The organism is Pseudomonas sp. GW821-FHT07F01, from assembly GCF_059418825.1.
This window is the reverse complement of the sequence record NZ_JBWKQO010000003.1, coordinates 109,192-166,037: the sequence shown is the minus strand read 5'-3', so window position 1 is coordinate 166,037 and position 56,846 is coordinate 109,192. Positions and strand designations below refer to the sequence as shown.

At 62.1% G+C, this 56,846-nt stretch carries 53 protein-coding genes (1 of these 53 running past the window's edge); 20 read left to right on the top strand and 33 right to left on the bottom strand.

The genetic code is table 11. The features are described 5' to 3' along the window. On the bottom strand, positions 1-568 hold the 5' portion of the coding sequence (gene hflC, locus AC07R1_RS11310; protein ID WP_011064358.1) for a protease modulator HflC. The gene continues 473 nt to the left of window position 1, outside the view; the window shows 568 of its 1,041 coding nt (coding positions 1-568); the start codon lies at positions 566-568; its stop codon lies off the left edge, out of view. After that, positions 565-2,514, bottom strand: a complete 1,950-nt coding sequence (hflK, locus tag AC07R1_RS11305; RefSeq protein ID WP_145713499.1) for a protease modulator HflK — start codon at positions 2,512-2,514, stop codon at positions 565-567. Before hflK ends, hflC begins: the two co-directional genes overlap by 4 nt. Positions 2,515-2,759: 245 nt before the next feature. Between hflK and AC07R1_RS11300 the strand changes: the two genes are divergently transcribed. Genes AC07R1_RS11300 through AC07R1_RS11275 form a run of 6 tightly spaced genes read left to right on the top strand, consistent with a single transcriptional unit; the run spans position 2,760 to position 8,509 of the window. After that, positions 2,760-3,383, top strand: coding sequence for a CDP-alcohol phosphatidyltransferase family protein (locus AC07R1_RS11300; RefSeq protein ID WP_011064360.1), 624 nt, complete (start codon positions 2,760-2,762; stop codon positions 3,381-3,383). A 10-nt stretch (positions 3,384-3,393) separates the two neighbouring features. Continuing rightward, entirely contained in the window at positions 3,394-5,151 is a 1,758-nt protein-coding gene (locus AC07R1_RS11295) for a bifunctional alpha/beta hydrolase/class I SAM-dependent methyltransferase (RefSeq protein ID WP_011064361.1), read from the top strand. Continuing rightward, positions 5,151-6,497, top strand: coding sequence for a phosphatase PAP2/dual specificity phosphatase family protein (locus AC07R1_RS11290; protein ID WP_093405852.1), 1,347 nt, complete (start codon positions 5,151-5,153; stop codon positions 6,495-6,497). Before AC07R1_RS11295 ends, AC07R1_RS11290 begins: the two co-directional genes overlap by 1 nt. Further along, positions 6,487-6,942 (top strand): hypothetical protein, encoded by a 456-nt coding sequence (locus AC07R1_RS11285; RefSeq protein ID WP_015637562.1) that lies wholly within the window; start codon positions 6,487-6,489, stop codon positions 6,940-6,942. Before AC07R1_RS11290 ends, AC07R1_RS11285 begins: the two co-directional genes overlap by 11 nt. A gap of 9 nt (positions 6,943-6,951) precedes the next feature. Beyond that, positions 6,952-7,575 carry a lysophospholipid acyltransferase family protein gene (locus AC07R1_RS11280; RefSeq protein ID WP_011064364.1) on the top strand — a complete coding sequence of 208 codons (624 nt, stop codon included), beginning with the start codon at positions 6,952-6,954 and terminating at the stop codon, positions 7,573-7,575. A gap of 1 nt (position 7,576) precedes the next feature. After that, positions 7,577-8,509, top strand: coding sequence for a phosphatidate cytidylyltransferase (locus AC07R1_RS11275; RefSeq protein WP_011064365.1), 933 nt, complete (start codon positions 7,577-7,579; stop codon positions 8,507-8,509). Between the two features lie 5 nt (positions 8,510-8,514). Here AC07R1_RS11275 and AC07R1_RS11270 read toward each other — a convergent pair whose 3' ends face one another. After that, entirely contained in the window at positions 8,515-8,988 is a 474-nt protein-coding gene (locus tag AC07R1_RS11270; RefSeq protein WP_011064366.1) for an Lrp/AsnC family transcriptional regulator, read from the bottom strand. Positions 8,989-9,147: 159 nt separating this feature from the next. Here AC07R1_RS11270 and AC07R1_RS11265 point away from each other — a divergent pair, with 159 nt between their 5' ends. Then, the gene (locus tag AC07R1_RS11265; protein ID WP_495110630.1) at positions 9,148-9,762 is read left to right on the top strand and encodes a LysE family translocator; all 615 of its coding nucleotides are present in this window, start codon (positions 9,148-9,150) and stop codon (positions 9,760-9,762) included. 169 nt (positions 9,763-9,931) lie between these two features. Here the strand turns inward: AC07R1_RS11265 and AC07R1_RS11260 are convergent, their stop codons facing one another. From AC07R1_RS11260 to AC07R1_RS11235, 6 genes are all read right to left on the bottom strand, one after another. Then, entirely contained in the window at positions 9,932-12,082 is a 2,151-nt protein-coding gene (locus AC07R1_RS11260) for a hypothetical protein (protein WP_495110526.1), read from the bottom strand. Further along, positions 12,069-13,271, bottom strand: a complete 1,203-nt coding sequence (locus tag AC07R1_RS11255; RefSeq protein ID WP_495110525.1) for a DUF3142 domain-containing protein — start codon at positions 13,269-13,271, stop codon at positions 12,069-12,071. Before AC07R1_RS11255 ends, AC07R1_RS11260 begins: the two co-directional genes overlap by 14 nt. 217 nt (positions 13,272-13,488) lie before the next feature. Continuing rightward, positions 13,489-15,528, bottom strand: a complete 2,040-nt coding sequence (locus tag AC07R1_RS11250; RefSeq protein ID WP_495110524.1) for a pyridoxamine 5'-phosphate oxidase family protein — start codon at positions 15,526-15,528, stop codon at positions 13,489-13,491. Positions 15,529-15,551: 23 nt separating this feature from the next. After that, positions 15,552-16,181 (bottom strand): glutathione S-transferase family protein, encoded by a 630-nt coding sequence (locus AC07R1_RS11245; RefSeq protein WP_495110523.1) that lies wholly within the window; start codon positions 16,179-16,181, stop codon positions 15,552-15,554. A 126-nt stretch (positions 16,182-16,307) separates the two neighbouring features. Beyond that, positions 16,308-17,210 (bottom strand): LysR family transcriptional regulator, encoded by a 903-nt coding sequence (locus tag AC07R1_RS11240; RefSeq protein ID WP_011064372.1) that lies wholly within the window; start codon positions 17,208-17,210, stop codon positions 16,308-16,310. Positions 17,211-17,280: 70 nt separating this feature from the next. Then, on the bottom strand, positions 17,281-17,601 hold the full coding sequence (locus AC07R1_RS11235; RefSeq protein WP_011064373.1) for a hypothetical protein: 321 nt from the start codon (positions 17,599-17,601) through the stop codon (positions 17,281-17,283). 351 nt (positions 17,602-17,952) lie between these two features. On the opposite strand from AC07R1_RS11235, the gene AC07R1_RS11230 reads away from it, so the two are divergent. From AC07R1_RS11230 to AC07R1_RS11220, 3 genes are all read left to right on the top strand, one after another. After that, the gene (locus AC07R1_RS11230; protein WP_015637569.1) at positions 17,953-19,179 is read left to right on the top strand and encodes a PAAR domain-containing protein; all 1,227 of its coding nucleotides are present in this window, start codon (positions 17,953-17,955) and stop codon (positions 19,177-19,179) included. Positions 19,180-19,184: 5 nt separating this feature from the next. Beyond that, complete coding sequence (locus AC07R1_RS11225) at positions 19,185-19,646, top strand: hypothetical protein (protein WP_011064375.1); 462 nt, start codon at positions 19,185-19,187, stop codon at positions 19,644-19,646. 281 nt (positions 19,647-19,927) lie between these two features. Then, positions 19,928-20,314: a hypothetical protein gene (locus AC07R1_RS11220; protein WP_015637570.1), complete on the top strand. Its 387-nt coding sequence runs from the start codon at positions 19,928-19,930 to the stop codon at positions 20,312-20,314. A gap of 93 nt (positions 20,315-20,407) precedes the next feature. Here AC07R1_RS11220 and glmS read toward each other — a convergent pair whose 3' ends face one another. From glmS to rpmH, 23 genes are all read right to left on the bottom strand, one after another. After that, complete coding sequence (glmS, locus tag AC07R1_RS11215; protein WP_019095991.1) at positions 20,408-22,240, bottom strand: glutamine--fructose-6-phosphate transaminase (isomerizing); 1,833 nt, start codon at positions 22,238-22,240, stop codon at positions 20,408-20,410. A gap of 10 nt (positions 22,241-22,250) precedes the next feature. Next, entirely contained in the window at positions 22,251-23,021 is a 771-nt protein-coding gene (locus tag AC07R1_RS11210; protein ID WP_169892547.1) for a DeoR/GlpR family DNA-binding transcription regulator, read from the bottom strand. Positions 23,022-23,181: 160 nt separating this feature from the next. Next, positions 23,182-24,549: a bifunctional UDP-N-acetylglucosamine diphosphorylase/glucosamine-1-phosphate N-acetyltransferase GlmU gene (gene glmU / locus AC07R1_RS11205; RefSeq protein ID WP_258718080.1), complete on the bottom strand. Its 1,368-nt coding sequence runs from the start codon at positions 24,547-24,549 to the stop codon at positions 23,182-23,184. Positions 24,550-24,664: 115 nt separating this feature from the next. Next, entirely contained in the window at positions 24,665-25,090 is a 426-nt protein-coding gene (locus AC07R1_RS11200) for a F0F1 ATP synthase subunit epsilon (protein ID WP_011064380.1), read from the bottom strand. 45 nt (positions 25,091-25,135) lie between these two features. Further along, positions 25,136-26,512 carry a F0F1 ATP synthase subunit beta gene (atpD, locus tag AC07R1_RS11195; RefSeq protein ID WP_011064381.1) on the bottom strand — a complete coding sequence of 459 codons (1,377 nt, stop codon included), beginning with the start codon at positions 26,510-26,512 and terminating at the stop codon, positions 25,136-25,138. Between the two features lie 27 nt (positions 26,513-26,539). Beyond that, on the bottom strand, positions 26,540-27,400 hold the full coding sequence (atpG, locus tag AC07R1_RS11190) for a F0F1 ATP synthase subunit gamma (protein ID WP_011064382.1): 861 nt from the start codon (positions 27,398-27,400) through the stop codon (positions 26,540-26,542). 50 nt (positions 27,401-27,450) lie between these two features. Then, on the bottom strand, positions 27,451-28,995 hold the full coding sequence (atpA, locus tag AC07R1_RS11185) for a F0F1 ATP synthase subunit alpha (protein ID WP_011064383.1): 1,545 nt from the start codon (positions 28,993-28,995) through the stop codon (positions 27,451-27,453). A gap of 21 nt (positions 28,996-29,016) precedes the next feature. Continuing rightward, positions 29,017-29,553: a F0F1 ATP synthase subunit delta gene (locus AC07R1_RS11180; protein WP_011064384.1), complete on the bottom strand. Its 537-nt coding sequence runs from the start codon at positions 29,551-29,553 to the stop codon at positions 29,017-29,019. Positions 29,554-29,565: 12 nt separating this feature from the next. Then, positions 29,566-30,036, bottom strand: a complete 471-nt coding sequence (locus AC07R1_RS11175) for a F0F1 ATP synthase subunit B (RefSeq protein ID WP_011064385.1) — start codon at positions 30,034-30,036, stop codon at positions 29,566-29,568. 57 nt (positions 30,037-30,093) lie between these two features. Further along, positions 30,094-30,351, bottom strand: coding sequence for a F0F1 ATP synthase subunit C (atpE, locus tag AC07R1_RS11170; RefSeq protein WP_002555987.1), 258 nt, complete (start codon positions 30,349-30,351; stop codon positions 30,094-30,096). Between the two features lie 132 nt (positions 30,352-30,483). Beyond that, a complete protein-coding gene (gene atpB, locus AC07R1_RS11165) occupies positions 30,484-31,356 on the bottom strand; it encodes a F0F1 ATP synthase subunit A (RefSeq protein ID WP_011064386.1) in 873 nt (290 codons plus the stop codon). Between the two features lie 16 nt (positions 31,357-31,372). Beyond that, a complete protein-coding gene (locus AC07R1_RS11160) occupies positions 31,373-31,780 on the bottom strand; it encodes a F0F1 ATP synthase subunit I (RefSeq protein WP_015637573.1) in 408 nt (135 codons plus the stop codon). A 148-nt stretch (positions 31,781-31,928) separates the two neighbouring features. After that, on the bottom strand, positions 31,929-32,801 hold the full coding sequence (locus tag AC07R1_RS11155; RefSeq protein ID WP_011064387.1) for a ParB/RepB/Spo0J family partition protein: 873 nt from the start codon (positions 32,799-32,801) through the stop codon (positions 31,929-31,931). Positions 32,802-32,810: 9 nt separating this feature from the next. Then, positions 32,811-33,608, bottom strand: a complete 798-nt coding sequence (locus AC07R1_RS11150; protein ID WP_011064388.1) for a ParA family protein — start codon at positions 33,606-33,608, stop codon at positions 32,811-32,813. An 18-nt stretch (positions 33,609-33,626) separates the two neighbouring features. Beyond that, positions 33,627-34,262, bottom strand: a complete 636-nt coding sequence (gene rsmG / locus AC07R1_RS11145) for a 16S rRNA (guanine(527)-N(7))-methyltransferase RsmG (protein WP_015637574.1) — start codon at positions 34,260-34,262, stop codon at positions 33,627-33,629. Positions 34,263-34,267: 5 nt separating this feature from the next. Beyond that, complete coding sequence (gene mnmG, locus AC07R1_RS11140; RefSeq protein ID WP_011064390.1) at positions 34,268-36,160, bottom strand: tRNA uridine-5-carboxymethylaminomethyl(34) synthesis enzyme MnmG; 1,893 nt, start codon at positions 36,158-36,160, stop codon at positions 34,268-34,270. Between the two features lie 547 nt (positions 36,161-36,707). Next, positions 36,708-37,529, bottom strand: coding sequence for a phytanoyl-CoA dioxygenase family protein (locus AC07R1_RS11135; protein ID WP_495110522.1), 822 nt, complete (start codon positions 37,527-37,529; stop codon positions 36,708-36,710). A gap of 3 nt (positions 37,530-37,532) precedes the next feature. Then, positions 37,533-38,945: an amino acid permease gene (locus tag AC07R1_RS11130; protein WP_072443369.1), complete on the bottom strand. Its 1,413-nt coding sequence runs from the start codon at positions 38,943-38,945 to the stop codon at positions 37,533-37,535. A gap of 311 nt (positions 38,946-39,256) precedes the next feature. Then, entirely contained in the window at positions 39,257-40,627 is a 1,371-nt protein-coding gene (mnmE, locus tag AC07R1_RS11125; protein WP_041120513.1) for a tRNA uridine-5-carboxymethylaminomethyl(34) synthesis GTPase MnmE, read from the bottom strand. 79 nt (positions 40,628-40,706) lie between these two features. Further along, a complete protein-coding gene (gene yidC, locus AC07R1_RS11120) occupies positions 40,707-42,407 on the bottom strand; it encodes a membrane protein insertase YidC (protein ID WP_011064394.1) in 1,701 nt (566 codons plus the stop codon). Between the two features lie 2 nt (positions 42,408-42,409). Then, the gene (yidD, locus tag AC07R1_RS11115; protein ID WP_003213574.1) at positions 42,410-42,655 is read right to left on the bottom strand and encodes a membrane protein insertion efficiency factor YidD; all 246 of its coding nucleotides are present in this window, start codon (positions 42,653-42,655) and stop codon (positions 42,410-42,412) included. Continuing rightward, positions 42,648-43,049, bottom strand: coding sequence for a ribonuclease P protein component (rnpA, locus tag AC07R1_RS11110; protein WP_026020269.1), 402 nt, complete (start codon positions 43,047-43,049; stop codon positions 42,648-42,650). Before rnpA ends, yidD begins: the two co-directional genes overlap by 8 nt. 16 nt (positions 43,050-43,065) lie before the next feature. After that, complete coding sequence (gene rpmH / locus AC07R1_RS11105; protein ID WP_003213577.1) at positions 43,066-43,200, bottom strand: 50S ribosomal protein L34; 135 nt, start codon at positions 43,198-43,200, stop codon at positions 43,066-43,068. A 566-nt stretch (positions 43,201-43,766) separates the two neighbouring features. On the opposite strand from rpmH, the gene dnaA reads away from it, so the two are divergent. From dnaA to AC07R1_RS11070, 7 genes are all read left to right on the top strand, one after another. Beyond that, entirely contained in the window at positions 43,767-45,308 is a 1,542-nt protein-coding gene (dnaA, locus tag AC07R1_RS11100; protein ID WP_011058391.1) for a chromosomal replication initiator protein DnaA, read from the top strand. Positions 45,309-45,346: 38 nt separating this feature from the next. Continuing rightward, a complete protein-coding gene (dnaN, locus tag AC07R1_RS11095; RefSeq protein ID WP_011058392.1) occupies positions 45,347-46,450 on the top strand; it encodes a DNA polymerase III subunit beta in 1,104 nt (367 codons plus the stop codon). 20 nt (positions 46,451-46,470) lie between these two features. Next, the gene (gene recF, locus AC07R1_RS11090) at positions 46,471-47,574 is read left to right on the top strand and encodes a DNA replication/repair protein RecF (RefSeq protein WP_011058393.1); all 1,104 of its coding nucleotides are present in this window, start codon (positions 46,471-46,473) and stop codon (positions 47,572-47,574) included. Positions 47,575-47,578: 4 nt separating this feature from the next. Beyond that, a complete protein-coding gene (gyrB, locus tag AC07R1_RS11085) occupies positions 47,579-49,996 on the top strand; it encodes a DNA topoisomerase (ATP-hydrolyzing) subunit B (protein WP_011058394.1) in 2,418 nt (805 codons plus the stop codon). A 337-nt stretch (positions 49,997-50,333) separates the two neighbouring features. Then, entirely contained in the window at positions 50,334-50,858 is a 525-nt protein-coding gene (locus AC07R1_RS11080) for a DUF4265 domain-containing protein (protein WP_220223483.1), read from the top strand. 151 nt (positions 50,859-51,009) lie between these two features. After that, the gene (locus AC07R1_RS11075; RefSeq protein WP_053160549.1) at positions 51,010-51,495 is read left to right on the top strand and encodes a DUF4265 domain-containing protein; all 486 of its coding nucleotides are present in this window, start codon (positions 51,010-51,012) and stop codon (positions 51,493-51,495) included. Then, positions 51,492-51,812 (top strand): immunity protein Imm33 domain-containing protein, encoded by a 321-nt coding sequence (locus AC07R1_RS11070; protein WP_169892327.1) that lies wholly within the window; start codon positions 51,492-51,494, stop codon positions 51,810-51,812. The genes AC07R1_RS11075 and AC07R1_RS11070 overlap by 4 nt, the downstream gene beginning before the upstream one ends. Positions 51,813-51,839: 27 nt before the next feature. Here AC07R1_RS11070 and AC07R1_RS11065 read toward each other — a convergent pair whose 3' ends face one another. Next, the gene (locus tag AC07R1_RS11065) at positions 51,840-52,568 is read right to left on the bottom strand and encodes a response regulator transcription factor (RefSeq protein ID WP_011058398.1); all 729 of its coding nucleotides are present in this window, start codon (positions 52,566-52,568) and stop codon (positions 51,840-51,842) included. A 228-nt stretch (positions 52,569-52,796) separates the two neighbouring features. Between AC07R1_RS11065 and AC07R1_RS11060 the strand changes: the two genes are divergently transcribed. The 3 genes from AC07R1_RS11060 to AC07R1_RS11050 all read left to right on the top strand — a co-directional run bounded on the left by AC07R1_RS11060 (position 52,797) and on the right by AC07R1_RS11050 (position 56,819). Beyond that, positions 52,797-53,084, top strand: a complete 288-nt coding sequence (locus tag AC07R1_RS11060) for a hypothetical protein (RefSeq protein ID WP_041114921.1) — start codon at positions 52,797-52,799, stop codon at positions 53,082-53,084. A gap of 399 nt (positions 53,085-53,483) precedes the next feature. Further along, complete coding sequence (locus AC07R1_RS11055; protein WP_183001276.1) at positions 53,484-54,482, top strand: FecR family protein; 999 nt, start codon at positions 53,484-53,486, stop codon at positions 54,480-54,482. Positions 54,483-54,500: 18 nt separating this feature from the next. Continuing rightward, the gene (locus AC07R1_RS11050) at positions 54,501-56,819 is read left to right on the top strand and encodes a CHASE2 domain-containing protein (RefSeq protein WP_125062504.1); all 2,319 of its coding nucleotides are present in this window, start codon (positions 54,501-54,503) and stop codon (positions 56,817-56,819) included. The last annotated feature ends 27 nt before the right edge of the window (positions 56,820-56,846 follow it).

Here is a 56,846-nt window from a genome sequence, read left to right as displayed (position 1 = left end):
AGTCGGCAATGCGCACCTGGCTGGCATCGGTGTTCACCAGGTTGGCCAGATCGAAGCTGCTGGCGGTGGTTTCCAGGGCCGAACCGACAAAGGTGCGGATCTGCCGCGCCGCTTCGTCCGGCTGGTTCTGCACCGCCCGCATGAAACGCTGCACATTGTCCGCGTCGCCCTGGACCCGCCAGGCCACGTAGGCCTGGACGATAATCCGCAAACCGTCGCGGGTGCCCACATCCTGCAAGCCACTGGACGTGGTGCGCAGGCGCAGGTCCACCGGGATCGCCGCTTCAAAGGGTGCCGGCCAGCGCCAGTTCAGGCCCGGCTCCAGCAGCACCCGCGCCGGGTTGCCGAAGCGGGTGATCACCGTGGCCTCACCGGAGCGCACTTGCACCAGGCTCGCCGCGGCCACGGCAAACAGCACCAGTAGCACGGCCCAGCCCATGCGCCGCCAGGGGAAAGGCCCGGCCTCGGCCGGCGCCCCATGATGATGGTGGTGATGCCCGTGGTGGTGGTGATGGCCGTGCCCGTGGTCGTGGCCGGCGTGATCGTGGGAATGGGAGGACTGGCTCAATGGACGGCTCCTGGCTGAGCGGCTTTACGCGGCGCCGAAGGGTCGGCCGGCAAGGTGAACGTACGCAGGTCGAGGGTCGGCGCGCTGTCGCCCCCCAGACGATGATCAAGAATCAGCAGCTTGGCCTGGCTCAGGCCCTGGCTCAGCTGGCTCAGGTACTGCTCGAGGACGAAGGCCTGCCCCGCACTGGCGTAGGCTTTCTGTTCGGCGGCAAAGCGCAGGTCGGCAGCCTGGGCCGCCGCCTGCACTTCGCGCGCATCGGCCTGGGCCTGGTCGCGAGCCACGCTGGCTTGCAACTGCGCCTGGTTGGTCTGCTCGGCAGCCGCTCCACGTTCCCGGGAAATCAGCGCCTGGGCGCCAATCTGCGCCGCTTGCACACCGTGGTAGGCATTGGCCGCGCCAGCCGGTGGATGGATGGCCTCGACTACCGTGGCGAGAATCTCCACCCCGCTGTCGAGCCGGTCCAGATCGCCCTGCACGGCCCTGCCGATGTCATCGGCCAGCCCGGTGCGGTCCTGCCCCAGCAGGCCATCGAGGGTACGCGAGGCAAAGTCGTGCACCAGCACGCGGCTGGCGGTGCTGCGGATCAGCGTCGGCACATCGCTGCTGTTGTAAGTGGCGGCCAGCGCCGCAGCGTCGCCCAGGCCGATGCGGTAGACGAAGCGCACGTCCATGTTGACGATCTGAAAACTCTGTTGCTGGGCATTGCCGCTGGCGATCACCTGGGATTTGTCATTCACGTGGCTGGCATCCCACAGGCGGTTGGCAATGGCGGGGGCCGGGCCTTCGGCAGGGGCCGCTTGAAACGGCTGCGAGCTTTCGCCCACGCTGGTGGCCAGTTCATGGACCACGCCGTTTTCCACCGTCAGTACCCGCCCTAGGGGCCAGGGCAGGCCCAGATGCAGGCCCGGGCCAAAGACCTGTACCGGCTTGCCGAAACGCTCGTAAATACCGCGATTTTGCATGGAAAGTTCATGAACGCCGGTCAACAGCCAACCTACCGCCAACACCACCAGCAATACCGGTACAAAGGCCCGGCGCATATAGGCGAAGGCCCAGATCTGCCGCAGATCGATGCCAAAACGGTTGTGCAATTCATGCTGCAGGCTGAGCAGGGGTTGGGGCGGCCAACGCAGCATGTCGGCAACAAAACTGTGGGCCAGAAGCCGGGGCTCCAGCTGTTCGCGCTGTGGGCTGAACAGCGACAGCACCGCGCGCAACAACAACTCGCCGGCCACCAATGCCGGCAGCAGCCCCGTCAGCACCGCCAGCCGTACTGGCCACAAGGCCGTGTCGCTGCTGAACAACAGGCACAGGGCGCTCACCAGCAAACAGATAATCGCCGCCCGCAGCAGCTGCGCCAGGGCGCCGGCTTCCGGCCATTCCCCTGGGTGCTCCTGGGCCAGTTGGCGCTCCAGCACCAGCAGGGCAAACGCCAGCAGCAGAGCCAGCACCGCCACCACGCTGGCACTCAGGCCCAGGGCGGTGGCGGGCAACGACAGGTTGAACACCTGCACCACGCTATACAGGATCAGCAGCGACCAGCCACCAAGCCACAGGGTAGGCGCGCCGATCTGCTGCAACAGGCGCCGCCCGCGCAGGGTCAGGGCAGCCGCCAGCCGGCCCTGTGGCTGCCGATCCTCCCCGGCCTCGGGCGTGACAACCGGCGCCGGGGTGATCACCTCTTCGCGCCAGCGGCTGACCCAGCACGCCGATTGCAGCCCGGCCACCACCACCAGCAAGGCACACGAAAGGTTCACCAGCAGTGCCGGCCAGATGGTCAGCGCCGCAAACAGATCGACAAACACCGCCGCCACCAGCCCCAGCACCGCCAGGCCCAGCAAAGCGGCGCCCCAGCGCTGCAAACGCGCCGCATGGGACGCCGCCTGCTGAAACCGTGGCAAGGCAGCCACCTCGCCACCTTGCGTCTCAAGATCGACTTGCATACCACCCCGCCGCTCTGGTCCGGCCCTGTGGATAAACCCACGGGCCGAAGAAATTCGAAACAATTCGTTACTATATAACGAGCCGAGTGAAATTTTTGTCCCGCGCCATGCCTTTTCATCTATTGCGTACGTCGTAGACACAGAGACAGCTGTTTGCTCATGACAAAACTTCTGATGTCAGCCCCCTGGCATTTAAGGCAATAATCCAGCCCTGCTCACCGCGTGCGACAAGGAACCGTCCCATCATGCTCTCGATTTACCAGCTCAAACCGCGCTTTCAGAACCTGCTGCGGCCGTTGGTGCAGCGCCTGTACGACAACGGCACCACGGCCAACCAGATCACTGTCCTGGCCGCCGTCATCTCGGTCCTGGTCGGCACCGTCATCGCCCTGTTCCCCGGCCATGCCTGGCTGTTCGCCCTGATTCCCCTGTGGATGATCCTGCGCATGGCGCTCAATGCCATCGACGGCATGCTGGCGCGGGAATTCGGCCAGCAATCGCGCCTGGGGGCCTACCTCAACGAACTCTGCGACGTGGTCGCCGACAGCGCCCTGATCCTGCCTTTCGCCCTGTTGCCCGGGGCCAGCCTGCTGCTGGTGCTGGCCGTGACCCTGCTGGCGCTGTTCAGTGAGTACGCCGGGGTGCTCGGGCCCATGGTCGGGGCCTCGCGGCGCTACGACGGGCCCATGGGCAAGAGCGACCGCGCCTTCATCCTCGGCGTGCTGGCCACCGGTATCGCCCTGGGCTGGCTCAGCGCCCTGTGGATAAACGGCGTGCTGGCACTGGTCGCCGCACTGCTGGTCTACACCCTGATCAATCGGGTCCGCCAGGGCCTCAAAGAAGTTCAGCACAATGCTCCCTCTGCATAAGGAAATGGCTATGCGCGACGCTCAACACCAGACGTTCCGAACCCATGACGGTGTCGAACTGTTCTACCGCCACTGGCCAGCCACTGAAGTGGCCCCTGGCGAACCGCGGCAAGCGGTGATGCTGTTCCACCGCGGTCACGAACACTCCGGGCGCATTGCCCACCTGGTGGAAGAGCTGAACCTGCCCCAGTTCGATTTCTTCGCCTGGGATGCCCGTGGCCATGGCCAGTCGCCGGGCGCCCGTGGCGACAGCCCGAGCTTCGCTACCAGCGTGCGCGACGTGCAGACCTTCTGTGATCACCTGGGCAGCGCTCATGGGATCGCCGAGGAAAACATCGCCGTGGTGGCCCAGAGCGTGGGCGCGGTGATCGCGTCCACCTGGGTCCACGACTACGCGCCGCGCATCCGCTCCCTGGTGCTGGCCTCGCCGGCGTTCAAGGTCAAGCTGTACGTGCCCTTCGCCCGGCCCGGCCTGGCCCTGATGCGGCGCTTTCGTGGCAACTTCTTCGTCAACAGCTACGTCAAGGCGCGCTTCCTGAGCCACGACCCGGAGCGGGTCCGCAGCTATGACAGCGACCCGCTGATCACCAAGGCGATCTCGGTGAATGTACTGCTGGGCCTGTATGAAGCGGCAGACCGGGTGGTAGCCGACGCCCAGGCGATCCAGGTGCCGACCCAGTTGCTGATCTCCGGCTCCGACTTCGTGGTGCATCGCAAGCCCCAGGAGCAGTTCTTCGAGCGCCTGGGCAGCCTGCACAAGGAAAAGCACATCCTCCCGGGCTTCTTCCACGACACCCTGGGGGAAAAGAACCGGGCGCCGGCCATGGCCAGCATCCGTCGCTTCATCCTGCAGAATTTCGAGCGCCCGCTGAACCGCCCTGCCCTGCTGGACGCCGACCGCCTGGGCGTTACCTGCGCCGAGTCCGAAGCCCTGGCCGCGCCGCTGCCGCACAATTCCCTGCGCGACCTGTACTGGCGCGCCACCCGTGCCAGCATGCGCCTGGGCAGCCAGCTGTCGGCGGGGGTCAAGCTGGGCTTCGACACCGGTTTCGACTCCGGCAGCACCCTGGACTACGTCTACCGCAACCGCCCCACCGGGCATTCCGCACTGGGCCGGATGATCGACCAGAACTACCTGAACTCCATCGGCTGGCGCGGCATCCGCCAGCGCAAGCTGCATGTGGAAGAACTGCTGCGCCTGGCCATGGAAAAACTCCGTGAGCAAAACAGCGAAGTGCGCATCGTCGATATCGCCGCCGGCCACGGCCGCTACATCCTCGAAGCCCTGCAAGGGGTCAGCCCGCTGCCGGAGTCGATCCTGCTGCGCGATTACAGCGATATCAACGTGCGCGACGGCAGTGCGCTGATCCAGGAGAAAGGCCTGGGGGACATCGCCCGCTTCGTCAAAGGCAACGCCTTCGACCGCGAGGACCTCGCAGCCCTGGACCCGAAACCCACCCTGGCGGTGGTCTCCGGGCTCTATGAGCTGTTCGCCGACAACCAGATGGTCGGCGGCTCCCTGGCGGGCCTGGCCAGTGCCGTGGAGCCCGGCGGCTACCTGGTGTACACCGGCCAGCCGTGGCACCCGCAGCTGGAACTGATCGCCCGCGCCCTGACCAGCCACCGCGAAGGCCAGGCCTGGGTCATGCGCCGCCGCACCCAGGCGGAGATGGACCAACTGGTGGAGGCCGCCGGCTTTCGCAAGGTCACCATGCGTGTGGATGAATGGGGGATCTTCAGCGTATCCCTGGCGCAACGGGTGCAATGATGGCCGCAGGCGCCTTGCCGGCCCGGGAGCCGGGGCTGCTGAAACCCGCGGTGCTCTGGCTGCTGTTGCTGGCACCGCTGTTCTTCAGCACCTACGGCTTCGCCACCTGGGTCACCGCCCAGCGCGACGACGTCGGCAGCATGGTCTTCGACTGGGAACGGCACATGCCGTTCTGGGCCTGGACCATCGTGCCCTACTGGTCCATCGACCTGCTCTACGGCTTCTCCCTGTTGTTGCCGCGCAGCCGTGACGAGCTCAAGCGCCACGCCCTGCGCCTGCTCACCGCCCAGGTAATCGCGGTCAGTTGCTTCCTGCTCTGGCCGCTGAGCTTTACCTTCTCCAGGCCGGAACTGGACGGGGTTTTCGGCTGGCTGTTCGCGGTGCTGGCCGGCTTCGACAAGCCCTTCAACCAGGCGCCGTCGCTGCACATAGCCCTGCTGGTGGTGCTCTGGGTCTGCTACGCACGGCATACCCAGGGCTTCTGGCGCTGGCTGGTGCATGGCTGGTTCGCGCTGATCGGGGTCTCGGTGCTGAGCACTTATCAACACCACTTCATCGATGTACCCACAGGCGCCCTGGCCGGCTGGCTGTGTGTCTGGCTATGGCCGCTGGACCGTCCCAGCCCGCTGTTCAGTGCCCGTGCGGCCCAGGACCCGAAGCGCCGCCAGCTGGCCCTGCGCTATGGCCTGGGTGCGGCGCTGTTCGCCGGGGCAGCCTTTGCCTGGGGCGGCGCCGCGCTGTGGCTGATCTGGCCCGGCGTGGCGCTGTTGCTGGTGGCCTTGAACTACGCCCTGCTGGGTGCCGAGGGTTTCCAGAAGCGCCAGGACGGCAGCCTCAGCCCCGCTGCACGCTGGTTGCTGGCGCCTTACCTGGCGGCGGCCTGGATCAACTCGCGGCTGTGGACAAAAAAACATCCACAGCCGGACCCGGTTGTGGATAACGTCTGGCTCGGGCGCCTGCCGACACCGGCCGAGCTCAAGGACAGCCCGTTCGACGCCGTGCTCGACCTGTGCGCCGAGCTGTCCCTGGACAGCCGCGGGCTGCGGGCCTACCAGAGCCTGCCGGTGCTGGACCTGTGCGCCCCCAGTGCCGAGCAGTGCCTGGCCGCCGCCCACGCCATCGAACGCCTGCGCCAGCAAGGGCCGCTGCTGGTGTGCTGCGCCCTGGGTTATTCGCGCAGCGCCACGGCGATTGCCGCCTGGCTGCTGCACAGCGGCCGCGCAGCCACGGTGGATGCCGCCATCGTGCAGATCCAGCGGGCCCGCCCGCAGATCGTCCTGCACCCCGCCCACCGCCAGGCGCTGCAAGCCCTGAGCAGCGCCGGGAGAACGGCCCATGTCCACTGAAATGCAGCTCTACAGCGTGGCCAGCCTGCTGCGCCGGGGCCGCGCCCTGGATCAGTTATCCACAGGCCTGACCCTGCTCGGCGCGCTGTATGGCCTGGGCCAGTACCTGCTGACCAGCGTCACCCTGGGCGGGCTGCTGGTCAGCCTGGCCTTGGTGCTGCTGGGGCTTGTGGAAAAGTACCTGGCGCTGCGGGTAGCCTTCGACGCCGACCTGTTTCAACGCGTGGCCGACGCCCCAACTACCCTGGAACACAGTACCCAGGCCCTGGACCAGGCCCTGAGCGCCCTCGGCCTGCAACCCGCGCAGCGCGGCGGCCGGCCCTGGGACCAACGCAGCCGCGGGGCCCTGGGCCTGCTGCGCCGCCAGGCATTACTGCTGGCAGCACAAGTGCTGGTGATACTGAGCGTGATCCTGGTCAGCCCCTGGCTGACCTTTGCCGGATAAGGAATGCCCATGTTCGAACCCCTGGTCGCCAATCTCATCACCTCCGCCGCCCGCAGCATCACCGGCGCCCGCAGCCTGTGGCTGGGCTCGGCACCGCGCGCGGTGCAGCGGATCTACTTCGCCAACCACAGCAGCCACGGCGACTTCGTACTGCTCTGGGCCTCCCTGCCGCCGGCCCTGCGCAAACTGACGCGGCCCGTGGCCGGCGCCGACTACTGGCAGAAAAGCAACCTGCGCCGCTACATCATCAATCGGGTGTTCAACGGCGTGCTGATCGACCGCGAGCGCAAGGAGGCTGTGGATAACAACCCCCTGCAACCCATGATCGATGCCCTGGAGAACGGCGACTCGCTGATCATCTTTCCGGAAGGCACGCGCAACCCCGAAGACGGCCTGCTGCCGTTCAAGAGCGGGATCTACCACCTGGCCAAGCGTTATCCACAGGTTGAGGTGATTCCGGTGTGGATCGCCAACCTCAACCGGGTCATGCCCAAGGGCCGCTTCCTGCCCCTGCCGCTGCTGTGCACCACCAGTTTCGGCGCCCCCCTGACCCTGGAAGAAGACGAAACCAAGGAACACTTCCTCGAACGCAGCCGCGCCGCGCTGCTGGCCCTGGCCCCGGAGCACGCCTGAGATGGATAAGCAGACCCTGATGTTATTCGGCGGCATCGGCGCCATTCTGGTGCTGGCCTCGCTGATCGGTTTCATCCTCCAGTGGCGCACCCGTGGCGCGCCCAACCCGGTGATCGACAACCTCAATGCGCGGATCAATGCCTGGTGGGTGATGGTGCTGGTGATCGGTATCGCCTTCTGGCTCGGCACCGCGGCGGTGATCCTGCTGTTCTATGCGGTGTCGTTCTACGCCCTGCGCGAGTTCCTCACCCTGACCCCGACCCGGCGCAGCGACTATCCGGCCCTGGTGGCGGCCTTCTACCTGGCCCTGCCCCTGCAATACCTGCTGATCTACTCCGACTGGTACGGGCTGTTCTCGATCTTCATTCCGGTCTACGTGTTCCTGCTGCTGCCGATCCTCGCGTCGCTCGGTGGCGACAGCACGCACTTCCTGGAGCGTGCCTCCAAGGTCCAGTGGGGGCTGATGATCGCGGTGTTCTGCGTGTCCTTCGTGCCCGCCCTGCTGACCCTGGACATCGCCGGCTATGAAGGCCGCAACCTGCTGCTGATCGCTTACCTGGTGATCGTGGTGCAGCTCTCGGACGTGCTGCAGTACGTCTGTGGAAAACTCTTCGGCAAGCGCAAGATCGCCCCCAACCTGTCGCCGTCCAAGACCGTGGAAGGCTTTGTCGGCGGCATCCTGCTGGCTTCGATGATCGGCGGGGCGCTGTTCTGGATCACCCCGTTCAATGTCTGGCAGTCATTCCTCATCGCCCTGCTGATCAACCTGCTGGGCTTTGCCGGCGGCATCGTCATGTCGGCGATCAAGCGCGACCGCGGGGTCAAGGACTGGGGGCACATGATCGAGGGCCACGGCGGCATGCTCGATCGCCTGGACTCGGTGTGCTTTGCCGCGCCGATCTTCTTCCACCTGGTGCGCTACTGGTGGACCTGAACCCTTCAGCCCGGTAGATGCCCCAATGGCAGGGGCCCCGGGGTTTTCACCGTGTGAATCGCGAAGTTGCTGCGGATGTCGCTGACCCCGGGGATCTTCAGCAAGTGGCCGGTCAGGAAGCGGTCATAGCCACGCAGGTCCGGGACCACCACTTGCAGCAGGAAATCCGATTCACCCGATACCAGGAACGCCGAGATCACCTCCGGCAACTGCAATACCGCCTGGCGGAAGGCTTCGGCCTCGGCATCGTTGTGGCGCTCCACCTTGACCCCGACGAACACGGTCAGCCCCAGGCCCACCTCGTCGCGGTCCAGGGTGGCCTGGTAGCCACGGATCACCCCGGCCTCTTCCAGCATGCGCACCCGACGCAGACAGGGTGACGGCGACAGGCCGATCTCTTCGGCCAGTTGCACGTTGCTCAGGCGACCATCGCGCTGCAGCGCGGCGAGGATCTTGCGGTCATAGGCATCAAGTTTCATGTTTGGCATATCCAAATGGTGATTCCGTTCATTAGTGGAACATTATGCCAATTTCAGCTTTCCCGTTGGTTGATTACGCAAGCACCTGCCCTGCCCTGTGGCCCTAAACTGGGCGCACCGACTCGACAACGAAGGGGGTGCAAGGTGGCGCAACTGTGGATGTATTTCCTGGCTCTGGCGGTGGTCTACCTGCTGCCCGGCCCCGACATGATCCTGCTGCTGCAAACCGGCGCCCGCCAGGGCAAGGCCCAGGCTCTGGCCACCGCGCTGGGCCTGGCCCTGTCCCGCGGCTGCCATGTGGTCCTGGCCGCACTGGGCCTGGCGGCGCTGTTCAAGGCCGCGCCCTGGACCTTCGACCTGGTACGCCTGGCGGGCGCCGCCTACCTGCTGTGGATTGGTATCCAGTGCCTGCGGGCGAACCTGTTGCCCAACCTTGAGCCCGGCACCGCCGCAGCCACGTCCCTGCGCTGGCGCGAGGCGATCCAGCGCGGCCTGTTGACCAACCTGCTGAACCCCAAGGCATTGCTGTTCTGTTCAGTACTGCTGCCGCAGTTCGTCGATCCCCAGGCCGGTGCGGTGGTCCCGCAATTCATGACCCTGGGGGTGCTGCTGGTGGCCGTGGGCGGCCTGTTCGACTGCTGCTACGCCCTGGCCGGTGCCGGGCTGGGCCGCTGGATGCAGCGCAGCCCGTCGGCGCAACGAGTGCAGCAATGGCTGTTCGGCAGCCTGCTGATCGGCTTCGCCCTGCGCCTGACGTTCGTCCAGCAGGCCTGACGGCACCTGTAGCCACTGCCGAGCCTCGGCGAAGCTGCGCGAAGGTCCGCAGGAGCCTGGCGATCCCCGGCAAAATATTCGCCCCACAAATCGCCGCGACCGCTGCGTCGGAGTGCCGCCCAGCTCGTACGCAGCCTGCGGCAGCGGCTACAGGATCCTGGGCACGCCTTTATGTCGCCTTGTGCGAGGACACCGCGCGGCGGCGTCGGAACAGGTAGGCCGCCCCCAACAGCAGCACGCCGGCACCGGCGCCGGCAGCCAGCCTGTGCTCGGCCACCGCGGAACGGGATGCGTCCAGCCACTGGGTCAGGTAGCGCTTGTTGGCGCTGCCGAAATCCGGTTCCTCACAGTTCATGCCGAAGTTGCCGGCCCACTCCACAAAGGGACCGTTCTGCACATAGCGCCGGTAGTACTCGATCTCGGCATCGCTGCCCCGGGTCCAGCGCGCCGCCTTGCACAGCACCGCGGCATAGGCCTGGCTGGTGTGGGGCAGGAAGTCCGCCGCCTGGTTGCCCAGCTCGCCGGCCACGTAGCGATAGTGGTAGCGCACATCGGGTTCGGCAGTGGTGGCCTGCTGGCGCTGCACTTCGTCGGCGCTGATCAGCGGGCCAGCCTGTACCGGCGGGATTTCCAGGCTGTAGCTGCCCCACAGGCTGTGGTAGTCCGGACCCATCTCGTAGCCGAGGATCTCCATCCCCGATGCCCGTGCCAGCTTGCCCGCCTGGTAATAGGCCTCGGCTCGCCGGGTTGGCAGCCAGGCCGACTCGGCACTGCGCCGGTACTCGCCGTAGGCCTTGGCGATCGCCTGGCGCTCGGGGGTGTAGAAGTAGCCCCAGCCCTCTTCGTAGCGGCCCTCGCGCAACAGCCGCCGGCCCAGCAGTTCGCGTACCTGGGCGGCAATCGGCAGGCTCTCGTAGTAGGCATCGGGCTGCTGGGGGACGAGCGGCGGCGCCGGAACCTGGGCGTCGACGAAATGCTTGAGTTCATCCAGGGTCAGCACCCGCTCAGCCACGGTTGCCGCGTCGTGCCAGTAGATGTCGCCACTGCGGTAGAGCAGCTCGAACGCCTGCACATAGTCGCCACGGTCCAGGGCCAGCAAGGCGCTTTCGCCTTCTACCCGGCAGCCCGGCTTGAGGTCTTCATAGTTGCCGTCGTAGTCGCCGCGAAAGCCCCAGCTCTCGTCCCGGGGGAAAGCCGCGGCGGCCTTGGCGTAAGCGGCTGCGGCCGCCGCCTTGTCGCCGTCGCGCACGGCCAGCTTGGCCCGCAGCCACCAGGCCAGGCCACCGTCGCCGGCATGCTCGAGCAGCAACCGGGTGGTGGCGAAATCGCCGTTCTGGTAATTCAGCGCCGCCAGGCGATCGGCGTTGTCGAACGTGCCGGCGGTGCCCTGGCTCAGCAGCTTGATCAGTTTTTGCTCGGCCTCCGGCTTTTCACCGAAGGACCAGCCCTGGTGCGAAACCAGTGAAGCCGTGAGCAAGCGCGCCACCGAGGGCTGCTTGAGCTGCTCCAGCAATTGCGCGTCCGACAGGCCGCCCAACTCGCCCACCACCTGCTTCAGCGAGCTGTAGCCGACCTCCGACCCCAGCAGGTTCTGGCTGGCATACAGGTCGATGGCCTCGCTCCAGTGGTTCTGGTTCTTCAGAATGCGCGCCTCTTCTCCCAGGCTGGCGATGCCCAGCTCCAGGGGGTCGCTGAAGCCGTCGATGCTCAGTTGGCGGGTCTGGACGAAGGCCTGGCGCGCCGCCAGCAAGGTGTCGCTGCGCCCCTGGTCGTCCAGCTCGTTGGCCTCTTCACTGATGGCTTGCAGGGCCCGGCCCAGAGAGTAGGCGGCCCAGGTACTGCGCAGCGCCCGCTGCTCGGCGGGCAGCGCCAGCACCTTGCGGAAATACTCCGCCGCCAGCTCATGATCCCCGGCGCCGAAGGCCACCGCGCCCGCGGTGTAGAGGTTGATCTGCGGCGGCAGGCTGGCCCCTTGCTGCTCCGCCACGCGCCCGTCATTGAGCATGCGCAACTGCCCGACCAGGGCTTTCTGGGCGTCGTCCAGCCCTTGCTGTTCCGCCCAGTTGCGCGCCTGTACCTCGTAGCTGTCAGGCAGGTTGTAATCGCGGCTGAAGGCATCCTTGACCACTGGCTTGAGCCCGACGATGGGCTTGCCCAGGCGGGACACTTCGAACTGGAAGCTGCCTTCCGGCAACTGCGCCAGGGTCTGCGGGCGATCCTCCAGCAGGCGCATGGGGAAGGTCGGACCGCAGGCCAGGGCCGGGGCCAAGGGCAGGCACAGGCTCAGGCACAGCAGGTAGCGGGATCTAGGGACGAACATGTGCAGCTCCTTGGTCAATTTTTGTACAGCGGGCCCAGCCCACGGCCCGGGTGCCGCCCGCCGCCAGACGGCCGGCCTGCTGGCGGGTCAATAGCAGCTGGCCGTCACGCAGCTCGGCGGAATAACCGCCCAGCCCGTCGAATCCGTCGCATTGGGCAACGGCCACGGTCAGTTGTTCAGGCAAAGGGCGGTCGAGATTGCCCGGGTTGTCCAAGCGGATATCGAAGAGACCGTCCTGCTCCTGCAGGCTGATGCCCAAGCGGCTGTCCAGCACGTCTCCACGGGCCACCGCGCGCAGGGTATCCAGGCTCCAGGCGCGGACATCGCCCTTGAGCGGCAGGCGAAACCAGATCAGCCCGGCCAGATGGGCCGGCGGATCATTGCGCAGGGTCTTGGCCAGTTGGCTCAGTTGCTCGGGGTCGGCCATCAGCTCCCGGCGCTGGCCCCGGTGCACAATGGGCGCCTCGCTTTCCACCACTGGAGCCTGGGCGGTGCCGGGCAGCAAGGCCACGCCGTAGGCAGGCAGGGCCAGGTAGAACGGCTTGTCGCTGACCCCAGCCCAGCGCCTGGCCCATTGTTCAGCCTGGTGCGGGTCGAACAGCCCGCGCCGGGGGTCGCTGACCGCATGTACCTGGAGCACGCTGCTGTCGACCTGAGCCAGCAGCCCGGGCAACTCGCGGCTGTCGAGCCAGGCGGGCAGCGCGGTGATGCTCAGGGCCAGCTGCTGCGGCAGCACCTCGCGCAGCCGCCGCAGGAGCCCGGCATAGGCCGGCAGCCGGGCGCTGCCGGCATCGTGGTCGATCTCCAGGCCGGCCAGGGTCAGGCCCTGCCCTTGCCAGTCGGCCAGCAGTTGCTGCACCTGCTGGAGGATGTCGTCCTGGTTCAGGGACGGCAGTTGGCCATCCAGGCGCACCACCGCAATCAGCGGGCGACCGTCTTGCTTGAGCAAGGTGGCGTCGATCCGCGCCCGGCTCCAGCCGGCCTGTGGAAAAGCCTGCAGGGCCAGCACCCGGACGGTGGAAAAGTCCGCCCGCGAGCCTGCCAGGGCGTCGGCGTGGGCCGGGGTCCACTGGCGTTGCCAGATATAGAGTTGCTGATCCAGCGGCGGCCCCTCTTCATGACGACAGGCATTGAGCAGCAGCCCGCAGACCAGCACGGCGCAAAGACGGAGCAAAACCCGGGGGAGCATGAATCGTTGATTCCCTTTAACGCAAAAGCCCCGGAATACCGGGCGCCATACACCTGATCGACATCGCCTGTAGCCGCTGCCGGGCCCGCGAGGCAGCGAAAAGAACCGCAGGGCCTTCCCCCCTCACTTACAACCCGCAGCTACCGCGACAAAGCAGCCGCCAGCCTACGCAGCAGCGCGGTTGGCAGCAATCGCCGCAAGGAGTTTTTTCCCGCTTCTACAGGTCCAGCACCAACGCTGGCACCAGGTTATCCACAGCCGCCGGCACCGCGCAGCAGATCAGCACCTGCCCCGGTTCCGGTAACTGTGCAGGCACCTGTGGATAATTCACCTGGCCGCTGATCACCCGGGTCTGGCAAGTGCCGCAGGAGCCGCCACGGCAACTGAATGGCGGATGCAGGCCGGCGCTCTCCGCCAGTTGCAGCAGGCTGCCGCTGGCCGGCTCCCAGGACAGCTCCCGGCCGGCCTGCTGGAACCGCACCGCCACGGCCCGGGTGGCGGCAGGCGGTTGGGCAAAGGGCACGGCCTCGGGGTCCGGCCGGCGGCGCAGGGTCGAAGGGCCGAAGGTTTCGGCATGGATCTGCCGGTCGTCGATATCCAGGTCCCGCAGGCTGTCGTACAGGCCCTGGGTAAAGGCCCCGGGGCCGCAGAGCACGAAGTCTGCGCGGTCAAGATCCAGGTCCGGTTGCGCCAGCAGCAGTTGCACATCGATGCGCCCGCAATGATCGAAGCCAGCACCCGGCCGGACCCCGGCTTCCGGCTGGCTGAGCAGGCGCAGCAGCCGCACTGAATCCCCAGCCTGCGCCAGCAGGGTTTGCAGCTCCTTGGCAAAGGGTTGCTCGGCAAGCGTGCGCGAACCCTGGATCAACCAGGTGGGCCGGGTATGCCGGGTGCGCAGGCCCTGGTACAGCACCTCCCGCAGCATCGACAGCAACGGTGTCATGCCGACCCCGGCCGCCAGCAGCACCAGTGGCTGTGACGACAGCGCATCGGCAGTGAAACGCCCCTGTGGGGCGCGGGCCTGCAGCAAGTCGCCGACCTTGAGTGCCTGATGCAGGTGGCGGGAAACCTGGCCCTCGCGCTTGACGCTGATACGCAGAAAGTCATCGGAAGGCGCGCTGGACAGGCTGTAGGTGCGAATCAGCGGCTGGCCGTCGAGCACGACCTGCACGGGCAGGTGCTGGCCGGGCACAAAGCTCGGGGAGCCGGCTGCATCCGCCGGTTCCAGGTAGAAGGAGCGAATGCTGCTGCTTTCGTCCTCGATCCGGGTCACCCGCAATGGCCGCCACTGCTGGCCCAGGGCCGTGGCGCGCAGCCGAGCCTCGGCTTGCGGCCAACTGCCGGTCAGCAGGCTGTTGGGGGAAAAACCCTGCAACTGCCAACGCAGGGACAGCGCCGCCGGGCGCCGTACCAGCCGCTCCACGGTAAAGCGCCACAACCGCTCGGCGCCCTGGAAGGCCTTGACCAGCGGCCCGTCGTGGATGATTTCGGTGCGGCCACTGAGCTGCAGCAGCTCACCGCTGGGAAAGTCGATGAACAACAAGCCGGCCCGGGGGTTGAGCAGCAGGTTGCCCAGGGTGTTGAAGTGCAGGTTGCCGGCAAAATCCGGGATGGTCAGGCAATTGCCCTCGACCCGGACGAACCCGACCTGGCCGCCACGGTGGGACACATCCACCGAGCGCTGGCCGTCCAGGTCGACGTAGCTGGCGACAAAGAAAGTGTCGGCGCCACCGATCAGGGCCCGAGCCTCAGGATCCAGGCCGTCGCGATACTGTGCCGGCCGGCTGGCGGGGTCGCTCAAGGGCACCTGCTGCAGCTCGCGCTGCTGGATGTATTGCGGGCAATTGCCGAACGCCTGTTGCACCGCCACGCTGAAGCCGTGGCGGTCCACAGCACTGACCCGGCCATTGAGGCGGTTGCGCCGCCGGGTGTGCAGTTCAATGCCCAGCAAGCCCAGGGCCGCACCTTCCTGCAACTGCACGGGGTCGTCGGCGGCCGGCAGGCTGCCCAGGCGCAGCCGGGTCGCCTCGGGGGCCTGGGCGAAACCGGGCGGGCCTTCGAGAATGCTCGCCCAGGGGTTGCCCTGGGCATCCACCGCGCCCACCAGGATGAACGGCAACTGCCCGTAGAACTGCCGGTGCTGATCCGGCATCGCCTGGCGGATCACCTTGGTGCCAAAGGCCTCCATGCGCTCGGCCACTCCGGCCCGGGCCTGCAACTGCCGCTCGCCGGCATGCCAGGGGGAACTGCTGCTCATGGTGCTGCCTCCGCAGGTGCGCCTCAGGCGCTTTTGAGCCCCGCCGCCGTGGACGGCATGGGCACGAAGCCCGGCAAGGCCTCGATCCGCGCCAGCCAGGCCCGCACGTTGGGATAATCGGCCAGGGACACGTTGCCCTCCGGCGCGTGGGCGATATAGCTGTAGCCGGCGACGTCAGCGATGGTCGCCTGTTCACCCACCAGGAACGGCCGGTTCGCCAGTTCCTGGTCCATGACCTTGAGCAGGCCGTGGGCGCGGGCAATGACCTCCTCGGCATTGAAGGTGGCGCCGAACACCGTGATTAGTCGCGCCGCCGCCGGACCGAAGGCGATCGGCCCCGCCGCCACCGACAACCAGCGCTGTACCTGCGCCGCGCCCACCGGGTCGGTGGGCAACCAGCGGCCGCGGCCATAGCGTTGCGCCAGGTACACCAGGATCGCGTTGGAGTCCGCCAGCACCGTGCCCTGGTCATCGATCACCGGTACTTGGCCAAAGGCGTTGAGGGCCAGGAACTCGGGCTGCTTGTGGGTACCCTGGGCCAGGTCGACAAAGATGGTTTCGGTAGGCAGGTCCAGCAGCGACAGCATCAGCTCGACGCGGTGAGCGTGGCCGGACCGGGGAAAGTTGTAGAACTTGATGGGAAGCAGGGACATGCTCGACTCCGCAGGCTGGGACGCGGTCGAAGGGCCGCGCTGGCAGGGCCATCTTGGTCCATGACGCAAAACAACAGAATCACCAGAAATCGCAATCCGGCATTTCAGCCAGTGCAATAAAGCTGATCAAGTATTGAGCGATGGATGCTCGCGCAGGGCCTGCACGGCGAAATCGACAAAGCTGCGTACCCGCGCCGGCGCCTTGCGACCGCCCTGGTACACCACGTGGATCGGCAAGGGCGGCAGCTCGAAATCCGCCAGCACGATCTGCAGCTGGCCGGCAGCGACCTGATCGGCCACCTGATAGGACAGCACCCGGGTCAGGCCCAGCCCCAGGCAGGCGGCACTGATGGCGGCCTGGTTGGCGCTCACCAGCAGCCGCGGTTCCGGGCGCAGGCTCAGAGCGCGCCCGGCGTCGTTGAATTGCCAGTGGCGCGCCTGGCCGGTGGAGGATGGCGCAATCAGCGGAGCCTGGCGCAGGTCATCGGGGTGCTGGGGGCAACCATGGGCCGCCAGGAATCCGGGGGCTGCACAGACCACCCGGCGCACCTGGCCTACTCGGATGCTGTGCTGGCCGCTGTCCGGCAATTCGCCGATACGCACCGCCACATCGATGCCTTCATCCACCATGTTCGCCACTCGGTCCACCAGCAAGGCGTTGATGCTGACCTGTGGATAACGTTGCAGGTAGCGCACCAGCAGCGGGGTGACGAACAGATCGCCGAACAGCACCGGCGCAGTCAGGCTCAGTTGCCCCCGTGGCTGGGCGTGGATACCGGCGGCCGAGGCCTCGGCATCCTGCACCTCGGCGAGAATGCGTCGGCAGTCCTCCAGATAACGTTGCCCGGCTTCGCTCAGGTGCACCTTGCGGGTGGTGCGTACCAGCAACTGGGTGCCGATGCGCTGTTCGAGGGCTGCCACGGCCCGGGTGACGCTGGCCGCCGACAGGTTAAGGCGCCGCGCAGCCGCGGCGAACCCCTGCTCCTGGGCGACACAGACGAACACCTGCATTTCCTGAAACCTGTCCATGTCTTATCTCACCTGGCAGCGCCCGCCCGACAGGCGCCCCGCACGCGCAGCATAATCCACGGCCACGACGTCAGGGAGCGCACCAGGTCTGCACCTCGTGCTTGTCGAATCCAGGGCAACGGTTGGTTTTGGCAATCAACCGGTAAGGTTGGTCTTGGGCGTAGGAAAAATAGAAGTAGTACTGCTGATCTTCACCGTATAGCCAATAGGAAGAGGAACCCTGGTTGATCAGGGTCGGTTCAAAGGTCCAGATGGACGATTCAGCAGGAATGAAATTGGTTCGGTCCATCAGCAGCAAGAGGCTGTTGGAGAGCACTGGGGTCAGGACTCCCAGGCCCAGGACAGCCACCATCAGAACGATCATCCATCCATGAATCAGGCGAAGTGTCATTGGTTTTCCATTAGCGCGCTAAAAAATTCCGGCCTGTGCACAAGTCGGGATTCGCCGGGGCGTCCACTGGCACTCGCAGTGGATTCGCAGAACCAAAACTGTCGCACAAAAATAACGCTCTGATTTCAATTGTTTTTCGAAGATCCAACGCGGACAGGCGAGCAAGGACAAGGGTGCACCCCAGCCGTTTGGTTCCTTCCCGCCGGCGGCGTGAAGCGCGAGTGGTCCCCTGTGACGACAGACTGCCTTCCAGCTCTTGCCGCGCCCCCGGTTACTCTTTGATAATCCGCCGCTCGGGCCACCCACTGGCCCCAGGGAAGATGCGTATCGCATCGCAGGCGGAGTCTCAGCATGGATGTACAGGCCGCAGCGCGGTTGGGCGACGACATCGCCCATGGATTCGGAGTTGCTGCCATGCTCGCCGGCGCGGTCGCAGGCGCTCTCATTGGCGCGGCCATCATTGCGGCGACCGCGGCAACAGGCGGCCTGGCGGTGGTGATCCTGGCGGGTTCGGTCGCCGCCGGTGGCCTGTCGATGTTCCAGCTGGTGAAGGGGCTGTCGACCATCTTCGATCTGCCCGAGCCAACCACCGGTGAACTCATAAGGGGCAGTCCCAACGTATTCGTCAACTTGCGCAATGCCATGCGTGCCGGCGAGGACGTGTCCAGTTCCTGTACCGGCTTTCCCGTGGCGCATCCCCCCTGGCCCTTCCCGGTCACCATCGCCGAAGGCAGCGCTACCGTGTATATCAACGGCAAGCCGGCGGCGCGACTGAGCAGCAAGATGACCTGCGGCGCGCATATCAAGTCCGGTAGCCCGAACACCTTCATCGGCGGTCCGACGCTGCAGGTGGAATTCGTGCTGGATATCGAGGGCTGGCTGCATACCGGCCTGGAGGCTCTGGGCCTGGTCGCCGCCGCCGGCGCGCTGGTGCTGGCCGCCATGGCCGGCCTCGCGGCCCTGCTGACCACCGTGGCGGTGGGGGCCGCGATCTATGGCGGCATGGAGTTGCTGGGCCAGCTCGGCGACCGGCTCGGCCCGGGCTACCGTGACCTGCTGCAAGGTATCGCCGGCCTGGCGCTGCTCGGCGCCGGGCCGAAAATGGCCAAGTTGAGCGCCGAACGCAATGCTGCGCGACTGGCCAACCAGTCGCAGGTGCTCGAGGTGCGCACGGCCGCCCAGGTCAACGAGGCGATGGTCGCCGAGGGCAACTTGCCGGCTTGGCTGGAAGGCACCCAGGTCAAGACCGAAATAGTGCCACCGGGAAGGCAATACCAGATGGTCGTCGCCAAGGGCCAGGCCGAAGCCATCATGCAGGGCAAGCCAGCCTTCGGAGGTTTCGCCGCCCCCGAGCCGATTCCCAGCCAGGCCTACGCTCGGGATAAACTGGTGATCCTCGATCGATTCAAGACAGACGTATCCCATGTGATCACCGTCGAAACCACCGCACCGCAAAAGATTCACAGTGGTATCACCGGCCCGCTGGAGAACTACAAGGGCGGCGTGCAGCAGGTGGAGTTCGTCGGTGACAGGAATCTGAAAATTGTCGGCACGCCTGGTGTGCTGCCTGTGGAGTGAAAGTTGTGATTAGTGATTTCGAGCGGATCCGCGAAGACGGCAAGGTCATCGACGAAAACATGACGGTGGACCAGATGATCGCCCTGGGGTGGTCTCCTTGCCGGGTCGTCGAGGCTCGCTGGCGCTGGCAGGAACAGCTCCTGAGCGTGGTCAACAGCCGCGGCCTGCTGGCGATCGTGGTGCCGGATCGACAACACCTGGCCATCCTGTGGAACGATGACGATACGGGCGTGGCCGCAACCCTCTACGTGGTCTCCGGCGACCGCCAGCAACAGATCAGGATTGCCGACCAGTTACTGATCAATGGCCAGCTCGAAGCAGGTATCTACAGCTGGTTCGAGCAGTTCCCGCAGGTTTCGCCCAGCATCTTTACCTGCATGTTCAGCCGTCAGCGTGACCAGGCAATGTTCAGGGTGGATATCGACGCGTCGACTGGCGACATTGTTTCGATACAGCATTCGCGCTGAGCGCTGTTCAGCACCGCCACGCCTGAGCGACGAGCGCTGCAGGCAGGCAAAGGGAAATAACAAAGAGGGGAGCCCGGCTGGGCTCCCCTCTTGCTGTGTCAGCTTCGATGATCCAGGACCATCACTTGAGTGATAGTGAAGATTAAAGACTGTCTCGCCAGCCCAAGGAAATATCGCCCCGAATGCTGTCGCGGAATTGTTTCCTACTGATGCTGGCAGCGGCATGGCGCTGAGATGGGCTTGCCAATTTGGCAACCCATCACAGTAGAGAGAGGCCTGATATGCCCACTTTGAATCCTGCAATCACGCTGGTCGGCAACCTTGACCAATTCAACCATGATGGTTTCGAGATCGAAGCCATGAACTTCCTCTTCGATCGCCTTGATCGTGGCAACCTGACGGTGGATGGCGAGCCCCTGTACATTGGCAATCAAGCTGTCCATCACTACACCTGGCGCGACAAACAACGTAACCGCACCTGCTCAATGTTCTACACGTATGGCAATACCCCGAGCAGTCATCTTTCGGTTTATGGCCTAGGCAAACACGTTGGTGACAGCGACAAGGAATACGCGCTCTACACCTGGATCGACAAGAAAGAACAGCTGTACACCCTGGCCCCAACCCGCAGCGATTCACGCTTTCGCTCGCTGCTAGCGCCCAACTGAGTCGGCGCCATGTGAAGCAGCCCCCTGCAACAAGGCGCTCATCTGGAGCGCCTTGTTGCAAGAGCGAGCACCTGGGCGGTCACTGTGGATAACTCACTCCACGGTCACCGACTTGGCGAGGTTGCGCGGCTGGTCGACGTCGGTGCCCTTGAGCACGGCCACGTAGTAGGACAGCAGCTGCAGCGGGATGGTGTAGAGGATCGGCGAGAGGATGTCGTGGATGTGCGGCATCTGGATCACGTGGGTGCCTTCGCCATTGGTCATGCCGGCCTGCTCGTCGGCGAACACGATCAGCTCGCCGCCACGGGCGCGCACTTCCTGCAGGTTGGACTTGAGCTTTTCCAGCAGCTCGTTGTTCGGTGCCACGGTAACCACCGGCATGTCGTTATCCACAAGCGCCAGGGGGCCGTGCTTGAGCTCGCCGGCCGGATAGGCTTCGGCGTGGATGTAGGAAATCTCCTTGAGCTTGAGCGAGCCTTCCATCGCCACCGGGTACTGGGCACCACGGCCGAGGAACAGGGTGTGGTGCTTGTCGGCAAACAGCTCGGCCGTTTTTTCCACCACGCCATCCATGGCCAGGGCTTCGCCCAGGCGGATCGGCAGGCGACGCAGCTCTTCCACCAGCTCGGCTTCCACGCCGGCGGCCAGGGTGCCACGTACCTGGCCCAGGGACAGGGTCAGCAGCAGCAGGCCCACCAACTGGGTGGTGAAGGCCTTGGTGGAGGCCACGCCGATCTCGCGACCGGCCTGGGTCAGCAGGGTCAGGTCCGATTCACGCACCAGGGAGCTGATGCCGACGTTGCAGATCGCCAGGCTGGCGAGGAAGCCCAGCTCCTTGGCATTGCGCAGAGCGGCCAAAGTGTCGGCGGTTTCGCCGGACTGGGAGATGGTCACGAACAGGGTATCGGGCTGCACCACCACCTTGCGGTAGCGGAACTCGCTGGCCACTTCCACCTGGCAGGGGATGCCGGCCAGTTCTTCCAGCCAGTAACGGGCGACCATGCCGGCATGGTAGCTGGTGCCGCAGGCGACGATCTGCACATTGCGCACCTTGGCGAACAGCTCGGCGGCTTGCGGACCGAAGGCCTGGACCAATACCTGGTTGGCGCTCAGGCGGCCTTCCAGGGTGCGCTGCACCACGGATGGCTGCTCGTGGATTTCCTTGAGCATGAAGTGGCGGAACTCGCCCTTCTCTGCCGCTTCGGCGCCATCGCGGTACTGCACCGCTTCGCGTTCCACGGCCTTGCCGTTGATGTCCCAGATCTGCACGCTGTCGCGGCGGATTTCGGCGATATCCCCTTCTTCCAGGTACATGAAGCGGTCGGTGACCTGGCGCAGGGCCAACTGGTCGGAGGCGAGGAAGTTTTCCCCCAGGCCCAGGCCGATCACCAGCGGGCTGCCGCTGCGGGCCGCAACCAGGCGGTCCGGCTGGCTGGCGCTGATCACGGCCAGGCCGTAGGCACCATGCAGCTCCTTGACGGTGGCCTTGAGGGCCTTGGTGAGGTCTCCCAGGTCCTTGAGCTTGTGGTTCAGCAAGTGGGCGATGACTTCGGTGTCGGTGTCCGAAGTGAACTCGTAACCCAGGGCGCCGAGCTGAGCGCGCAAGGCTTCGTGGTTCTCGATGATGCCGTTGTGCACGATCGCCAGGTCGCCGGAGAAATGCGGGTGGGCATTACGTTCGCATGGCGCACCGTGGGTGGCCCAGCGGGTGTGGGCGATGCCCAGGCGGCCGACCAGCGGCTCACTGGCCAGGGCCTGCTCCAGTTCGCTGACCTTGCCCGGGCGCCGCATGCGCTCCAGCTTGCCGGCATTGGTATAGACCGCCACACCGGCGCTGTCGTAGCCGCGGTATTCGAGGCGCTTGAGGCCTTCCAGCAAAATGGCGGTGATATTGCGTTCAGCAACGGCGCCAACAATTCCACACATGGTTTCTCTCCTAGCTGACAGCCGCGCAAATCAGAGTTATGCCGCGGGCCTGGATCTGGTCGCGGACCTCTAAGGGCAGGCGATCATCGGTAATAAGGGTATGGACGCTGCTCCACGGCAGCTCCAGGTTGGGAATCTTGCGGCCGATCTTGTCGGATTCGACCATCACCACCACTTCCCGGGCCACTTCAGCCATGACCCGGCTCAAACCCAGCAGTTCGTTGAAAGTGGTAGTGCCACGGGCCAGATCGATGCCATCGGCACCGATAAACAGCTGGTCGAAGTCATATGAGCGTAGAACCTGCTCGGCCACCTGGCCCTGGAAGGACTCGGAATGCGGGTCCCAGGTGCCACCGGTCATCAACAGCACCGGTTCGTGCTCCAGCTCGCTCAGGGCGTTGGCCACATTCAACGAGTTGGTCATGACCACCAGGCCAGGCTGCAGGCCCAGCTCGGGGATCATCGCGGCGGTGGTGCTGCCACTGTCGATGATGATCCGGGCATGCTCACGGATACGCTGCACCGCAGCGCGGGCAATGGCCTGCTTGTAGAGGGATACGGGCTGGCCAATATCGCTGACCAGTTCCTGGGGCATGGTGATCGCTCCACCGTAACGGCGCAGCAGCAAGCCATTGCTCTCCAGAGCGGCCAGGTCCTTTCGAATCGTAACTTCAGAGGTTTCGAAACGCTTGGCCAACTCGTCAACGCTCACTTCGCCCTGTTCATTGAGCAAGGCGAGGATATTGTGGCGACGTTGAGGTGTGTTGCGTTTTGACATGATGGCTTTAAGTTTCGATTCGAAAGATAACGGAAGCAATAAAAACCCAAGATCGAAACTTCGTCAAGCGCGCAGGTGAAAAAAATCGCCGGCAAGCCGGCTCCTACAGATGGGTGTAAGAGCCAGCTTGCCGGCGAACAGGGTTCCGCGGTTGTGGATAACCTCAGTCCTTCTTGATCTTCTCCGGCCGTTTCCAGCCATCGATGTTCTTCTGCCGGGCGCGGCCGACCGCCAGTTGAGCCGGGGCCACATCCTGGGTGATGGTGGAACCGGCAGCCGTGGTGGCGCCGGAGGAGATATCCACAGGTGCTACCAACGAGTTGTTGGAGCCGATGAACACGTCTTCGCCCATGATCGTCTTGTGCTTGTTCACCCCATCGTAGTTGCAGGTGATGGTGCCGGCGCCAATGTTGGTGCGCGCACCGATCACCGCGTCGCCCAGGTAGGTCAGGTGGCCGGCCTTGGCACCCTGGCCCAGGTGGGCATTCTTCAGTTCGACGAAGTTACCCACATGAGCCCTGGCTTCCAGCACGGTACCGGGACGCAGCCGGGCGAACGGACCGGCATCGCTGCCCTCGCCCATCACCGCGCCATCGAGGTGGCTGTTGGCCTTGATCACCGCGCCCTTGCGCAGGGTGCTGTCCTTGATCACGCAGTTGGGGCCGATCACCACGTCGTCCTCGATCACTACCCGGCCTTCGAGAATCACGTTGATGTCGATCAGCACATCACGGCCAACAATGACTTCGCCACGCACATCAAAACGTGCCGGGTCGCGCAAGGTCACGCCCTGGGCCATCAACCGGCGGCCGGCCCGCAGCTGGTAGTGCCGCTCCAGCTCGGCCAGTTGCTTGCGGTCGTTGGCGCCCTGCACTTCCATGGCGTCGTGGGGCTGCTCGGTGGCGACGATCAGGCCGTCGCTGACCGCCATGGCGATCACGTCGGTGAGGTAGTACTCGCCCTGGGCGTTGTTGTTGGACAGCCGGCCGGTCCAGTCGCCCAGGCGCTTGCCGGGCACTGCGAGAATGCCGGTGTTGCCTTCGGTGATGGCGCGGGTGGCTTCGTCAGCATCCTTCTGCTCGACAATGGCGACGACTTTGCCGTCGGCATCACGAACGATGCGCCCGTAGCCGGTAGGGTCGTCCAGCTCGACGGTAAGCAGGCCCAGTTGCTCCGGCCCCACCTGCTTGAGCAGGCGCTGCAGGGTCTCGACTTCGATCAGCGGCACGTCGCCGTAGAGGATCAGCACCGTGTCAGCAGTGATAAAAGGCACGGCCTGGGCCACCGCATGGCCGGTGCCCAGTTGCTTGTCCTGCAGCACGAAATTCAGGTCGTCGGCGTCCAGCCGCTCGCGCACCGCATCGGCACCGTGGCCGATCACCACATGGATACGCTGTGGGTCGAGTTGCCGGGCGCTGTGGATAACATGCCCGAGCATGGAGTTGCCGGCGACCGGGTGAAGAACCTTGGGCAGCGCCGAACGCATGCGGGTGCCCTGGCCTGCGGCGAGGATAACGATTTCGAGAGACATGACTGGCTACCAATCCTGGAAGGTCAGACTGCGACCAAGAGGGGGGTGAATGGCGGGAAATAAAAAGGGTAGCCGAGGCTACCCTTTTTAATCAATCACACAGAAAGCCTGCGACTTAGCCGCCGAACTTCTTGCGGATCTGCTGGACGGTACGCAGCTGAGCTGCGGCCTCGGCCAGACGTGCAGCAGCAGAACCGTAGTCGAAATCTGCGCCTTTTTCATTCAGGGCCTTCTCAGCAGCCTTGACGGCTTCCTGAGCGGAGGCTTCGTCCAGGTCGGCAGCACGTTGCACGGTGTCGGCAAGAACCTTGACCATGTTCGGCTGAACCTCGAGGAAACCACCGGAGATGTAGAACACCTCGGCTTCCCCGCCCTGCTTGATCAAGCGGATCGGACCTGGCTTCAGGTTGGTGATCAGCGGTGCGTGACCCAGAGCGATACCAAGATCACCCAGTTCACCGTGCGCAACCACCATCTCCACCAGACCGGAGAAGATTTCCCCTTCCGCGCTGACGATATCGCAATGGACTGTCATAGCCATCTGCTTGCCTCAACCTAAATTAGCGCCCGTTGCCGGGCGCCGGGATTACAGTTTCTTGGCTTTCTCGATCGCTTCGTCGATGCCGCCGACCATGTAGAACGCTTGTTCTGGCAGGTGGTCGTAGTCACCGTTGAGGATGCCTTTGAAGCCAGCGATGGTGTCTTTCAGGGAAACGTATTTGCCTGGAGAACCAGTGAAGACTTCAGCCACGAAGAACGGCTGCGACAAGAAGCGCTGGATCTTACGAGCGCGGGATACCAACTGCTTGTCGGTTTCCGACAGCTCGTCCATACCCAGGATCGCAATGATGTCCTTCAGCTCTTTGTAACGCTGCAGTACGTACTGAACGCCGCGAGCGGTCTCGTAGTGTTCGTTGCCGATCACGTTCGGGTCCAGCTGACGGGAAGTCGAGTCCAGTGGGTCTACCGCTGGGTAGATACCCAGGGAAGCGATGTCACGGGACAGAACGACGGTGGCGTCCAAGTGGGCGAAGGTGGTCGCTGGCGACGGGTCGGTCAAGTCGTCCGCAGGTACGTATACCGCTTGGATCGAGGTGATCGAGCCTTGCTTGGTCGAAGTGATACGTTCTTGCAGAACGCCCATCTCTTCAGCCAGGGTCGGCTGGTAGCCTACTGCGGAAGGCATACGGCCCAGCAGTGCGGATACTTCGGTACCGGCCAGGGTGTAACGGTAGATGTTGTCGACGAACAGCAGAACGTCGTTACCTTCGTCACGGAACTTCTCGGCCATGGTCAGGCCGGTCAGGGCTACGCGCAGACGGTTTCCCGGCGGCTCGTTCATCTGGCCGTAGACCAGTGCCACTTTGTCCAGAACGTTGGAGTCCTTCATCTCGTGGTAGAAGTCGTTACCCTCACGAGTACGCTCACCCACACCGGCGAACACGGAATAACCGCTGTGCTCGATGGCGATGTTACGGATCAGTTCCATCATGTTTACGGTCTTGCCTACACCGGCACCACCGAACAGACCGACTTTACCGCCCTTGGCGAACGGGCAAACCAGGTCAATTACCTTGATCCCGGTTTCCAGCAGGTCGTTGCCGCCTGCCTGTTCTGCAAAGGAAGGTGCTGGACGGTGGATGCCCCAACGCTCTTCTTCACCGATAGGACCGGCTTCGTCGATTGGGTTGCCCAGTACGTCCATGATCCGGCCCAGGGTCGCTTTACCGACCGGTACGGAGATGGCTGCGCCAGTGTTGTTGACGTCCAGACCGCGCTTCAAGCCTTCGGTGGAGCCCATCGCAATGGTACGCACCACGCCGTCGCCCAGCTGCTGCTGAACTTCCAGAGTGGTTTCGGCGCCTTGAACCTTCAAGGCGTCGTAGATGCTCGGTACGCTGTCGCGTGGAAATTCCACGTCGATAACGGCGCCGATGATTTGAACGATACGTCCGCTACTCATAGCTGGATCCTCTGAATATTTGAACCGTTAAACCGCGGCAGCGCCGCCGACGATTTCCGAGATCTCTTGGGTGATCGCAGCCTGACGCGCCTTGTTGTAGATCAGCTGCAAATCGCTGATCAAATCACCGGCGTTGTCGGTAGCGTTCTTCATTGCGATCATCCGCGCCGCTTGTTCAGCTGCGTTGTTCTCGACCACCGCCTGGTAGACCTGCGACTCCACGTAACGGACCATCAAGCCGTCCAGCAGCTCCTTGGCATCCGGTTCGTAGAGGTAGTCCCAGTGGTGCTTGAGTTCTTGATCCGGGGTTGCCTCCAGTGGAATCAACTGCTCCACGGTCGGCTGCTGGGTCATGGTGTTGATGAACTTGTTGGATACCACGGACAGGCGGTCAATCCGGCCTTCCAGGTACGCATCCAGCATCACCTTGACGCTGCCGATCAGATCATTGATCGACGGCTCTTCACCCAGATGGCTGATAGCTGCAACGACGTTACCGCCGAAGTTGCGGAAGAAGGCCGCACCCTTGCTACCGACCACACACAGATCGATCTCGACGCCTTGTTCGCGGTTTACCGCCATGTCCTTGACCAGGGCCTTGAACAGGTTGGTGTTCAAGCCACCACACAGACCACGGTCACTGCTCACCACAACGTAACCGACGCGCTTGATAGCACGGTCGATCATGAACGGGTGACGATATTCCGGGTTGGCGTTGGCCAGATGACCAATAACCTGGCGGATGCGCTCCGCATAAGGACGGCTAGCAGCCATGCGCATTTGTGCCTTGCGCATTTTGCTGACCGCCACTTTTTCCATGGCGCTGGTAATTTTTTGCGTGCTTTTGATGCTCGCAATCTTACTGCGAATCTCTTTTGCGCCTGCCATGTAACACCTATCAGGTTAGCAAGCGGGAGCCTTGCGGCTCCCGCTGCGGCTTACCAGGTTTGGGTGGCTTTGAACTTCTCGATACCGGCTTTCAGGCCAGCGTCGATTTCGTCATTGAAGTCACCCTTCACGTTGATCTTCGCCATCAGGTCGGCGTGATCGCGGTTGAAGTAAGCAATCATGGCCTGTTCGAAGCTACCAACTTTGGCAATCTCGACGTCCGTCAGGAAGCCACGTTCAGCGGCATACAGGGACAAGGACATGTCGGCGATGGACATCGGCGCATATTGCTTCTGCTTCATCAGCTCGGTAACGCGCTGACCATGCTCAAGTTGCTTACGGGTCGCTTCGTCCAGGTCAGAAGCGAACTGGGCGAATGCCGCCAGTTCACGGTACTGAGCCAGAGCGGTACGGATACCACCGGACAGCTTCTTGATGATCTTGGTCTGAGCGGCACCACCCACACGGGATACCGAAACACCGGCGTTCACAGCAGGACGGATCCCGGAGTTGAACATGGCCGATTCCAGGAAGATCTGACCGTCGGTGATGGAGATCACGTTGGTCGGAACGAACGCGGAAACGTCGCCAGCCTGGGTTTCGATGATCGGCAGAGCGGTCAGGGAACCGGTCTTGCCAGTCACTGCGCCGTTGGTGAACTTCTCTACGTACTCTTCGGAAACGCGGGATGCGCGCTCCAGCAGACGGGAGTGGAGATAGAACACGTCACCTGGGTAGGCTTCACGGCCTGGTGGACGGCGCAGCAGCAGGGAAATCTGGCGGTAGGCCACTGCTTGCTTGGACAGATCGTCATAAACGATCAGCGCGTCTTCACCGCGGTCACGGAAGTATTCGCCCATGGTGCAACCGGAGTACGGAGCCAGGAACTGCAGTGCTGCAGATTCCGAAGCGCTCGCTGCAACGATGATGGTGTTAGCCAGTGCACCGTTTTCTTCGAGCTTGCGAACCACGTTGGCGATGGTCGATTGCTTCTGACCGATAGCCACGTAGACGCAGAAAATGCCGCTGTCTTTCTGGTTGATGATCGCGTCGATCGCCAGAGCGGTCTTACCGATCTGACGGTCACCGATGATCAGCTCACGCTGGCCACGGCCGACTGGGATCATGGCATCGACAGCCTTGTAGCCAGTCTGTACAGGCTGGTCTACCGACTTACGCCAGATCACGCCTGGAGCAACTTTCTCGACCGCGTCGGTCTCGGTGTTGTTCAGCGGACCTTTGCCGTCAACTGGGTTACCCAGTGCGTCGACTACGCGACCCAGCAGTTCCTTACCAACCGGAACCTCCAGGATGCGGCCAGTGCACTTGGCGCTCATGCCTTCAGCCAGACTGGTGTACGCGCCCAATACAACGGCACCTACGGAGTCTTGCTCCAGGTTGAGGGCCATACCGTAGACGCCGCCCGGAAACTCGATCATCTCGCCGTACATAACGTCGGCCAGACCGTGAATCCGCACGATGCCGTCAGATACGCTGACGACAGTGCCTTCGTTACGGGCTTGGGAGGTCACATCGAGCTTTTCGATGCGGCCCTTGATAATTTCACTTATTTCGGAAGGATTGAGTTGCTGCATTGCTCTGCTGCCCCTTCAAACTCAAGATTTCAATGCTTCGGCAAGGTTCGCGAGTTTGCCGCGAATCGAGCCATCGATAACCAGGTCGCCGGCGCGGATTACGACGCCACCAATAAGGCTGGCATCCTCCGCAGCGTGCAGTCGCACTTCCCGGCCGAGCCGTGCACTGAGAACCTTGGCGAGTTTGTCTTGCTGTTCTTGGTTCAATGCGAACGCACTGGTCACATCCACATCCACCGATTTCTCTTGCTCGGCCTTGTACAGGTCGAACAGAGCGGAGATCTCCGGCAACAGCAGGAGACGGTCGTTTTCGGCGGCAACGTGAATGAAATTCTGTGCCTGTGCATCAAACTTGTCGCCACACACTTCGATAAAAGTGCTGGCCTTTTCTGCGCTCGTCAGTCGCGGGGCCTTAAGCACGCGCTGCATGGTGTCATCTTGTGACACCGCTGCAGCCAGGCCGAGCATGGCTGACCAAGAGGCCAGCTGCTGGTGGGCCTGAGCGTGCTCGAAGGCCGCCTTAGCGTAAGGTCGGGCCAACGTGGTCAGTTCTGCCATGATCGCCCTCGCTTAAATTTCAGCAGCCAGTTTGTTAACCAGCTCTGCGTGCGCGTTTTGATCGATTGTGGCACCCAGGATCTTCTCTGCGCCGTTGACTGCCAGGCTGCCCAGTTGGGCGCGCAGCGCGTCTTTGACGCCGTTCAGTTCCTGTTCGATCTCGGCCTGAGCCTGAGCCTTCACACGTTCAGCTTCGACACGAGCCTGTTCACGGGCTTCGTCGACGATCTGAGAACCGCGCTTCTTGGCTTGCTCAATGATTTCAGCTGCCTGAGCTTTAGCTTCGCGCAGTTGCTGACCCGCTTTATCTTGGGCCAGTTCCAGGTCACGAGCTGCTCGGCTGGCAGCGTCCAGTCCATCCGCGATCTTCTTTTGACGTTCGTGCAGAGCTGCAATGACCGGAGGCCAAATGAACTTCATGCAGAACAATACAAAAATTAAGAACGCAACGGACTGGCCAATCAGGGTTGCATTAATGTTCACGCCAACACCTCGCTCGTTCGTTGTCCGTCACACCAATCAACTCGAAAAATCGAGTGATTAGCCAGCGAGTTGACCAACGAAGGGGTTTGCGAAGGTGAAGAACAGAGCGATACCAACACCGATCATGGTTACGGCGTCGAGCAGACCGGCAACGATGAACATTTTAACTTGCAGCATTGGAACCATTTCTGGCTGACGCGCTGCGCCTTCCAGGAACTTGCCGCCCAGCAGGCCGAAACCAATTGCGGTACCCAGTGCGCCCAGGCCGATCAACAGTGCAACAGCGATAGCGGTTAGACCAACTACAGTTTCCATCTTTCCTCCCGACTTTTACGTCGTATGGTTTAGGTTTTTTAGATTAAAGCGGTAAAACAAATCGTTTCATTGACCCGAGACGGGCCCCCTCTCGCCGCAACGAGAGGGACATCAGACTAGTCGAGACTGGTCTTAATGGTTCTCTTCGTGCGCCATCGACAGGTAGACGATGGTCAGCATCATGAAGATAAAGGCCTGCAGGGTGATGATCAGGATGTGGAACACAGCCCACGCCCATTGCAGAACCACACCCATGCCGCTGAGCCACAGCAGGCCGCTGCCGAACATCACAGCGATCAGGATGAACACCAGTTCGCCGGCATACATGTTGCCGAACAGACGCAGTGCCAACGAGATCGGCTTGGCAACCAGGGTCACGAATTCAAGCAGGAAGTTCACCGGAATCAGCAGCGCCTGAACCAGGATGTTCTTGCTGCCGAACGGGTGCAGGGTCAGTTCGCCGATGAAGCCGCCGATGCCCTTGACCTTGATGCTGTAGAAAATGATCAGCGCAAACACCGACAGGGCCATGCCCAGGGTGGCGTTCGGGTCAGTGGTGGATACGGCACGGAACGGAATGTGCTGGTCGCCGGAGATCAACATGGCCAGTTGTGGAATCCAGTCCACCGGTACCAGGTCGATGGCGTTCATCAGGAACACCCAGACGAAAATGGTCAGAGCCAACGGTGCGATCACCGGGCTGCGGCCGTGGAAACTGTCCTTCACGCTGCCATCGACGAAGCCAACCATGACTTCAACGAAGTTCTGCAAAGCGCCCGGCACGCCGGAAGTCGCCTTCTTGGCCGCCATGCGGAACAGAAGAATGAAGATCACACCCAGTGCGACAGACCAGCCGAGGGTATCGACGTGGAATGCCCAGAAGCCCATTTCCTTGGCTTCTGCTGCGGAGTGGGCAAAGCCCCAGCTCCCATTGGGTAGCTGACCGAAGGTCAGGTTCTGCAAGTGGTGCTGGATATAGCCCGAAGCGGTTGTTTCTGCTGACATGGTTGCCTCAAACGCCCTAAGGTCTCGAAAGTCTTGTTCTCATTAGCAGGGGAGCGAACCAGCTGACCAGTTGGGTCAGCACGAAGACGCCGAATACAGCCAGCGGCGCCAATGGCTTCACACCTGCAAACGTCAGTGCAAACAGCACCGCCGTCAAAATCAGTTTGCCCGCCTCACCGGCATAAAAAGACCGGACGATGGCTTGGGCCGCTCGGGCGCCGGAAAACCGAAATGCCCTGTGCGCGAAATACACATTGGGTAGCAAGGCTATCAGTCCTCCGCAAAGGCCTGAGTATCCGGCTACGACTCCACGCCATTGCCAGAGCGCCAGAGCGGCTATCAGTAAAATGATCAACTGAGCCAGTAAAACCGGAAAAACCGCCAAGCGATGAAACGGCAAGCGGTTTGGCGTGCGGGTTTCCATCGCTCTTGCTCCTCAAGGGTCGGCTGCCAGAATTCATTAACTTGGCATAATTTGTGCCGACAAAATGCGCGCAGAGTATAGGGGCGGTTCAGCCCCTATTCAACTGCCGGGTAGTGATTTCCGACTGCGCGCTACATAAGGAAATGTTTCAGCGGATGTGAGCGAGGACGCCTTGCAGCTCATCCAGGGAGTTGTAGCCGATCACCAGCTGACCTTTACCCTTCTTGCCGTGGCGGATCTGCACCGCAGAGCCCAGGCGCTCGGCCAGACGCTGCTCGAGACGGGCGATATCCGGGTCTGGCTTGACCGGTTCAGCAGGTTCCTGTTTGCCGCTCAGCCACTGGCGAACCAGGGCCTCGGTCTGGCGCACGGTGAGGCCTCGTGCGACAACGTGTCGCGCCCCTTCAACCTGTTGATTTTCCGGCAATCCGAGCAATGCACGGGCATGACCCATTTCCAGGTCGCCGTGGGACAGCATGGTCTTGATCACCTCAGGCAAGGCGATCAGGCGCAGCAGGTTGGCCACGCTGACGCGGGACTTGCCCACGGCTTCGGCGACCTGTTGCTGAGTCAGCTGGAATTCCTGCTGCAGGCGCTGCAGGGCCACCGCCTCCTCGATGGGATTGAGATCTTCACGCTGGATGTTCTCGATCAGAGCCATGGCGATAGCGGTTTCATCCGGCACATCGCGGACCATCGCCGGGATGGTTTCCTGGCCAGCCTGCTGGCTGGCGCGCCAGCGGCGCTCGCCGGCAATGATCTCGAAACGACCACCACCGATGGGCCGGACCACGATCGGCTGCATCACGCCCTGGCTCTTGATCGAATTCGCCAGTTCTTCCAGCGCTTGCGGGTCCATGTCCCGACGCGGCTGGTACTTGCCGCGCTGGATCAGGTCCAGGGGCAGGTGTTGCAGCTCACGCTGGTCGGCCTGCACCGCTTGTTCTTCCAGTGCGCTGACAGTCGGACCACTCAACAGTGCATCCAGTCCACGTCCGAGACCTCTTTTCTTGACGGCCATGGGGATTCCTTAAGTTGGCTGGGCGGCTGCGACGCGCGATTGTTTACGTTGCCGGCGAACCATCTCGCCCGCCAGGGCCAGGTAGGCCAGCGCGCCACGGGATTGTTTGTCGTACGCCAACGCCGGCATACCGTAGCTCGGCGCTTCGGCCAAACGGATGTTGCGCGGAATCACGGTGTCATACAGCTGATCGCCGAAGTGTTCCTTGAGCTGCGCGGAAACATCGTTCATCAGGCTCAGGCGCGGGTCGAACATGGTGCGCAGCAAGCCTTCGATCTTCAGCTCCGGGTTGAGCAGTTCGGCGATGCGCTTGATGTTATCCACAAGGTCGCTCAAACCTTCCAATGCGTAGTACTCGCACTGCATGGGGATAATGACCCCATCGGCGGCGACCAGGGCGTTGAGGGTGAGCATCGACAGCGACGGCGGGCAGTCGATCAGGATGTAGTCGTAGTTTTCACGGATTGGCGCCAGGGCGCTGCGCAGACGGCTTTCCTTCATCTGCATTTCCAGCAGCACCACCTCCGCGGCCGTCAGGTCGCGGTTGGCCGGCAGCAACTGGTAACCGCCGTGCTCGGAGAAATGCATGGCCTGGGCCAGGTCGCACTCACCGATCAGCAGGTCATAGACCGAGTTTTCCAAACCGTGTTTATCCACACCGCTACCCATGGTGGCGTTGCCCTGTGGATCAAGATCGATCAACAGCACCCGGCGCTTGGTCGCTACCAGGGATGCTGCGAGGTTGATGCAGGTGGTGGTCTTGCCCACGCCACCTTTCTGGTTCGCTATCGCGAATACCTTAGCCATTCTTGCTTGTGTTCCCAATCATGCCGTGCGGCGCAGTATCAGCAGATGGCGTTGGCCTTGGCAACCGGGTACGGCCAAGGCGTGTTCGCTATCGAGGTGGAAGTCCGCCGGCAATGCTAACAGCTCATCCGAGGGATGGACGCCCTTCATTGCCAGCCAGCGTGTATCGCGGTCGCCCAGGTGGCGGGTCCAGCTGGTGAAGTTCTCCATGCTGCTGAACGCCCGGGAAATGATCCCGTTGAAAGGCTGCTCAGGAGTAAAGGCTTCGACCCGACTGTGGATAACTTGCAGGTTTTCGAGCTTGAGTTCGAGTTTGACCTGGGTCAGGAAGCGGGTTTTCTTGCCGTTGCTGTCCAGACAGGTGACTTGCGACTCGGGAAACAGGATCGCCAGCGGGATGCCGGGCATGCCGCCACCGCTGCCGACGTCCAGCCAGCGGCCGTTTTCGATGAACGACATCACGCTCAGGCTATCGAGCAGATGGCGGGAGACCATTTCATCGGGATCGCGCACCGCAGTGAGGTTGTAGGCCTTGTTCCACTTGATCAACAGGGCCAGGTAACCCAGCAGCAATTGGTGCTGGGTCGGGCTCAGCTCGACGCCGAGCTGGCGAGCGCCTGTGGATAACTCATCCGCGTGTTGTGGGGTGACCATAGAACTCAAGCGCTTTGCTCCAACTGACGGCCCGCGCCGCGTTTTTTCAAGTGAATCATCAACAGGGAGATCGCTGCCGGGGTTACACCGGGAATCCGCGAGGCCTGGCCCAGGGTTTCCGGGCGGGTCGCGCCGAGCTTGCTCTGGATTTCCTTCGACAGGCCGGAAATACCGCTGTAATCGATATCCACAGGCAATTTGGTGTCTTCACTGGCGCGCAGGCGAGCAATTTCGTCCTGCTGGCGATCGATGTAGCCGGCGTACTTGGTCTTGATCTCGACCTGTTCGGCGACCTGCGGATCTTCAGCGCCCTGCCCGGTCACTTCGACCAGACCAGCGTAGTCGATTTCCGGACGGCTCAGCAGGTTCAGCAGGTTGTATTCGTGGGTCAGCGGCGTGCCGAATTTTTGTGCAATGGCATCACCCTGCTCGGTACCCGGACGAACCCAGGTGGACTTCAAACGTTGTTCTTCCTGGGCAATGCCTTCGCGTTTTTTGCAGAAAGCGGCCCAGCGCACGTCATCCACCAGCCCCAGTTCGCGACCTTTTTCGGTCAGACGCAGGTCGGCGTTGTCTTCACGCAGGATCAAGCGGTATTCCGCCCGGGACGTGAACATCCGGTACGGTTCCTGGGTGCCCAGGGTAATCAGGTCATCCACCAGTACCCCGATATAGGCCTCGTCGCGACGCGGGCACCAGCTGTCTTTGCCCTGGGCACGCAGTGCCGCGTTGGCCCCGGCCAGCAAACCTTGGGCACCGGCTTCTTCATAGCCGGTGGTGCCATTGATCTGGCCTGCGAAGAACAGGCCACCGATGACTTTGGTTTCCAGGCTGTACTTCAAGTCCCGCGGGTCGAAGTAGTCGTACTCGATGGCATAGCCCGGGCGCACGATATGGGCGTTTTCCATGCCGCGAATCGACTGCACGATCTGCAGTTGCACGTCGAATGGCAGGGAGGTGGATATCCCGTTCGGGTACAGCTCGTGGGTGGTCAGGCCTTCGGGCTCGATGAAGACCTGGTGGCTTTCCTTGTCGGCAAAGCGATGGATCTTGTCTTCGATCGACGGGCAGTAACGCGGGCCAATGCCTTCGATCACCCCGGAATACATCGGCGAACGGTCGAGGTTCGAAGCAATGATTTCGTGGGTGCGGGCGTTGGTGTGGGTAATCCAGCAACTGACTTGCGGTGGATGCTGCTCTTTCGACCCCAGGAACGACATCACGGGAATCGGGGTATCGCCGGGTTGCTCGGTCATTACCGAGAAATCCACAGAACGGCCATCAATACGCGGCGGTGTGCCGGTTTTCAGGCGGCCGACACGCAGAGGCAGTTCCCGAAGTCTTTGCGCCAGGGCGATCGAGGGCGGATCACCAGCACGACCGCCGGAGTAGTTCTGCATACCGATGTGGATAAGTCCGCCGAGGAAGGTACCGGTGGTCAACACCACGGATTCGGCGAAGAAACGCAGGCCCATCTGGGTCACAACACCACGGACCTGATCCTGTTCAACGATCAGGTCGTCAGCCGCCTGTTGAAATATCCACAGGTTGGGCTGGTTTTCCAGAATCTCGCGAACAGCTGCCTTATACAGAATGCGGTCGGCCTGGGCGCGGGTAGCGCGCACGGCTGGGCCTTTGCGGCTGTTCAACACGCGAAACTGGATGCCGCCCTTATCTGTAGCCATGGCCATCGCGCCGCCCAGGGCATCGATTTCCTTGACCAGGTGGCTCTTGCCAATGCCGCCGATCGCGGGATTGCAGCTCATGGCACCGAGGGTTTCCACGTTATGCGTCAGCAACAGGGTTTTTGCCCCCATGCGTGCTGATGCAAGTGCTGCCTCGGTACCGGCATGACCGCCGCCGATGACGATCACTTCAAAACGGGAAGGGAAATCCACCACGCACCTCGTGCCTGCTTCAAGTAGGAGTAATTAGGAGTAATTGTCGGGTTGGTTTTTGGACCAAGGCGGCAAGTATAGGGACTTCGACCTTTCTAAAGAACCCTTTGCACAAAATTTAACCAGCTGTGGATGACTGGCGGACAATAGAAATTAAAAGAGAGAGATTTATTAAAACCTTGTTTTTATGTTTATTCTTATACAGCCACCTATCTGTGGATAGATCGCTGTATCCCTTTATTTACAATGTGTACAGAGATTTTAAAGTCTGTGGTTAGGTGGCAATGAGGCCCTTGGATAACCGGTTTAAGCCTGTGGATTAATGGGGTGGTTATCCACAGGGGCGGTTTTCCTCAGTTTTGGAGCCCGGTTATCAACTGAGCTGAAGGGCAGTTATTCACAGGGCTTAATCCACAGAAAAACCTGCTTTCCACTGATAGACGCCCACAGCTACCCCCCCTTCGCCCAGGGCAAAGAACGAAAATGGAAGCTGGATAACGCGAAAAGACAGGCCGCGAGCGCGACCTGCCGGTGGATAAATGCCCGTTCAGGCCAGGTCGCGAGGCCACAAACGTGGAAACAGCTCATGTTCCAGAGCGGCGCCGGCGGCCAACTGTTCGACCAGGCCGGGGAATTCCGGTGAGGTTCGCCATGGTCTCGGGGCATGGCGCATGTCTTCTCCGAGAAAACGCAGGGAAAATGCCCGCCGTCGTCTATTTCCGCCTACACCGCCGGCCCCATGCAGGGTCAGCATGTGGAAAAACACTGCGTCGCCGGGCTGCAGTTCCCAGCCCAGAATGTTCCATGCTGAACGATCGGCCTCGATGTCCGGAAGATCAGCCAGGCTGCCCTCGGGGAACCACCTGGCCTGGTTGTCGAGAAAGGTTCGCGGCATCAGCCAGGGCCCCAGGTGCGAGCCGGCAATGAACTCCAGGGTCGATTCCCGGGCCACCGGGTCCACCGGCATCCACATGCTGCAGTTCTGACGGCCTTCGACGTTGTAGTACGGCTGGTCCTGGTGCCAGGGCGTGCGTTGCCGGGTATTGGGTTCCTTGACCAGCAGGTGGTCGTGATACAGGCGAGCCTGATCGCTGCCCATCAGTTGCGCAGCCACATGGCCAACCCGGCTCTGGAAGATGAACTGCCGATAGGCCGGGTTCTCTTGCCAGTTGCAGAAGTCCTCGAAGAACCAGCCAGGGTCGTCCGGACGGCTGGCGACCTTGGCCCGTTCGCTGGGAAACGCCAGGTTGTGCTCGATCCCCTGCTCCAGCAGGCCGACTTCATCGCAGCTGAACAGTTGGCGAATGCACACAGCGCCATCGCGCTGAAAGGCTTCAATGGTTGTAGGCGGCAACTCGAACGATCCCATGGGTTATCCCTTTTCCTGAGTTCCGATACCGGGCTCGGCGGCGGCCGAGCCGGTGGTATCCGGCTTGATCCATATCCAATAGGCCAGCGACAGCAGCGCCAACCAGCCCAGCCCCACATACAGAGCCAGGCGCGTATCGGCAAATGCGCCCAGCACACCGAAGATGAACAACATGAAAACCACGGCACAGGCCTGACCCGCAGTGCCCAGGGGCACCGGGAACTTCAGTTCGTGGATTTCCCTGGTACTCATGCCACGACGCATGGCCATTTGTGACAGCAGGATCATCAGCCAGACCCAGACCACGGAAAAGGTCACCAGTGAGGCAAAGATCAGGAACAGTTCCTGCGGGATCCAGTAGTTGAGCAGCACCCCCAGCAGCAACGCCACTGACATGACCAACACCGTCATCCAGGGCACGCCGAAGCGGGAGGTCCTGGCGAACACTGCCGGCGCCTGCCCGATCGCCGCCATGCCATACATCATTCGCCCGGCACTGAAGATATCGCTGTTGATGGCCGAGACCACGGCGGAAATCACTACGATATTCAGCACCGTGGCCGCCGAACTGATCCCCAGGCTGCTGAAGATCTGCACGAACGGGCTGCCATGGCTACCGATGCTCGACCAGGGCGCCAGGGTCAACAGAATCAGCAAGGTCAGTACGTAGAAGATCAGGATCCGCAGCGGTACCGAGTTGATGGCCTTGGGGATCATGCGCTGCGGGTCCTTGGCCTCGCCGGCGGTGATGCCGATGACTTCGATTCCACCAAAGGCGAACATGACGATGGTGAAGGAGGCGATCATGCCCTCCACGCCATTAGGGAAAAAGCCGCCATATTCCCAGAGATTGGCCAGCCCTCCCCGGCTTTGTTCCTCCCCAAGCTGGATGCCGAAGAACAGCAGGGTAAAGCCGCCGACGATCATGGCCACAATGGCGCCAACCTTGAGCAGCGACAGCCAGAACTCCAGCTCGCCGAACACCTTTACGCTGCACAGGTTCAAGGCGCCAATGCCCAGGACAATGCTCAGCACCCAGATCCAGCGGGGAGTATCGGGAAACCACAGGCCCATGTAGACGCCGAATGCGGTGACGTCAGCCAGGCACACCATGAGCATGGAAAAGGCGTAGCTCCAACCGGTGAGAAACCCCGCAAAACGTCCCAGATAACTGCTGGCGTAATGTCCGAAAGAGCCTGAAACAGGAGTCCTGACTGCCATCTCTCCCAGGGCGCGCATGGTCAGGTAGATGGCTGCGCCGCCAATCAGATAGGCCAGCAGGACCGAAGGCCCCGCCCGTTGAATGGCGGCCGCCGAACCGTAGAACAAGCCTGTGCCAATGGCAGAGCCCAGGGCGATGAAGCGGATGTGCCGGGTGCTCAGGCCACGCTGTAGAACAGTGCCCGCGTCAGCCATTTCAGCTCCTTGAATGCAGGTTCATGAAGACCAGCCGGCTTCCAACCGTCGGCCCAGGCGACGCATGCCGGGGAATTTCCCGAGATGTATAAACCTGTACAAGAAATGGATGCAAATAGGGAACCAAGTCAGCGTTTATGCGAACTTCTGCCATATGACGGCTATTGGCTGATTAACCGGGGGATAAAGCGCTGATTTTCAGGCAGGCGCTGTTACTCAATGTCGCAGCGGGCTTTGATGGGGGATAAAGGTAACGCCCGCAGACGGTATCCCAGAGGGAGTTGTCCACAGGCGCTTGCTCGGAGGGATGATTACTTGCCGATGCAGAAGCTGGAGAAGATCCGCCCCAGCAGGTCATCGGAACTGAAGGCCCCGGTGATTTCCCCCAGCGATTGCTGGGCCTGGCGCAAGTCCTCGGCCAGCAGTTCGCCGGCACCTGCCAGGGTCAACTGTGCCCGGCCATGTTCCAGGGCGGCACTGGCGTAGCGCAATGCCTCCAAGTGCCGGCGGCGCGCACTGAAGCTGCTTTCGGATGTCTGTTCATAGCCCATGCAGGCTTTCAGGTGGTCCCGCAGCAGTTCCAGCCCGCTGCCCGCGGCCATGGCACTGAGGCTGATGGTGACATGGCCATCGTCACAGGTTTCCAGGGCAATGGGTTCACCGGTCAGATCGGCCTTGTTGCGAATCAGCGTGACCTTGGCCGGGTCTGGTCGCTGTTCGAGAAACTCCGGCCACAAGGCGAAGGGGTCCGCTGCTTCCGCCGCGGTGGCGTCCACCACCAGCAACACCCGGTCGGCCTCGCTGATGGCCTTGAGGGCCCGTTCGACACCGATCTTTTCCACCTGGTCCTCGGTGTCCCGCAGCCCTGCGGTGTCCACCACGTGCAACGGCATGCCGTCGATGTGGATATGTTCGCGCAGGATGTCCCGAGTGGTGCCGGCGATATCGGTGACAATGGCAGCCTCGCGCCCGGCCAGGGCGTTGAGCAGGCTGGATTTGCCGGCATTTGGGCGCCCGGCGATCACCACGGTCATGCCATCGCGCAGCAAGGCGCCCTGCCCGGCTTCCCGCAGTACTGTGGATAACTCGTCACGCACTGCATCGAGCATGCTCAACACATGGCCATCGGCAAGGAAGTCGATTTCTTCCTCGGGAAAATCGATCGCCGCTTCGACATAGATCCGCAGGGCGATCAGTTGCTCGGTCAAGTTATGCACACGTTGGGAGAACGCCCCTTGCAGCGAACGCAGGGCATTGCGCGCAGCCTGTGCCGAACTGGCCTCGATCAGGTCGGCAATGGCTTCGGCCTGGGCCAGGTCCAGTTTGTCGTTGAGGAACGCACGCTCGCTGAATTCCCCCGGCCGAGCCAGGCGGCAGCCCAGTTCCAGGCAGCGCTGCAGCAGCATGTCGAGAACGATCGGGCCGCCGTGGCCCTGCAGTTCCAGCACGTCTTCGCCGGTGAAGGAGTTCGGCCCGGGGAAATACAGGGCAATCCCCTCATCCAGGACTTCTTCTTGCTCACTGAGAAACGGCCCGTAATGGGCAAACCGCGGCTTCAGCTCACGACCGCTGATGGCTTTGGCTGCCGCGCCCGCCAGGGGCCCGGAAATCCGTACGATACCCACGCCGCCGCGGCCCTGGGCGGTAGCAATGGCAGCGATGGTTTCACGAGGGACATTCATAACCCGACATCCAGACAAAAGTGACAGATAGCAAAACGCCCCACTAGGGGGCGTCTCGTGTGGTTATCCACAGCGTAGGTCAGGCAGCTGCTTTCTTGGTAGCCGCTTCGATCTTACGAGTGATGTACCACTGTTGAGCGATCGACAGGCAGTTGTTCACTACCCAGTACAGCACCAGACCCGCCGGGAACCACAGGAAGAAGAAGGTGAAGATGATCGGCATCATTTTCATCACCTTGGCCTGCATCGGATCCGGAGGCGTCGGGTTCAGCTGCTGCTGGATGAACATGGTGGCGCCCATGATGATCGGCAGGATGAAGAACGGATCCTTGATCGACAGGTCGGTAATCCACAGCATGAACGGTGCCTGGCGCATTTCCACGCTTTCCAGGAGTACCCAGTACAGGGACAGGAAGACCGGCATCTGCACCAGGATCGGCAAGCAGCCGCCCAGCGGATTGATCTTCTCTTTCTTGTACAGCTCCATCATCGCCTGGGACATTTTCTGACGATCGTCGCCGAATTTTTCCTTCAGCGCGGCCAGTTTCGGAGCCACTGCACGCATGCGTGCCATGGACTTGTAGCTGGCAGCCGACAGTGGGAAGAAGATCCCCTTGATCAGCATGGTCAGGAAGATGATCGACCAGCCCCAGTTACCCACCAGGCTGTGGATATGTTGCAGCAGCCAGAAGATCGGCTGGGCAATGAACCACAGGAAACCGTAGTCCACGGTCAGTTCCAGACCTGGGGACAACTCTTTCAGCACGGCCTGGCTTTTCGGGCCGGCGTACAGAATGGCGCTGGTTTCAGCCTTGGCACCCGGAGCAACGGTCATCGAAGGGCCGGTGTAGCCGATGATGTAGTTGCCTTTGCTGTCTTTACGCGCCAGAACCTGGTTGTTCTCGCCTTTTGGCGGAATCCAGGCGGTCACGAAGTAGTGCTGCAGCCAGGCAACCCAACCACCCTGAACATTTTCAGTGATGGGTGCCTTGGATTTGTCCTCGTTCACCTTGTCCATGTCTTTCATGGACACTTTTTTGTACGGCTCGGAACTTGTCCACAGGGCGGCGCCCAGGTAAGTCGCGGTGCCGGTGGCGGTGCTGGAGGATGGATCGGAACTGGCGTCGCGCTTGAGCTGGGCGAACATCGCACCGGTCCAGGGCTGTGCGCTTTCGTTGTCGATCAGGTAGGAAACGGTGATGTCATACAAGCCACGCTTCAGGGTGAAGCGCTTGATGTAGTTGACGCCGTCCTTGCTGAACTTCAGGTCGACCACCAATTGGTCCTGACCGTCAGCCAGTTGATAACTTTTCTTCTCGGCCGAGTAGATCGGGCGACCGGCCGGGCTTGCGTCCGGGCCGTTGCTGCCAATCAGGCCACTTTGTGCCAGATAAGTCCGCTCGTTGCCGTTATCGAACAGCTGGAACGGGATTTCCGGGTGGTCCTGACGACGTGGATACAGTGGCAAACGCAGTTGCGCGATATCCCCACCTTGTGGATCGACAGCCAGGTCGAGCACATCCGTTTTGATCTGAATGAGATCTTTGCTTGCCGCTACAGGCGCTTCAGCGGGTGCGGTGGTGTCGCTTGCCGCGCGCGGAATGTCGTCGTTGGCAGCGGAAGTGCCTGTTGGCGCATCCGGCAAGCCCGGGGCGGTCGTGCTGGAAGCAACATTCTGAGTCGGCAGGGCAGCTTGGCCATAATCCTGGTTCCATTTAAGAACCATGACATAGGACACGATTGCCAGGGCGACGATCAGGATCGTGCGTTTGATATCCATGATTACTCGGCCATCGAAGAAGAACGGGAGGTAGGGATAGGTGGAACCGGGTCATAACCACCGGGATTCCACGGATGACAGCGACCTAAACGACGAAAGGTCAGCCAGCCACCGCGCAGAAGGCCATGATTTTCGATGGCTTCCAACGCGTAGCAGGAACAACTGGGGTAGAAACGACAGTGATTGGCCATCAGAGGACTAATGGCATAGCGGTAAAACTGGATCGGAACGAGTGCCAGTTTACGCATCGGGACTGTCTACCCCTACAGTTTCGGAGTTGGCTGCTGGTACCGGCTTGTTGCGTGCCAGGCGTTTCCAGAGTTTGCCGAAATGCTGAATCAATTCGGGGTTTTCTACATCGCCCAAACCTTTGCGCGCGACGATAACGATATCCCAACCGACCAGTGAGTCCTGGTGGAGACGAAACGATTCGCGCATCAGACGCTTGAGGCGATTGCGCTCAACGGAGAGTTTTACGCTCTTTTTCCCGATCACGAGCCCCAGACGGGGATGATCAAGATCGTTGTTGCGCGCAAGGAGCAGGAGATTTTTCCCCGGAACCTTGCCGGTAGGGGAGTCAAAGACCGCCTTGAAGTGCCGGGGAGTAAGCAGACGCTTTTCCCGACTGAAGTCCTGACTCACCTCCAGTGCCGGATTATCAAACTGCCAGACGCGCACGACCTTTGGCGCGACGACGCGACAGGACGGCACGACCGTTCTTGGTAGCCATGCGAGCACGGAAACCGTGGGTACGAGCGCGTTTGATAGTGCTTGGTTGGAAAGTACGTTTCATGTCGTGTTACCTGGTTCGTCCACAACGGGCCGGAATGGCCCCCGTTTTAAGAGATCGGCGATTCTAGAGAAAGCAAGCCTCTAGGTCAATTTCCAACCAGCTTTTCCTTTATCTATGTATGTCCGGGTACGGGGTTGTGAGCCAGGGTCGGCTAGATATAAAAATAAAGAAGGAAAGTATTTAAAGCTTTTCTGTAAAGCTTATAAAGACTAGGGACGTCCTCATCTGTGGATAACTGACTCAAGCCCTTCTAGTCCGTACTGTACAGAGAATGACAACACGGTTGAGAAACGGTGTCCTGCCTGTGCTGCGCCATCGGAAAACCTGTGTGTGGAACGGTTGGTTATCCACAGGCGAGTTACCCACAGAGTTTCGCCCCGAGTTGTGCAATGGCCTCAAGTGGGGTTATCCACAGAGCTTATGCACATACCGCTGGTCGTGTTTATTCGGGGTAAGGCGTTGATTCTTAGTGTCCTGAGGACACGCTACATGTGGATAAGTGGGCGGCTGATCGCTACAATGGCCGCTTGTTTTTGCCTCACCGGCTTTCAACTTAGGGGATATCCGTGTCAGTGGAACTTTGGCAGCAGTGCGTGGAGCTTCTGCGTGATGAGCTGCCTGCCCAGCAATTCAACACTTGGATCCGTCCGCTACAGGTCGAAGCCGAAGGCGACGAGTTGCGTGTATACGCACCGAATCGTTTTGTTCTCGATTGGGTCAATGAAAAGTACCTGGGGCGCGTGCTCGAGCTGCTGGATGAACACGGCAACGGCATGGCACCGGTTCTTTCCTTATTAATAGGCAGCAAACGCAGTTCGGCGCCTCGCGCCGCACCTAACGCGCCACTGGCCGCTGCCGCTTCGCAAGCCCTGCAAGCAGCTGCAGCCAATGCTGCCCCGGCTGCTGCTCCCGCGCCCGCTCCGGCACCCACTTCTGCCCCGGCCAAGAAAGCCGCCGCACAGAAGGCTGCCGAAGTCAGCGAAGAACCCTCTCGTGACAGCTTCGACCCGATGGCGGGCGCCAGCTCGCAGCAGGCACCGGTACGCGCCGAACAGCGTACCGTCCAGGTAGAAGGCGCGCTCAAGCACACCAGCTACCTGAACCGCACTTTCACCTTTGAGAATTTCGTCGAGGGTAAATCCAACCAGCTGGCCCGCGCAGCGGCCTGGCAGGTGGCGGACAACCCCAAGCATGGCTACAACCCGCTGTTCCTTTATGGCGGCGTCGGCCTGGGTAAGACCCACTTGATGCACGCTGTGGGTAACCACCTATTAAAGAAGAACCCGAATGCCAAGGTCGTGTACCTGCATTCCGAGCGCTTCGTGGCGGACATGGTCAAGGCGTTGCAGCTCAACGCCATCAACGAATTCAAGCGTTTCTACCGTTCGGTCGATGCGCTGCTGATCGATGACATTCAATTCTTCGCCCGCAAGGAGCGTTCCCAGGAAGAGTTCTTCCACACCTTCAACGCCCTCCTCGAAGGCGGCCAGCAGGTGATTCTCACCAGTGACCGCTACCCGAAGGAGATCGAAGGCCTGGAAGAGCGCCTCAAGTCGCGCTTCGGCTGGGGCCTGACGGTGGCCGTCGAACCGCCTGAGCTGGAAACCCGGGTGGCGATCCTGATGAAGAAGGCCGACCAGGCCAAGGTCGAGCTGCCTCATGATGCAGCGTTCTTCATTGCCCAGCGCATTCGCTCCAACGTCCGTGAACTGGAAGGTGCCCTGAAACGGGTCATCGCCCACTCGCACTTCATGGGCCGCGATATCACCATCGAGCTGATTCGCGAATCCTTGAAGGATCTGCTGGCGCTGCAGGACAAGCTGGTGTCTGTGGATAACATCCAGCGCACCGTCGCCGAGTACTACAAGATCAAGATTTCCGATCTGCTGTCCAAGCGGCGTTCCCGTTCGGTGGCCCGCCCGCGTCAGGTGGCCATGGCCCTGTCCAAGGAACTGACCAACCACAGCCTGCCGGAAATCGGCGATGTGTTCGGCGGTCGCGACCACACCACGGTTCTGCACGCCTGCCGCAAGATCAATGAACTTAAGGAATCCGACGCGGACATCCGCGAGGACTACAAGAACCTGCTGCGTACTCTGACCACTTGATGACTCCAACGCAGCTTATTAAGGCAAGGGACTAGACCATGCATTTCACCATTCAACGCGAAGCCCTGTTGAAACCCCTGCAACTGGTCGCCGGCGTCGTCGAACGCCGCCAGACCTTGCCGGTGCTTTCCAACGTGCTGCTGGTTGTCGAAGGCCAGCAACTGTCGCTGACCGGTACCGACCTGGAAGTCGAGCTGGTCGGTCGTGTGCAACTTGAAGAGCCAGCCGAGCCGGGGGAAATCACCGTTCCCGCGCGCAAGCTGATGGACATCTGCAAGAGCCTGCCCAACGATGCCCTGATCGACATCAAGGTCGACGAGCAGAAGCTGGTGGTGAAGGCCGGGCGTAGCCGCTTCACCCTCTCGACCCTGCCGGCCAACGACTTCCCGACTGTGGAAGAAGGCCCGGGCTCGTTGACCTGCCAGCTGGAGCAGAGCCGACTGCGTCGCCTGATCGAACGCACCAGCTTCGCCATGGCCCAGCAGGATGTGCGCTACTACCTCAATGGCATGCTGCTGGAAGTGTCCGCCGGGATCATCCGCGCCGTGGCCACCGACGGTCACCGTCTGGCCATGTGCTCGATGCAGGCGGACATCGGCCAGCCGGATCGCCACCAGGTGATCGTGCCGCGCAAAGGCATCCTGGAACTGGCGCGCCTGCTCACCGAGCCCGATGGCAACGTCAGCATTGTCTTGGGCCAGCACCACATTCGTGCCACCACCGGCGAATTCACCTTCACCTCCAAGCTGGTGGACGGCAAGTTCCCGGACTACGAGCGCGTGCTGCCCAAAGGCGGTGACAAGCTGGTACTGGGTGATCGCCAGGCGCTGCGCGAAGCCTTCAGCCGTACCGCGATCCTGTCCAACGAGAAGTACCGCGGCATCCGTCTGCAACTGGCCAATGGTCAGCTGAAGATCCAGGCCAACAACCCGGAGCAGGAAGAAGCGGAAGAAGAAGTGGGCGTGGAATACAACGGCGGTTCCCTGGAAATCGGCTTCAACGTCAGCTACCTGCTGGACGTTCTGGGCGTGATGACCACCGAACAGGTTCGCCTGATCCTGTCCGATTCCAACAGCAGTGCGCTGGTGCAGGAATCCGACAACGACGACTCGGCTTACGTTGTCATGCCGATGCGCCTGTAATCATGCTCAGCAGAAGCTAGATGTCCCTCAGTCGCGTCTCGGTCACCGCGGTGCGCAATCTGCACCCGGTGACCTTCTCCCCCTCCCCCCGCATCAACCTTCTCTACGGCGCCAACGGCAGTGGCAAGACCAGTGTGCTGGAAGCCATCCACCTGCTGGGGCTTGCCCGCTCGTTCCGCAGTGCCCGCCTGTTGCCGGTGATCCAGTACGAGCAGCTGGCCTGCACGGTGTTCGGCCAGGTGGAGTTGGCCCAGGGCGGCCATAGCAGCCTGGGGATATCCCGTGATCGCCAGGGGGAATTCCAGATCCGCATCGACGGTCAGAATGCCCGCAGCGCGGCGCAGTTGGCCGAGATCCTGCCGCTGCAGTTGATCAACCCGGACAGCTTCCGCCTGCTGGAGGGCGCACCGAAGATCCGTCGGCAGTTCCTGGATTGGGGAGTGTTCCATGTGGAACCACGCTTCATGTCCACCTGGCAGCGCTTGCAGAAGGCCCTGCGGCAGCGGAACTCATGGCTGCGGCATGGTACACTTGACGCCGCTTCGCAAGCGGCCTGGGACCGGGAACTGTGTCAGGCCAGCGCTGAAATCGATGAATACCGCCGCGCTTATATCAAAGCCTTGAAACCAGTCTTTGAGCGGACCTTGGGCGAACTGTTGCAGCTCGAGGGCCTGACGCTTAGCTATTACCGTGGTTGGGACAAGGACCGGGAGCTCAGTGAAGTGCTCGCGACCGCCCTCCACCGTGACCAGCAAATGGGTCATACCCAGGCCGGCCCACAACGTGCTGATTTGCGTCTGCGCTTAGGCGGACACAACGCCGCGGACATCTTGTCCCGTGGCCAGCAGAAGTTGGTGGTCTGTGCCTTGCGCATTGCCCAGGGGCACCTGGTGAGCCAGGCTCGCCGCGGTCAGTGTATTTATCTGGTGGATGACTTGCCGTCCGAGCTGGACGAGCAGCATCGCCGCGCACTTTGTCGCTTGTTGGAAGACTTACGCTGCCAGGTGTTTATCACCTGTGTAGACCACGAATTATTGAGGGAAGGCTGGCAGACGGAAACGCCAGTCGCTTTGTTCCACGTGGAACAAGGCCGTATCACCCAGACCCACGACCATCGGGAGTGAAGGCATGAGCGAAGAAAATACGTACGACTCGACCAGCATCAAGGTGCTGAAAGGTTTGGATGCCGTACGCAAACGTCCCGGTATGTACATTGGCGACACCGATGACGGCAGCGGTCTGCACCACATGGTGTTCGAGGTGGTCGATAACTCCATCGACGAAGCGCTGGCCGGCCATTGCGACGACATCAGCATCATCATCCACCCGGATGAATCCATCACCGTGCGCGACAACGGTCGCGGCATCCCGGTAGATGTGCATAAAGAAGAAGGCGTTTCGGCGGCAGAGGTCATCATGACCGTGCTCCACGCCGGCGGTAAGTTCGACGACAACTCCTACAAGGTCTCCGGCGGTCTGCACGGCGTAGGTGTATCGGTAGTGAACGCCCTGTCCGAGGAGCTGATCCTCACCGTGCGCCGTAGCGGCAAGATCTGGGAACAGACCTATGTCCACGGTGTTCCGCAAGAGCGGATGAAAATCGTTGGTGACAGCGAAACCACCGGTACCCAGATCCACTTCAAGCCTTCGGCTGAAACCTTCAAGAACATCCACTTCAGCTGGGACGTCCTGGCCAAGCGGATCCGTGAACTGTCCTTCCTCAACTCCGGTGTCGGCATCGTCCTCAAGGACGAGCGCAGCGGCAAGGAAGAGCTGTTCAAGTACGAAGGCGGCCTGCGGGCATTCGTTGAATACCTGAACACCAACAAGACTGCGGTCAACCAGGTGTTCCACTTCAACATCCAGCGTGAAGACGGCATCGGCGTGGAAATCGCCTTGCAGTGGAACGACAGCTTCAACGAGAACCTGTTGTGCTTCACCAACAACATTCCTCAGCGCGACGGCGGTACCCACCTGGTGGGCTTCCGTTCGGCCCTGACCCGTAACCTGAACAACTACATCGAGCAGGAAGGCCTGGCCAAGAAACACAAGGTCGCCACCACTGGTGACGACGCTCGTGAAGGCCTGACCGCGATCATCTCGGTGAAGGTGCCGGATCCGAAGTTCAGCTCCCAGACCAAGGACAAGCTGGTTTCTTCCGAAGTGAAGACCGCGGTCGAACAGGAAATGGGCAAGTACTTCTCCGACTTCCTGCTGGAAAACCCCAACGAAGCCAAGTTGGTGGTGGGCAAGATGATCGACGCTGCCCGCGCTCGTGAAGCGGCGCGGAAAGCCCGTGAAATGACTCGACGCAAAGGCGCGCTGGATATCGCCGGCCTGCCGGGCAAACTGGCGGACTGCCAGGAAAAGGACCCGGCGCTGTCCGAACTCTACCTGGTGGAAGGTGACTCTGCTGGCGGTTCCGCCAAGCAGGGCCGCAACCGCAAGACCCAGGCGATCCTGCCGCTCAAGGGCAAGATCCTCAACGTCGAGAAGGCACGCTTCGACAAGATGATCTCCTCGCAAGAGGTGGGCACCCTGATCACCGCGCTGGGCTGCGGCATCGGCCGTGAAGAGTACAACATCGACAAGCTGCGTTATCACAACATCATCATCATGACCGATGCTGACGTCGACGGTTCGCACATCCGTACCCTGCTGCTGACCTTCTTCTTCCGTCAGTTGCCGGAGCTGATCGAGCGCGGCTACATCTACATCGCCCAGCCGCCGCTGTACAAGGTCAAGAAAGGCAAGCAAGAGCAATACATCAAAGACGACGACGCCATGGAAGACTACATGACCCAGTCGGCTCTGGAAGATGCCAGCCTGCACTTGAACGAAGAAGCCCCCGGGATCTCCGGCGAGGCGCTGGAGCGCCTGGTCAACGACTTCCGCATGGTGATGAAGACCCTCAAGCGCCTGTCGCGCCTGTACCCGCAGGAGCTGACCGAGCACTTCATCTACCTGCCGGCCGTGACCATGGAGCAACTGTCCGACCACGCCGCCATGCAGGATTGGCTGGCCAAGTACGACGCCCGCCTGCGCACTTCCGAGAAGTCCGGCCTGGTCTACAAGGCCAGCCTGCGCGAAGACCGTGAACGCAATGTGTGGCTGCCAGAGGTCGAGCTGATCTCCCACGGCCTGTCCAACTACGTCACCTTCAACCGCGACTTCTTCGGCAGCAACGACTACAAGACCGTCGTCTCCCTCGGCGCTCAACTGAGCACCCTGCTGGACGAAGGCGCGTATGTTCAGCGCGGCGAACGCAAGAAAGCCGTCACCGAGTTCAAGGAGGCCCTGGACTGGCTGATGGCGGAAAGCACCAAGCGCCACACCATCCAGCGATACAAAGGTCTGGGCGAGATGAACCCTGACCAGCTGTGGGAAACCACCATGGACCCAAGCATGCGCCGCATGCTCAAGGTGACCATTGAAGACGCCATCGGCGCCGACCAGATCTTCAACACCCTGATGGGTGATGCGGTCGAGCCTCGTCGCGACTTCATCGAAAGCAACGCCCTGGCGGTGTCCAACCTGGACTTCTGATCCGGGGGCACAGCTGGAAATAAAAAGGCCGACGCTTAGCGTTGGCCTTTTTATTGGATGGAGTAAATAAGGACGTTGACCTTCGCGGGTACAAACAGCCACCTATTCGATGAAGCACCCTACCCCATCGCCTGGCGTTTCAATGCCGTGGGCTGTGGCCTGAGTGCTGACCACAAACAGCAAGTCGTACTGTTTGATCAGGTAGCGTCAAAGGCGCTATGGGACTGGTTCATTCCAGTGCCCAGCCTTATCACAGCGCAGAGGTCATATTTTCCTTCGAGGAAAACTTCTTTTACGTGCAGTTTATGGGCCCATGGTGGCGCCTCGGTGAGATGGAATGGATACCTCGACAGCACAGTTTCACAAGATCATTTTCAAGCTCACCGTCGACGCCGACGGTTATCCACCGGTGGAGTATGAGTCGATGTGGGGCATTCAACGGGGGGCAGATGTCTACCAGTTGGATAACACGCCCTACTATCTCTATGGCGTGAGCAAGGGGGACTGGGTGCTGACTCGCGCTGAGGCCCATGAGCGGATCGCGACTGGCGTGGTGCGGCAATCCGGGCACTCGACGCTGCGGGTTTTTGCCGAGCGCGAGTCAGAGCGCTCGGAGATTGTGCAGCACCTGCGCAGCCTCGGCGCCCGGTGCACGGTTACCCGGGGCCTGTCGCTGTTCACTGTGGATATCGCGCCCGAGGTCAGTTTTTGCGCAATCGACCAATACCTGGCCTCCATCACCGACGACCAACATGTCGCCTATGAAGATGCCTGTTTACAGCACGAGGCCATTGAGCCTGCGCGCCTGAGCGAGTGCTCTTCACTGGCCTCACTTGAGTGCGTCACCTGGAGGGATCACTAGGTGCTGTGCTGGCACCTGAGCTGCGAGACGATCCGGCCATCGAACAGGCGCGTTCGAGATGTGTTTATCGATCAGTTGACCCCGCTACGCGGCTGGGCCGGTTCGGCTCATTTCACCCTTTGTAGAAACAGCAATCGCACGGAAATGGGTTATGGATGATGAAAACCAGGAAATATCGATTCGGGTTGTTGCGGGGCAGAACAGCCGTGGCCCGGTCTATGAGCCGCTGCATGTCCGGCGCATTGATGAGGACAGTTACGAGATTCTCTATTCACCAGGGCTGGCGCTGAACCTGGCCAAGGGCGACATCATCTCGATCAAGGATCCGCAGGCCCCCGCCGTGGTGCTCAAGCGTGGCGGCAACTTCTGTATCCATATCTATTCGGATCACATCCCTGAAGAACACATCATGGCCCTGGCGGCGGATGTGGCGAGCGAATTGGGTGGCATGCTCGACGGGCGCTACAAGGGCAATCTGACATTGTCGGTGCCGGCGCGAAACGGCATGGACAACATCGCCCTGTTCTTCAACCGCTTTCGCGAGACCACGGGCAGCGAGTGGTACTACGCCAACATCTATAAAAACCTCGATGACACCGATGACGAGACCCTGCTCGATTGGTGGCTGGCCCTATGAACGAAAGACAGCAGCTTATCTGTGAACGCTACGACCTTGCTCCCCAGGCCCCTGAGCCGATGATTGCGCTGGCCATAGGCTCCCTTGCGCAATCGCCCATCTATGGCACCCGGGTCGAGTTGCCGGAGAACGGCACGGTCAGTTGGTTTATCCACTGCGGCGAACATTCCACTGCGGTGGATTTCTACCAGCCTCTGTGTGCCGAGCATCTGCTCGAGCTGTTGCCGGAGGTGATCGATTACCTGTACCTGCCGAGCGGGACGCGTTTCATCATCGACCGCGCCGGCTATGAAGATGTCTGGCGGGACCCGGAATGATATCAAGCCGCTTTTGAAGGCAAGCAGTCAGCTGCCCTGTTCTTCAGGCGACGCGACACTTTCCAGGCGGTAGCCATAGCCGTAGATCGTCAACAGTTGCCAGCCGCGATCCGCGGTCAGCCCGAGTTTGTTGCGCAAGCGGTAGATGTGGGTATCCAGGGGCCGTGAGGAAACGATTTCCTCATGGGTCCAGAACCGTTCGTACAGGTATTCCCGGGACAGCGGCCGGCCCAGGTTGGCGAACAGGCAGCGGGCCAGGCGGTACTCGCGCTCGGTAAGGCTGATGGGAGCGCCGGCGCGGGTGACGGTCAGTTCCGCATCATCGAAGCTCAGGTCGTTGAAACTCTGCACTTCTTCGCTGTGGTTGCGCTGCAAGCCATGGCGGCGCAGTACCGCGTTGACCCGGGCCTTGAGTTCGTTGGGACGAAACGGCTTGCTCAGGTAGTCGTCGGCACCGGTGTTCAGGGCCTGGACGATATCGCTCTCGGCATCGCGGCTGGTGAGCATGATGGCCGCGGGCGGCGAATCCATGTGTTCCCGGGTCCAGCGCAACAGGGACAGGCCGCTGAGGTCCGGCACTTGCCAGTCGAGGATCAGCAGGTCGAAGGTTTCCCGGCGCAACTGGCGCAGCAGGTCTTCTCCGCGCTCGAAGCTGTGCAAGGTCCAGGGCTGTTCGCCGGGGCCGGGAATCTCTCGCAGTGTCTGTTCCACCCGCGCCAGTTCCGCAGGTTCGTCATCCAGTATCGCGACACGCATGCGAGGCAGTTCCTTATGGTTCCAAGAGCGTCCGGGGCCGTGGCTGCCGGGCTCGGACTGAGGGGAAGTTTAGGCACCTGACCTGAATCTGAACAATTGTGGCGAATTGCTCTTGAGCCCCGGGTCCCTCGGTACGCTGATATCAAATAGCCGGTAAGGCGCCCGGAGCACGGGCCGTCGGGCTATTGAGCAGCACGATACCGGCTCGTACAAACAAGGAAAAGAACCATGGGGAACCTGCTCAGGAAAGGCCAGGTCGCGCTTGTCAGAATATTCAGCGGCGATGATCCGGTGCGTCTTCTCAGTTTGATGCTGGCGGCTTATCTGGGAATCAGTGCCTGTACCGTGCCAGCGTCCACAGCGGGCTGCTGTCAGCCCTCCGGCATCGGGCAATACCCGGCGTCTGCCCTGCCCGCTGGCAGTGACTCCAACCTGACCCTGGACGCCGAGCCCGTGATCGGTCGGACAGCGCTACCCACGAACCTGCAGCCACCGGCCCCGCGCTGGGTGTTCTAGAGACCGCGGCAATGATTCTGAACAAATATTGCAAATCCGTCGCAGCTTTGCGGCCAGCGTTACATTGCTTCCCGCTGAGTGGCACACGGGGGCACCTGGAAGTGCTCCGACACAGGGAGTGTCAACCGCCAGGCTGGCGGGACAACGCGCGCTCGCGCGCGTCGTTGAAGGGGAATACAGGGAGTGCCTCCTCAGGACTTTGGGCCGGGCGACCTGTCGCTCCGGTTCCGACACAGGGACGTGTCACTTTCTTCTCGCCCTGTCCTGTTTCCGCCCTCGCCCGACCGGGTTCCTGTCTTTGGGCGACATCCCGCAGCGTTCGGCTTTCTGCCAACGATCTGCCTCAGGTATGGTGCGTAGGATTTCGCCGCGGTTTTCCCAAAGGCTCTAAGCACATCCATGAATGACCTCTGCCCTTTTCCGTCCACCGGCCGGCCTCAGGTCGCGCGTGTCGCCCTGCTGCTGGCCGGGCTGATTCTGCCGTTGTGTGCGGCACAGGCGGCTGCGCCACGGCTGCCCTATATCGATGACAACCAGCAGTGCCGTGGCCAGCCCCTGCCGGCGACGGTGGAACACCTGACCGGCGAAGCCTGGAAACTGGACGCCAAGGGACGCGAGGTGCTCCTGCAGGAAGGCATGAGCATCGATGAGAAGGAAGGGGTCAGGACCTCGCCGTCGGCCTTCGTCAGCCTGTCCCTGGGAGACGGTTCGCGGGTGGTGCTGCCTTCCAGTTCCCAGGTCACCCTGCAACTCAATAACCAGTACGCCATCCCTCAGGTTGTGCTGGAGCAGGGCCAGATCGAGTCCTACGTGATCAAGCGCACCAGTGATCACGACCGTTTCCAGATCGTTACGCCGGTGGGCGTGCTGGGGGTTCGCGGTACTCACTTCCGGGTACGCAATGACGATCAGCAATCCCTGGTGGAGGTGCTCAATGGCCAGGTGGCGGTGAATCGCGAAGAGGACGCGCCGCAGCCGGGACCGCGGCGTACGCGTCAGCGCCCTGTGGATAAACCGGCAGGCCCGGTGCCGGGTGAAGTCCAGGTCATGGCGCGCCAGGGGCTGCGGATCCAGAAACAGGGCGAGCTCAAGCCGGTGGAACTGCTGGCCGCGCCGAGGCTGCTGGGGCAGGCCGGACAGACCGGTGCCCTGCCCGTCTGGCAACTGATCCTGCAACCTTTGCCCGGGGCCAGCCGCTACCGGGCCCAGGTCGCCACCGACAAGGACTTCCTGAACATCAAGCAGGAGCAGTTCTCCAGCACCCCGCAGGTCAACTTCACCGGCTTGCAGGCATTTTTTTATCACGTGCGTCTTTCGGCGTTCGATGAGCACGGCCTGGAAGGCGAAACCGGGGTCTATGACATCTTTTATTACCCCAGGACCACCCGTGTTGAATAACGCTCCGGTGGGCCGTCCATGAGCGTGTGGCGCCGTCGGGCCGAAGGCCGTGAACCGACCCAGGCTCAGCGCCTGTTCCGCGGGCTGGTGCGGGAGTGGCTGTGGGTCAGCCTGATTCTTCTGCCGCTGACTGCGGTGTTGTCCCTGAGCCACGGCCTGGCCCTGAACAATCTGTTCTACGACAACCTGCGGCGCTTCACCCCGCTACCGGTGGACCCGCGCATCCTGCTGGTGACCATCGACGACTACAGCTTGCAGCAACTGGGACGTTGGCCCTGGCCGCGGGCCATTCATGGCCAACTGCTGGACCGGCTGAGCGCGGCCGAGGCCAAAGGGGTGCTGTTCGATGTGATCCTCAGTGAACCCGGCAGCACGGTGGAAAACGACACCCGCCTGGCTGCCGCCCTGTGCCGGGCCGGCAATGTGTTCCTGCCGGTGCTGCGCCAGGGCGTTGCCCGCTATGGCCAGGACATTGAGGAAATCCCGCCGGTGCCGCTGCTGCGCAATTGCGCCCGCGGCCTGGGCCATATCAATGCCGAAGCGGATGCCGATGGCACGGTGCGCAGCGTGTACCTGCGCGAAGGCCCGGTGCTGGCTCCCCGGGCGCAACTGACGTGGCTGCTGTACCAACTGACCGAAGCCGAGCCGGCATTCCCCCATATGCCCGGGCCCGGTAAACCTCGCGTGGCCCAGGGGTGGCTGCGGTCCAACCCGGTGCGCATTCCCTTTATCAGCGCCGACGCCGGCTTTCCCAGCGTGCCCTATGTCAGCGTGCTGCGGGGCGAAGTGCCGCCGGAGCTGCTGCGCGACCGGCTGATCCTGGTGGGCTCCACGGCCCCGGGGCTGGGGGACCGCTACGTGACCCCGCAATCCGGCAGCCAGGGCACCACCCCGGGGGTGGAGATCCAGGCCAACCTGCTCAACGGCCTGCTCCAGCATCGCAGCGTGGTTGCCCTGGGCCAGTGGTCGGGGATGCTGCTGTCCATGGCCCTGACCGCTGTGTTGCTGGGCCTGTTGCTGTGGCGGCCGCGCCACGCGCTGTGGATAACCCTGGGTTGCATGGGGCTGGGCCTGGCGGGCTCGGTATTGATGCTGCGGCTGGGCTACTGGTGGTCGCCGGTGGCCAGCCTGCTGGGCATGCTGCTGGCCTACCTGATCTGGAACTGGCGCCGGCTGAGCGTGATCCTGGCCTACTTCGGCTGGGAACTGGCGCGCCTGGACAGCGAGCCCAAGGTGTTGCCGGAACGCCGGCGCAGCCAGGCCCCGGCCGGGGATGTGCTGCAGGGGCAGATCGTCGCTCTGGAGCAGGCCCTGAGCCGCACCCGGGACACCCGGCGTTTTATCGCCGATGGCCTGGAGTACCTGCCGGTGGCGACCCTGATCAGCGACCCCGACGGCAAGATCCTGCTGGCCAACCGCAATGCACGGGAAGTGTTTGCCCATTCCCTGGTGGGTGAAGGGCTGATTGCCCAGTTGGCTGCCCTGGGTTACCCGGGCCTGACGGAACCGGCCTTGTACCCCCGGCTGGAACAACTGCCGGCGGTGGAGTTCCGTGATGTTCAGCAGCGCAGCCTGCGCATGGAACTGGCGCCGCTGCTGCCGGTGGACAGCGATACCGCCATTGGCTGGCTGCTGAGCCTCACCGACCTCAGCGTCGAGCGCGACGCCGAACAGCAACGCAGCGTGCTGTTGCGCTTTCTGTCCCATGATCTGCGCGCGCCCCATTCGGCGATCCTGGCCTTGCTGGATGTGCAGCGCCATCAGCCGGCGACGCCCCGGCAGGTGTATGGCCAGATCGAACAGCAGGTACGCCGGGCCCTGGCTCTGACCGAGGCCTTCGTGCAGTTGGCCAAGGCCGAGTCGGAGGCCTACCAGTTCGAACCGAGCATGTTCGCCATGCTGGTGCTGGACGCCTTCGATCAGGCCACGACCTTAGCCCAGTTGAAGGACATTCACCTGGAGCATGACCTGGACGACGAGGGCGAAGGCCTGGTGCTGGCGGACCAGTCGCTACTGACCCGGGCGCTGTTCAACCTGCTGGAAAACGCCATCAAGTACAGCCCGGTGGAGTCCAGGGTGAGTGTGCGGGTCAGTTGTACCCCAGGCTGGCTGCGCTGCGAGATCAGCGATGAAGGCCGGGGTATCGATGCCGCGGATCTGCCCCAGCTGTTCGGCCAGTACCAGCGCTTTGCTTCGGCCAAGGGCATTGATGGCCTGGGCCTGGGCTTGTCCATGGTCAAGGCGGTGGTGGACCGGCATCAGGGCCGTATCAGTTGCCAGAGCGTGGTGGGTCGGGGCTCTTGCTTCATCCTCGAACTGCCTTTGCTGGAGGAATGAAGGGCCGGGAATATCCCAGGTGAAAAA

Excerpts from the sequence above, each read along its gene's own strand:
- hflK (WP_145713499.1), bottom strand. The coding sequence starts at position 2,514 with ATGCAAGTCGATCTTGAGACGCAAGGTGGCGAGGTGGCTGCCTTGCCA.
- AC07R1_RS11300 (WP_011064360.1), top strand. The coding sequence starts at position 2,760 with ATGCTCTCGATTTACCAGCTCAAACCGCGCTTTCAGAACCTGCTGCGG.
- AC07R1_RS11295 (WP_011064361.1), top strand. The coding sequence starts at position 3,394 with ATGCGCGACGCTCAACACCAGACGTTCCGAACCCATGACGGTGTCGAA.
- AC07R1_RS11290 (WP_093405852.1), top strand. The coding sequence starts at position 5,151 with ATGGCCGCAGGCGCCTTGCCGGCCCGGGAGCCGGGGCTGCTGAAACCC.
- AC07R1_RS11285 (WP_015637562.1), top strand. The coding sequence starts at position 6,487 with ATGTCCACTGAAATGCAGCTCTACAGCGTGGCCAGCCTGCTGCGCCGG.
- AC07R1_RS11280 (WP_011064364.1), top strand. The coding sequence starts at position 6,952 with ATGTTCGAACCCCTGGTCGCCAATCTCATCACCTCCGCCGCCCGCAGC.
- AC07R1_RS11275 (WP_011064365.1), top strand. The coding sequence starts at position 7,577 with ATGGATAAGCAGACCCTGATGTTATTCGGCGGCATCGGCGCCATTCTG.
- AC07R1_RS11270 (WP_011064366.1), bottom strand. The coding sequence starts at position 8,988 with ATGAAACTTGATGCCTATGACCGCAAGATCCTCGCCGCGCTGCAGCGC.
- AC07R1_RS11265 (WP_495110630.1), top strand. The coding sequence starts at position 9,148 with ATGTATTTCCTGGCTCTGGCGGTGGTCTACCTGCTGCCCGGCCCCGAC.
- AC07R1_RS11260 (WP_495110526.1), bottom strand. The coding sequence starts at position 12,082 with ATGTTCGTCCCTAGATCCCGCTACCTGCTGTGCCTGAGCCTGTGCCTG.
- AC07R1_RS11255 (WP_495110525.1), bottom strand. The coding sequence starts at position 13,271 with ATGCTCCCCCGGGTTTTGCTCCGTCTTTGCGCCGTGCTGGTCTGCGGG.
- AC07R1_RS11250 (WP_495110524.1), bottom strand. The coding sequence starts at position 15,528 with ATGAGCAGCAGTTCCCCCTGGCATGCCGGCGAGCGGCAGTTGCAGGCC.
- AC07R1_RS11245 (WP_495110523.1), bottom strand. The coding sequence starts at position 16,181 with ATGTCCCTGCTTCCCATCAAGTTCTACAACTTTCCCCGGTCCGGCCAC.
- AC07R1_RS11240 (WP_011064372.1), bottom strand. The coding sequence starts at position 17,210 with ATGGACAGGTTTCAGGAAATGCAGGTGTTCGTCTGTGTCGCCCAGGAG.
- AC07R1_RS11235 (WP_011064373.1), bottom strand. The coding sequence starts at position 17,601 with ATGACACTTCGCCTGATTCATGGATGGATGATCGTTCTGATGGTGGCT.
- AC07R1_RS11230 (WP_015637569.1), top strand. The coding sequence starts at position 17,953 with ATGGATGTACAGGCCGCAGCGCGGTTGGGCGACGACATCGCCCATGGA.
- AC07R1_RS11220 (WP_015637570.1), top strand. The coding sequence starts at position 19,928 with ATGCCCACTTTGAATCCTGCAATCACGCTGGTCGGCAACCTTGACCAA.
- glmS (WP_019095991.1), bottom strand. The coding sequence starts at position 22,240 with ATGTGTGGAATTGTTGGCGCCGTTGCTGAACGCAATATCACCGCCATT.
- glmU (WP_258718080.1), bottom strand. The coding sequence starts at position 24,549 with ATGTCTCTCGAAATCGTTATCCTCGCCGCAGGCCAGGGCACCCGCATG.
- AC07R1_RS11200 (WP_011064380.1), bottom strand. The coding sequence starts at position 25,090 with ATGGCTATGACAGTCCATTGCGATATCGTCAGCGCGGAAGGGGAAATC.
- atpD (WP_011064381.1), bottom strand. The coding sequence starts at position 26,512 with ATGAGTAGCGGACGTATCGTTCAAATCATCGGCGCCGTTATCGACGTG.
- atpG (WP_011064382.1), bottom strand. The coding sequence starts at position 27,400 with ATGGCAGGCGCAAAAGAGATTCGCAGTAAGATTGCGAGCATCAAAAGC.
- atpA (WP_011064383.1), bottom strand. The coding sequence starts at position 28,995 with ATGCAGCAACTCAATCCTTCCGAAATAAGTGAAATTATCAAGGGCCGC.
- AC07R1_RS11180 (WP_011064384.1), bottom strand. The coding sequence starts at position 29,553 with ATGGCAGAACTGACCACGTTGGCCCGACCTTACGCTAAGGCGGCCTTC.
- atpE (WP_002555987.1), bottom strand. The coding sequence starts at position 30,351 with ATGGAAACTGTAGTTGGTCTAACCGCTATCGCTGTTGCACTGTTGATC.
- atpB (WP_011064386.1), bottom strand. The coding sequence starts at position 31,356 with ATGTCAGCAGAAACAACCGCTTCGGGCTATATCCAGCACCACTTGCAG.
- AC07R1_RS11160 (WP_015637573.1), bottom strand. The coding sequence starts at position 31,780 with ATGGAAACCCGCACGCCAAACCGCTTGCCGTTTCATCGCTTGGCGGTT.
- AC07R1_RS11155 (WP_011064387.1), bottom strand. The coding sequence starts at position 32,801 with ATGGCCGTCAAGAAAAGAGGTCTCGGACGTGGACTGGATGCACTGTTG.
- AC07R1_RS11150 (WP_011064388.1), bottom strand. The coding sequence starts at position 33,608 with ATGGCTAAGGTATTCGCGATAGCGAACCAGAAAGGTGGCGTGGGCAAG.
- rsmG (WP_015637574.1), bottom strand. The coding sequence starts at position 34,262 with ATGGTCACCCCACAACACGCGGATGAGTTATCCACAGGCGCTCGCCAG.
- AC07R1_RS11135 (WP_495110522.1), bottom strand. The coding sequence starts at position 37,529 with ATGGGATCGTTCGAGTTGCCGCCTACAACCATTGAAGCCTTTCAGCGC.
- AC07R1_RS11130 (WP_072443369.1), bottom strand. The coding sequence starts at position 38,945 with ATGGCTGACGCGGGCACTGTTCTACAGCGTGGCCTGAGCACCCGGCAC.
- mnmE (WP_041120513.1), bottom strand. The coding sequence starts at position 40,627 with ATGAATGTCCCTCGTGAAACCATCGCTGCCATTGCTACCGCCCAGGGC.
- yidC (WP_011064394.1), bottom strand. The coding sequence starts at position 42,407 with ATGGATATCAAACGCACGATCCTGATCGTCGCCCTGGCAATCGTGTCC.
- yidD (WP_003213574.1), bottom strand. The coding sequence starts at position 42,655 with ATGCGTAAACTGGCACTCGTTCCGATCCAGTTTTACCGCTATGCCATT.
- rpmH (WP_003213577.1), bottom strand. The coding sequence starts at position 43,200 with ATGAAACGTACTTTCCAACCAAGCACTATCAAACGCGCTCGTACCCAC.
- dnaN (WP_011058392.1), top strand. The coding sequence starts at position 45,347 with ATGCATTTCACCATTCAACGCGAAGCCCTGTTGAAACCCCTGCAACTG.
- recF (WP_011058393.1), top strand. The coding sequence starts at position 46,471 with ATGTCCCTCAGTCGCGTCTCGGTCACCGCGGTGCGCAATCTGCACCCG.
- gyrB (WP_011058394.1), top strand. The coding sequence starts at position 47,579 with ATGAGCGAAGAAAATACGTACGACTCGACCAGCATCAAGGTGCTGAAA.
- AC07R1_RS11080 (WP_220223483.1), top strand. The coding sequence starts at position 50,334 with ATGGATACCTCGACAGCACAGTTTCACAAGATCATTTTCAAGCTCACC.
- AC07R1_RS11075 (WP_053160549.1), top strand. The coding sequence starts at position 51,010 with ATGGATGATGAAAACCAGGAAATATCGATTCGGGTTGTTGCGGGGCAG.
- AC07R1_RS11070 (WP_169892327.1), top strand. The coding sequence starts at position 51,492 with ATGAACGAAAGACAGCAGCTTATCTGTGAACGCTACGACCTTGCTCCC.
- AC07R1_RS11065 (WP_011058398.1), bottom strand. The coding sequence starts at position 52,568 with ATGCGTGTCGCGATACTGGATGACGAACCTGCGGAACTGGCGCGGGTG.
- AC07R1_RS11060 (WP_041114921.1), top strand. The coding sequence starts at position 52,797 with ATGGGGAACCTGCTCAGGAAAGGCCAGGTCGCGCTTGTCAGAATATTC.
- AC07R1_RS11055 (WP_183001276.1), top strand. The coding sequence starts at position 53,484 with ATGAATGACCTCTGCCCTTTTCCGTCCACCGGCCGGCCTCAGGTCGCG.
- AC07R1_RS11050 (WP_125062504.1), top strand. The coding sequence starts at position 54,501 with ATGAGCGTGTGGCGCCGTCGGGCCGAAGGCCGTGAACCGACCCAGGCT.